Here is a 47,419-nt window from a genome sequence, read left to right on the forward strand (position 1 = left end):
GAGGAGTTGGCAAGTGGCGTATTTAATTTATGTATGCCCTACGGGCCATACATAAATTAAATGCCAATCCCTACATTATTAGTTTGCCATAAACAATCCTTAAAGATATTTCTTGTATTCAAAACAATCATAATTGTAAAAGCTATTTTAGGTTTTTCTAGATGTACCCGCTCAAGCAATATTTTAATTACGCTAGGAAACTGCCATATCGACATTCTTTTTCCCGCAAAAGCACCGTTAGGATTTTTACTGTTATTTTCTCAAATAGATCAATTTGTCATTACCTTTTCATAATTTCCAAAACATCATTCTGCATAATCGTATAAAAGCGCTCTTCCTCCTCAATAAAAGGAGCGTGTGCGGAATGATGAAAAGTGTACATTTTCTTGTATGGAGCTTCAATTGAGTCATAAAAGCGTTTAGCTTGGGTGTATGTTGTTTGATAATCATGGACACCCTGGAGTATAAAGACAGGGAGGTTGAGTGTTGGAATAAGTTCTACTAAATCGGTTGTAGCCATGATATGACCTAATGACTGATAGCTGTAAATACTCCCTGGGAAAATATTCATTCGTTCTTGAAAAGAATAATGTGGGCAAGTAAAAACATGTTTTAGTATTTTAAAATGTGAATACCCGGTACGCTTAAACCCACCTCCATACTTGTTTGTAAACTTTTCTCTAATAGCACCATATGAACGATTTTTGTAATATGTATCGTTAAATGCAACTTTTTCTATTTGTTTTTGCGCACGGTTGTCACGTTTAGCTATCGCGGTTTGCAAGATAAAGTGATAGGTCTCTTTTTCAGATTCTTTTGCTGACCCTATTTGACCAATACCAATATAGGCGTGGAAAAGCTCAGGTTTGTCTCTTGCCACAAGGCTCCCAAGAAAAGTGCCCCATGAATGTCCAAGCAGAAAAACTTTGTCTTGTGAATATTTATTTCTCAAATAGTTTATTACTTGTATCGTATCGTCAACTAACTGTTCAACCGTTAGTTGTTTTTTAGCGTCTTTAACATGGTAAGACATTCCTGCTCCTCTTTGATCCCAGTAACAGACGTCAAAAAATTGCTCAAGCCTAATATCGTGAGCTTTAATAATAGGATAGACAGGAAATCCAGGCCCGCCATGTAAAAATAATAATAATGGGTTTCCTTTATTTAAAGATTCAATGATGATTCCTTGTCTTACTCCGTTAATTTGTATATACTCCTTTATTATTGTTCCTGTTCCATTTTCTTCACGCAAGTTACTCAAAGGTTTTTCAACAGAATCTAAAAGCACTCTATCCGCTCCCTCAAGAAAGGTCAATTTCTATACTTATCAATTCTCTCTATATTCTATAATTCCGCCAGTTAGTGAATCATTTCGTGACACTAGATAACCTAAGTGTAGCAAAATTTCCTATATTTTGCAGGAAATGCCCTTTCATCATCAAGCCATAGCGATTTTCTTTCTGTGGTGATAAATGCTTTTTAATACTTGAAATCACGTGAGGTAATGGTTCAAATATTTGGTTTTATTACATCAATAATATCCATCTTATATAAAGTGAATCTTCATTCAGCAGGCGTTTTCTTCCACCTCCTACTGAATGTTAGTTGAACGAATCGGGCATTTAAGTGCCGTTTTCTTCCACTTAGACCTTTTGTATCAACTCAGGTCTTGAAGTGGTGTATATGGCACCTTACATGCGGGATAAATCACCTTCAAGGCTGCTCAACATCCGAGTTACGGCGGCGTTTGGCGGCTCTTTTTCAAATATCATGACGCCCTGTATTTATTCGCGTTCAAAGAATTCATCTGTCTTTAATGGAAATGAACAGTTGAACACCCTTAAATTTGACACTTTGAAGGTGTTTTTCCTGTTTCAAAATAGTTCAAATGGGCATTTTCATTGATTTTTATACTTTTTTACGTAGTTCGTTAAGCTTATTAAAGGAAAGATGTAGCGGTAACTGTGATAATGGATATAAAATGCGCCGCCCATACCCTGACCGACGGGATAGTCATCCGTCCAGTCCTTTTGGTCGTATTTTTGTAATAGATAATCGATGCCGAAATTGATTTCCCTTGAAGGTTTGGCTTCGGCAGCAATGAGACTGTCCAACGCCCAGGAAGTTTGAGTAATGTTGCTTGCTCCTAGGGGTATATACTGATTTTTCTGGTCACTATGACAAGATTCCCCCCAGCCGCCGTCTTCATTTTGAATGTGCTTCAACCAATGCAGCGCTTTTTGAATATGTTTTTCCTCCGGATTTATCCCAGCTGCCAAAAGGCCGGTCATTGCCGCCCATGTTCCATATATATAGCAAATTCCCCAGCGGCCATACCAGGTGCCGTCTTTTCTCTGGTTGGTAAGAAGCCAGTTTGTTCCGTTCTTTACAATTCGGTGTTTTTTCGGCAAATTCGTATAATGACCGAGAAACTCAAGTGTCCTTCCGGTCAGGTCCGCACTGCTGGCATCTGAAATGAGAAACTTGTTTCCTTCGATCGGGAGCAGGTTCCATATCTTTTTATCGATATTTTTTTCGAATGCCGGCCAGCCGCCATCACGATTTTGCATGGAAAGACTCCATGACACACCGCGGTTCCATGATTCCCGAATTGTGGCAGATTGGACCGTAGCGGACAGCGCCCTCAAAGATGCAGTAGTGTCATCCACATCCGGGTTAAATGTATTGATGTCCGAGAAACCCCATCCACCGGGCATAACACCGGAATTACGAATAGCCCAATCGCCGAATTTGATATGCTGTTTCTCCAGTAAATACCTGTTCGCTTTTTGGATAGCGGGATCTGATGGTGAAATTCCCGCGCTTTGCATGGCAAATGAAATGAGAGAGGTATTCCACACATTGGCTGTTGTGTATTGCATATGGGTGTGACCCTTGATAGTACATCTCATTCTTTTTAAGCCGTCAATCGCTTTGGTAATGAGGGGGGCATCTTTTCGGCTACCAAGCGAAAGCAAAGCAAAAATCATGAGAAAAGTGGCACTGAAGTAGCTGTTTAACGTGCCATCCGGTTCGATGTGTGTAAGCATATATTGCTTTGTTCGCTCAATGGCCGATTGGCGAAGCTGAAATGGCAGGCCGATGAGGTATTTAACCGCTTTTTCCATATAATCGGCGATTGTTTTCAGCTTTCGGAGCTCTTCGTTTGAATAGAAATCACTCGATCTGGATGTAAATAAATGCGAAAGATCTGGACTGTATTTTGTTTTTTTACTGTATTTTTTTGTTGCCAAAATCATGATGGGGGCGAGGTTGGCCCGGCCAAATACTGAAATGTCATAAAAATGGATTGGAAAAGAGAGGGGAAGCAAGATCAATTCTACGGGTATGGGGAAAAAAGCCGGCCATTGATATTGTCCGGTTAACGCAAGCATTATTTTTGTAAACATATGGGATTTTTGAATTCCGCCATTCTTGACAATAAACTTTTTGGCTGCCCGCATTTGTGGATCTGATGTCGAATAATAGGTGGAATAAAGGAGTGCATAGTATGCTTCCACTGTAGCCGTTAAATTTCCGTCTCCTTCATCGTAATAAAGTTTCCATGCCCCATTCTTTTCTTGCCTGCTGAGGAGGCGTTGAGTCAATTCGCGGATTAAATCTTCATCATTTATTTCCAGCGTCCTTAATAAAATAATCATATACGCGTCGGTGGAAGTCCCCGTTTCAAAAGGGAAATTCCACGACCCATCAGAAGATTGGCGGGCTTTCAGCTCTTCGGTGATGCGCCGGATGGTCATCTCAACGTGTTCAAATTTCAATTAAAACCAACTCCTTGCTTGCTATGTGTATGTTTCATATTTATTCTTGCGGGGAAAAAGAATGCGGTTTGGGGGTGAAGGAGTTTTTTGTTAAAAAAAAACTAACGAAAAAAAAGCTCTCTGACCATCTTATCCCCATGAAAAATCAATTGAAGAAAAAAGAGGGTACCCCTTCATCTTGCGAATCGGCAGTCTTGCCGAGTAAAGACAAGATGCTGTTGGAGCAAATAAAAGCCCAAACCGCCGCTTTAAATCTCAATAATGTGACAAGAACAATGGCTTACCTGAATTTTTATCTGCATTACCCGGAAATCCATTGGGCTTTTTTAGGTCATGTCGTTTCTCGGAACGGTGGTTGGAATATGACGGATCTAAAAGGAGAATTGCTTGTAAAGCTATTAAATGAAAGACGGAGGGAAGACTATTTCCTTTTTTTAGAGAGGGGAAATTGGCTCATCTTCCAGGACATCTATCCCCAGTTTCTACTTTATGCGGAATCCGTGAAACAAAATAGGAATTTATTTTATTTGTTGCCCTATTTGCATGTATCCGTTTTTATGGAAGTAGTGTGGAATGACTTTTGGAATAGAGGAGACAGCTATACGTTGGCGATTGCCCAGGTCATCAATGAACAGAGTTATCTAGAAAAGCGAGTTGTAAAAAATCCGGTGTATCAAGAGAAAGTACTTTATACGTTTGAATTTCTTTTACAGGAACTGCTTTCATTCAACCATATTCTGTTTCCGTATTCAGAGCCGGATCATGAAGGAGGAACCGCGCTTGTCGGAATGACACTTGATTATTTCGGCTCGCTTCATGAACGCATTGTACTTGGTAAGCACTTATATCGTCTGTTATTTTCTGACCAGCGTTTGTGGCGAAAGGTGTTGGGATGGTGTATCGCCCAGCCGCATACAGGATCAAGGAAAGACTATTGGCCGCATCTTTTCAACGATGTGCATGAAGGGTTGCCGGGCACTATTTATAAAAGATTAAAGAAATGCCAATTGAAAAAAGGATTTCCACGATTTTATAGCCCAAGACTGGAATTTGCCTGGAAAAATGTTGTTCAAGAAGATGCGGAAGAAGGGGACTGGTTTAATCGCTGGGACGTCATCTACTACTTGGAAAAAGATCATGAAAAAAAGAGTGGGGACATAGAAGATGATTACTGTGAAACGCTGGAAAATCTCGAGTTTGCGGCCTCCGCCAAAACAGCATTTTCGAAATAGGAGGCCTTCTTATTTTACGGCGATTGTATTTGGCTGCCTTATCGCGACATATTTGGATTTGTTATTGGTTGGTAAAGGGTTATATGAGTTTCCCAAACGGCCGTTTTCGGATGTTTTTCCTATCGATGTGTTTTTTACACTGGTTGCTTTGCCGTTATTCACGTTACTGTTTTTGTATATGGGAAAGCACATGTCCAGGAAGGGAAGATGTCTTTTCTACTTGGGATTGGGTCTTGCAGCCGCGGTATTTGAAATGTTGGCGGAATCCGCCGGATTACTTCGGCATACAGAAAGCTGGCATCATTGGTATTCGACGATTGGATATTTTCTGTTTATGTATCTCGTATGGATGGTTTCCCAAGGCGTCCGGGTAAATAAATAGTCTTTCTATCCAATAGTGTGGTAGTATGATATAGGAAATTGAACGATGACGGATTGGCAGGCGGTATCAGATGAACAGCTTTTTGCTATACATTTTGTTATTTGTACTCATGATCGTTTGGGGGTTTAATGTCACTGCGATTAAAATTATCGTCAGCCACTTCTCTCCGGTGACAATTACGTCTTTACGCATTTTTCTCGCTTTTTTAACACTCTCGCCGTTGCTATTTTATCGCAATAAAATTCAAAGGCTTTCATTTAAAAACATACTGATGATTGCGTGTGTTGCTGTTTTTGGAGTTCTTGGCCACCATGCTTTTTTATCTGTCGGACTAAAGTATACAAGCGCGGCCAATGGAGGCTTGATTCTTGGCTCGGTGCCCATTGTTACGACCGTCGCGGCTGCTCTTTTTCTTGGCGACCGTCTGACGGTTTTTCGGATTCTTGGTTTGGTTTTTGGGTTCTCGGGAGTGGCTTTGATCATGCTTGCCAAGCCGGGAGCGGCATTGCAATTTTCCATTGGGGATATATTCATTTTTCTCGCCGTTCTTACTCAAGCGGCCAGTTTTATTTTAATTAATAAAATGGCAAACTCGGTAGGTTCGCAATCTTTGACGGGGTTGTCCATGTTGATGGGATCCGTTATGTTATTCGTCCTTAGCGTCACGGTTGAACCTGAAGGATTGGCTTCCTTGAAAACGGGGACTCTCATGGCCTGGCTCGTGTTTTTTGCGTCTGGTTCCATTGCGACGGCAATGGGCCATCTTTTGTATAACTATGCCATTCAGAGAATTGGAGCAGGCCAGGCTGCTCTTTTTCTTAACTTGTCTCCCTTCTTTTCGTTGGTTGGGGCTGCTGTATTTCTCGGAGAAAAAATTTATTCCATCCAATGGATCGGGTTTTTGTTGATTGTGGTCGGGGTCGTGCTCGGAACCGGATTTTTGGAACACCGCGCTAAAATCAAGAAGCCGGAAGGTGGAAAGTGAGAGGTTCGACCATAAGTTGAAAACGAATTGCTGTTTGTCCAATCGTGAAAATAAACCGCATGAAATCAAGGTTTTTACATTTGATTTCATGCGGTTTCATTTGTATAAGGCTTTATTTTCATAAGAAAGAGGTGGCCGAGTTCATTTCTGAAATTCAATGGAAATTTTCACATCCTTTTCATTCACCTGTCACTCATATTTCAGCCGACTCAATGGGTTTCTTCATTTCCAGCACGATCGTTTTGTAACGGTTTTATACGGCCTTGCCTCTACATATAGACATAATAAAAGCACCGCCAATTGTCAGACGCGCATCTCACAATTGGGGTGCAATTCAGGTTCCTGCCTTCAATAGTCATGATCAAGCAGCAGTCAGCTCTATTTTACGCCTTTATGGCTGCTTCATTCAATTCTTCGGCAGATTCGGCCACGATCGAAGTCGCATGTTCAATTTCCTTTACAACTTTGATTAGAACTTTTACTTGTTCTTGCACTTCCGTTGCGGTAATGCTGTTTTGTTGTACGGACTGGACTATTTTTTGGAACGATTCATAGGTGTCTCTTGAAGAGGTAATACCGGATTGCACTGCGTTTTCCACCTGTTCCAAAGATTCGATGACCCGCTCTTTATGGTTGTTGGAAGTGGTGATTAATTCATGTATTTGAGTAATGGAATCTTTTGTTTGTTCAGCAAGCTTTTGCACTTCCTGGGCAAGTACAGCAAATCCCCTGCCATGTTCTCCGGCTCTTGCCGCCTCTATGGCGGAGTTTAAAGCCAAGACGTTTGTTTGTTCGGCTATATCTTGGACCATATATATGACATTTGAGATTTTTTCGGAAGACTCTCCCAGCTTATGGATACTTTCAATCATTTCCTTTGACAGTTCTTCCATAAAGTTGATCTTTTCAAGGAGTTCATTTAAATTGTTTTGGCCATCACTGGCAAAGTCTCTAGCCAATATGGCTTTTTCGTTACTTTCAGCCGTTGTTTGATTGACTTCATCAATGCTTATGCTTAACGTTTCAACAGAAGCCTGATTTTGCTCAGCAAGTGCCACAAGGTCTTCACTGACAGCTGTCATTTTATTTTTCAAGTAGGATTTCCCTTCTTCGAACTGAACGCTTAACTGTTCCATTTGTTCTTGATGGTATGCTTCAAGCACAATTTGTTGTTCAAAGCTCAATACCTTTTGCACCGCGTCAATCACGCTCAGAAGCTCCCCTTTGGATTGCACTTCTTTAAAAATAATCTGGGTAAGTGAATTTTGTATATTTTGGAAAGCCCCCATATACCAAGAAGGTTCAAGCCCTATTTTAAAATGTATATTGGCTACCTTCAGTCTTTTATTGATAAAATTCTTGTCAATATTGCCGTCAAACAATTCAATCATATGTCTTCTTAACGTCTTTTTTAGTCTATCCACCGTACTGTGTTTTAGAACCATTTCTTTTAAATGATCAAGATTTAAAATAGTGTCATAGAAAGTATTCACCAATAGATCAATATTCTTTTCGATTAGTGGCTGAATGCTTTTGATGATATCCAAATCAGATTTACTTAAATCGATCATCTTCATTTTGGCTATGAGACGGGCATCCTGAATGTCAATATCACCCGTTCCCCTGCTTTTGAGTGTTTTTACTGTTTTATCGGATTTGCCACTTTTTTTTACCAAACCGAACAATGCCATCCTGCTTCCTCCCCATTCCTTGATCCACTTTAACCAGCTTCTTGCTTTATGAAATGAAAAATACGATTCATCATACACATTATTATGTTTAATATTTTGCCTGCAATTATTTATATCGGCTATGTTAATCATATTATTTAGTTTTACAAGGAATTTGTTTTATATTTTTTTGCTATACGGGGCGATCGTCCCGCCGCTTGATCTTTTTTAATTTCTAAAGCCAATAAAAATGAGTCTTTATGCCTAGGTAAAAAATAACATGTTTCCGTTGAATTATCAAATTTTATGTAGTATTTTTAAAATTATCTTGTAAACTTTCCTTTATTCTTTTTGTAAGGATAATGGGCAGATGGCGGGGGATGCCAGCATTGTTCATTTAAAAAGGCGTTATAGTGAGTTTGAAGGAAGTGTTTAGGGCTTAAAATGATTTGAGAATTGTTTCACTATGAAAAGTTTGTTGCCGAGATTGCCGGGTTCGTCAAGTTCATGAAAGCACCAAAAATATTAGACGTGTTTAAGGGAATCATTGCAGCAATCCAACAGCCGTTTGCGGAATGTTTGCCTAAAGGGGGCGGATGGAGATGTGCAAACGAACTGTTTGAATAGTAAAAAAACTCCCTGCATTCTAAAGAAAGTGTCATGTATGTCGATAAAAATGATATGAGATATCCAGTTTTGTAAACAGGCACGAGATAAATATTGAATAGAGGATGTCAATGTTCCTGTATGTCGTAAAGACCTCTGTGGAATCTGCCGCTTTACATATTTGGAGAACCTTTGAAAAGTAGTAGGGGTTCTGTTTTTATTTTTTGAAAGGGGAGGTTTGAATGAATCCGATCAATGATCAATATGTTGTTTTTGCGATTAATGATAAATATTTTGCCATCTCCATTCAAGATGTATTTGAAATTACCAGAATGAGGACTGTGAAATGGGTTCCCAATTCAAAAGACGAGTTTTTGGGTGTCATTCATTTTAGAGAAAAAGTCATACCGATTGTTAGCTTGCATCGAATGTTTTTGGAAAAGGAAAATGAATTAGTGTCAACAACCCGCATAATCGTTTTGAACAACAATATCAAGGAAAGCGGGTTTGTGGTAGATGATGTGGATCAGGTGAAGTTTCTGCCGGAAGAGTATATAGCCCCTGCCCCTCACTCATCTCAGAGTGAATGGATCAAAGGAGTTTATCATCATGATGATCAAACGATCACAATCTTGGATTTGGAAACACTGCTAAGTGATGTAGATGTAAAGAAAGTGTTGGAGTAAGCGGCTTGCAATCGCCATTGTGAACATTTTGCCATGAAGGTAAAAACGAAATTTTGTAAAAAGAAGTAAATGTTTAAGCGCCTGTAAAAGAAGAGTGAGAGTGGGTGAAACGATGGAAACGATCCAACAGGAAAAATATATTTCTTTCGCCATTGGGGAAGAATTATATGGCATCAAAATCAATGAAATAAAAGAAATCATCAAAATGCAGGATACTACCGTCATCCCAAACTCCAAAGAATATATAAAAGGAGTTATTAATCTGCGAGGCATCGTTATTCCGGTTATCAGCCTGAGACACCGATTTGACTTGCCTGAAGAAAAATACACAAAAGATACTAGAATTATAGTCGTCAGCTATGAAGGCGAAATGGTAGGCATTGTGGTCGACCGAGTAAGCCGGGTGACAACGTTTGATGATTTACAGCCATCGTCCGGGGATCACGGTAATATTGATAAATCTTTTATTAGTGGAATCGGGACTTCAGGGGAAGAATTGGTTGCTGTATTAAATTTAAATGAACTTCTTGGGCAATAGGTGGTGAAAAACATGGAAACATTCGATTTAACCGAGTTTTTGGGCGTTTTTATCGATGAGGTGGACGAACAACTGCAAATAATGGATCAGGAAGTATTGGCGCTTGAAGAAGATGGAGAATCCAAGGAAGTGATCCAAAAGCTTTTCCGTGCCGCCCATACGATAAAAGGGTCCTCCGCGACGATGGGATTCGATGACATGGCCAAATTAACCCATGCGATGGAACATTTATTGGACCATGTCCGGAATAATCGCTTACATGTAAGCGAAGCATTAATTGACCTTTTGTTTAAATGTCTCGATCAATTAAGACAGCTAAAAGATGAAATTGTTTCTGAGGAAGAACAAAGAACGGATGTCGCTCCGCTTATAAAGGAAGTGCAATCATTTTCCCAGGGAACCGGTGGTGGCAATGCTTCTGGACAACCTGAAGGCAAGGGAGAAACGGCTGCTTTGTTCACCGCGGAAACGCATCGCAAAGCTCAAGCTTTAAAGGAAAAAGGATTGCGTATTTTTCAAGTTGAAGTAAAAATATCTCCTGACTGCGGAATGAAATCAGTTCGTGCTTTTTTAATTTATAATGAGTTGCAATCATGGGGAGAGATGATACAAACCCTCCCCGCAATGGACAGCGAAGTTGACGCTGACTTTCAGAATGTTTACTTCCTGATCGCTACACAGCAAGATGCCGAGGACATCAAAGACTTGCTTCAATCCATGAACGAAGTTGCAGATGTAAGTGTAGTCCCGTTTACTGCAAGGAGCGAAGCGCAAAGCAAACCAGTCAAAAAGACTCGTTCGGATAGCGGATCTGCAGAAAAAAAGCCTAAGGTTACGCGCAAAAGGCAGGATGAGGCAAAGCAGAGGAAACAGACGAAACAGACGATTCGAGTGGATGTAGACCGATTGGAGCACTTAATGAACTTGGTCGGTGAATTGGTGATCGACCAAACAAGGATCAAACAAGTGGCGAGCGATTTAGGCAGACAAAACTCCGGGGCAGAAGCGATTGAAGAACTGGATCAGGTAACTGATCACATTGGCCGGGTAATCGGAGAGCTCCAGGAAAGCGTGATGAAAGTTCGGATGCTTCCGATAGGTCAATTATTCAGCCGGTTCCCGAGAATGGTACGTGATCTTTCCCATTCTTTGAACAAAGAAATAGATTTGGTCATTGAAGGCCAAGAAACAGAATTGGACCGGACAGTTATTGAAAAGATTGGCGATCCGCTCATCCACTTAATACGAAATGCGGTGGATCATGGACTTGAATCCACTGAGGAGCGAATCAAGAATAATAAGCCTGAAAAGGGCCTTTTACGTATTAATGCCTACCACGAGGAAAATCAGGTTGTCATTACCGTGGAAGATGATGGCGCGGGAATAAACCCCGAGAAAATAAAAGCTTCCGCCATTAAAAAAGAACTGATCACCACAGAAGAAGCCGAGGCAATGACAGATGAAGAGGCGATACATTTAATTTTTCGCCCGGGATTCTCGACTGTTGCGAATGTCAGTGATGTTTCCGGAAGAGGAGTGGGCATGGACATCGTCCGAAACCACATTGAAAGTTTAAATGGAATCATTGAACTGGACTCAAAACTGGGGAAAGGCACCATTTTTAAAATCAAACTTCCGTTAACATTGGCGATTATTACAGGGCTGATTGTGGGCATAGGCGAGAGAACCTTTATCATCCCGATGAGCAACGTCCTGGAGATTGTACGAGTACCTCTGGATTCCATCCAAACGATAAAAGGAAAATCCATTGTGGTGATCAGGGAGCAAGTTTTACCTGTCGTATGGTTGAACGATTTATTACAGATTCCCAGAAAAGATCGAAATAACAGGCAGGTTCCGCTTGTCATTGTAGGTTTGGGTGAAAAAAGAATCGCTTTAATGGTGGATGAACTGCACGGCAACCAAGAAATCGTTGTAAAATCATTAGGAAAATATATCGGCAAAATTAAATATATATCAGGAGCTACCATTTTGGGTGATGGTAGAGTTGAATTAATACTGGAAGTTGCCGGTATTTCCAGGGTTGTTAATGACGAATAAACATGAAATCAGAATAGGGGAATGGAATTATGAGGATTTTAATTGTGGATGATGCTGCTTTTATGCGCATGACTTTACGAAAGATGTTGGAAGAGTTTGGCCACGAAGTGGTGGGAGAAGCTGTTGATGGCAATGATGCGGTAGAGAAGTACAAAGAATTAAATCCTGATTTGGTTACGATGGATATCACGATGCCAAACAAAGACGGGATCACCGCCACCAAGGAAATAAGGGAACTTGATCCCAAAGCCAAGGTTCTTATTTCATCAGCTATGGGGCAGGAGTCAATGGTTAAAGATGCCATCATTGCAGGAGCCTCCGATTTTATCGTTAAGCCAATTGATCCGCAAAGAATGAGTGCAGCTATCAAAAAGATTGGTGAAAAGTAAACAAGGTTCAGTAACTCTTTTTTGGTAGCGAGAAATGAATGTGAGGATGGAACTTATGAATACAATTAGTTTAGAACCTTTTTTAAAAGCATCAACACATGTGTTTGAACAATTTCAAATGTCTTGTCAAGAAACCGGGGACAACAGCCAAGCAGCAACACCAACATCGGAAGATGTACTCGCTATGATAGGCATAACAGGTGATGTCCGCGGACAAATCATTTTTAGAATTCCTTTACAGGTTGGGCTGGAGATCTCTTCTACAATGATGGGGATGCCGACTGAAAACTTGGATCAAATGGCTCAAAGCGCACTTTTGGAACTGGGGAATATGATTTGTGGCAATGCCATGACTATTTTTATGGAGAAGGGTTTTTCCATGAATATCACACCTCCAACGTTAGTGGTAGGCCAATCTATCGAGGTGTCAGGAACAGAGATGAAAGCTTTATACACCGCTCTGTCCATCAATAATACGGGATCTATTGAACTAACGCTTCTGTATGAAGAATAAAATCCCGATGGAGCTGAAGGTAAAACCATGCCAAAAGTGATTGATTTGGAGAAAGATTATGAGCAATTTGTGCTGAAGATCAAAAAGAGGACCAATATAGATTTGCAGCTCTATAAAGAGGATCAAATGAAGCGAAGGTTGACTGCTTTTAAAACAAGAAAGGGCTTTTCCACCTTCGATGATTTGTTCGTTGGGATGATCAATAATGAATTTCTATTTGATGAGTTTTTAGATCATATGACGATCAACGTGACAGAATTTTTTCGTAACCCCATGAGATGGGAAATACTGGAGAAAAAAATTATTCCCAGGCTGTTGTCACAAAATGATGTCATTCATTGCTGGAGTGCCGCTTGTTCAACTGGGGAGGAACCTTATAGTGCGGCGATGGTATTGTCTTCCCTCAACAATGTAAAAGATTTTCGGGTTTTGGCCACGGATATTAATCAAAAAGTCCTTGATAAAGCAAAACGTGGAGAATATGAGGAAAGCTCATTGAAAAACCTGTCTCCTGCTCAAATCAAATCTTTTTTTCAGGATGCGGGTGACCATTTCAAAGTGAGGGATGAGATCAAAAGAAAGGTAGAATTCAAAAAGCAAGACTTATTGTCAGAACCTTTTCCAGGAGGTTTTGATTTGATTATTTGCCGGAATGTATTAATCTACTTTACTGATGAAGCAAAGGACGATCTTTTTCATAAATTTAGCAGATCGCTGAATAAAGGAGGATACCTTTTTGTCGGAGGGGCCGAGCAGATTTTTCAACCCGGAAAATATCAGTTAAAGGAAACAGAGACGTTTTTTTATATGAAAGTATAGGAGAGGTTTCAGGTGTTAAAAATCAGGGTGCTTGTTGTTGATGACTCCATGTTTATGCGTAAACTCATTTCAGAACTGATTAATCAAGATCCCTTGCTGGAAGTGGTCGGGATCGCCAAAAACGGGCTGGAGGCAATGGAATTAACAAAAGAACTTAAGCCTGACGTCATAACCATGGATATTGAGATGCCGAAAATGGATGGCCTATCAGCACTTGAGCAAATTATGAAAAACTTCCCTACTCCTACCCTTATGGTAAGTTCTCTTACCGATAAGGGAGCATATGAAACAATTAAAGCCTTGCAGCTCGGAGCTGTAGACTTTATCCAAAAACCGTCGGGCTCTATCTCAGTGGATATGTTTCGTGTAAGAGATGAACTACTTACAAAAGTCAAAGCGGTTGCCAAGGCGCCGCTTTCGAAAGATCGGCCTAAACGTAGATTCGCACCCGCAAAAAAGATAAAAAAAGATCCCATTCTTCATCCGGGTCCTGTCAATACAACGTTTAACCAAATATTTGCCATCGGGACATCCACAGGCGGGCCAAAAGCGCTCGAAACCGTCATTACTGAGCTCCCGCCTGATTTTCATTGTCCGGTATTGGTTGTTCAGCATATGCCGCCTAAATTCACTCATTATTTGGCGAAAAGATTAAACGACATTTCCAATGTCACCGTGACTGAAGCTGAAAACAATGAAATCATCCGGGGTGGTACGGTTTATATTGCACCGGGAGATTATCATATGGAAGTCCGTCAAACCATCAATGGCTATCGAATCGTGCTGAACAAGGAGCCGCAACGGAATGGGCATCGCCCATCTGTCGATGTTTTATTTGATTCTGTTTCCAAGCTGAAAAAGTTAAAACGCCACTATATTATTATGACCGGCATGGGCAGTGATGGAGCGAAAGGGATGCAAAAAGGCAAAGAGGAAGGCGCCGCGACAACCATTGCCGAATCTGAAAAAACTTGCGTTGTCTATGGTATGCCGAAATCAGCCGTTCAACTGGGGTGCGTGGATCATATTATGCCTGTAGATCGCATTTCCGCGAAGATGGTGGAATTGGCAAAGGCATGATGAATGATTGGAAAAAATGGTTTCACTTTAAACAATGTATATTTCTCATCCTTACTTGGGTGAGTTTTTTTGTGGTTAAACTGTTTAGTATATTCTAAAAATTGCTTGAATACAAAGAATTTTAATGATTAAATGGAGAAAACAGGACTTCGTAGATTGGGGTGGATGAAATGACGACAGCAAGTATTCTCTCTCATTTAAAGGCAGTTATTCCTGAAGATCGCATTTTTGATGGGGAAGATGATGAACTCCATCTTGGCAATGGAGGAAAAGTGACGATTTACCCCAAAACTGAGCAGGAAATGGCTGATATTTTGGCTTATGCCAACACATCGGGACAAACCGTTTCTGTCATGGGAGCGGGAACGAAAAGAGGATTTGGCGGTTTAACGGAACAAGCTGATATATTGATATCGACAAAATCCTATACTGGGGTTGTTGAACATGTTCAAGGTGATATGACCGTGACGGTGAGGGCAGGAACCGTATTTGGCGAATTGCAGCAGTATCTTGCCGATTATTATCAAAAAGTGGCCGTCGATCCTTTTTTTCCCGAAGAAGCAACGGTGGGCGGGGTGATTGCCGCCAATGACAGCGGGCCGAAACGATTTAGATACGGCGCCGCGCGGGATGCTGTCATCGGGATGAGAATCGTTTATCCAGATGGAAAAATAATCCGCACCGGCGGAAAAGTGGTGAAAAATGTAGCGGGGTATGACATGAATAAGTTATTTATCGGCTCAATGGGAACTCTTGGGGTTATTTCGGAAGTGACATTTAAGTTGCGTCCTCTACCAAAGTGCGAAAGCGTTGCTTTTATCAGTTTCCCGGCTAATCAGATGAAAGAGATACGCCGATTTGCCTCACAGCTTTTGGATGTCATGATTGAGCCTGTTGCCATTGAATTGCTGAACCCAACAATGGCCGCTACATTAACAGGATATGCATGCACAACTTTGGTTGTCAGCTTTGAAGATGTAGAAAGTTCGGTTCTTTATCAAGAAAACATGCTCAAGGCAATGAAGCCTTCGGACTCTGAACTGTCCATACTGTCTGAAGGGGAAACAAAACAATTTTGGGATTCCTTTTATTCCAAAGGAAATAAGGGTCAAAACGTTTTTCAGGCGGCTGTCAAAATAGGCGTCGTCAACATGGACGTTGTAGAGATTATCAACGAAACCATGAAACTGGAACACTCGCAAAACATACAACTCAAGGCTCATGGAGGTTTGGGGCATGGGCTCTGCAAAATCAATTTTTATGGAGAGGCAGAGAAAGTGGTTGCGGCCATTCACCAGATGAGAACAAAGGCGGAACAGCTTGGCGGCTATGCCGTTATCACACATTTGCCGTTATCTTATAGAAAGGAGATTCAAGTTTGGGGAGAAAAACCGTCTTACTTTTTCTTGCTGGAAGGGATGAAAAAAGAGGTTGATCCAAAAGGAATATTAAATCGGCACAGATTTGTGGGAGGGATATAATTGTCTGCAGAAAAGCAAAGGGAAGCTCAACAAACCCCTGCATGTGAGGAAATACGGCTGGGCAACTATCTTTGGCAAGATCCCCCTGATCCCAATAAGTGGGCAGATTGCGTACACTGTGGCATGTGTTTGGAGTCATGTCCAACATATGAAATAACAGGGCAGGAACAGCATTCACCGCGGGGGCGCGTCCATCTCATTCAATCGGTTGCTGAAGGCAGGCTGGAAGTAAATGAGGATTTGGTTCATCCAGTGTTTGATTGTTTAGATTGCCGGGCTTGTACTACGGCGTGTCCCGCAGATGTCAATGTGGGCGGGCTGATCGAGGAAGCAAGAGGACAGATTCGGCAGGCCATGCCTTTAACAGGCTGGAAAAATATTGTGAGTAAATTATTTTTGGAAAGCTTGTTCCCATATCCCGCTCGAATGCAAAAGATTGGCGGGATGTTAAAGCTGTATCAAAAAAGCGGGATACAAACAGTCGTAAGAAAAACCGGCTTGATCCGTGTAATGCCCAAGCATCTTGTTGAAATGGAAGGGATCATGCCGGTTATTGAACAGCAGGCCGTTCAAAAGAAATATAAAAATGAAGACGTGATCAAGACAAAGACAGAGAAAAAGGGTGAAGCCGCCCTGTTAACCGGCTGCATAATGGATATCATGTTCAGTGATGTGAACGAGGCAACGATTCATGTCTTAAATAGAAATGGAGTCGATGTGACGATTCCTAAAAATCAGACATGCTGTGGCGCGCTTCATGTTCATGCCGGTGATAGGGAAATGGGAAGAAAGCTGGCGAAACAAAATATTCAAGCATTTGCAGAGACAGAAACGATTGTGGTGAATGCTGCCGGATGTGGGTCAATGATGAAAGAATATCCCGAGTTGTTCCGCTTTGACCAGGAGTGGAAAGAACGTGCGGAAGTCTTTTCCAACAAGATAAAGGATATATCGGAATATTTGCATGATATTGGATACGAAAAACCAACAGCCGAAATTCACAAGCGAGTAACGTACCATGATGCGTGCCACTTGGTACACGGGCAAGGCATTTCGAAGGAACCCCGGGACATTTTGCAGGCTATTCCTGGTGTGGAAATCGTAGAAATGCCCAATGCTGACCGCTGCTGCGGAAGCGCGGGAATCTATAATATTACGAATCCCGAAATGGCGGATGCGATATTGGCAAGCAAAATGAGCAATGTTCCCCACGATGTGGACATTATATCTATGGGAAATCCAGGGTGCATGCTCCAAATGGCACTCGGTGTCCAAAGGCACGGACGACGACAGGAGATCGTTCATACAGTCCAATTGCTTGATTTAGCCTATCAAAAAGAAAAAGAGGGGGTGAAATGATGAAAACAAGAAACATAAAAGTGGCCGATCCTCATATACAAAACTTGGCATCTCTTTTATCGGGACCTAATCCTATTTTATACAAAAAAGTTGATTTGGCCGCTTATGATTGTGACGGTTTTACGATTCAGAGATTTTTGCCCAAGGCGGTTGTTTTTCCTGAAAATACAGAAGAAGTGGCAGCAGTCGTCAAATATTGCGCTGAAAACAATTTACCGTTTTTGGCGCGCGGGGCAGGCACGGGCTTGAGCGGAGGAGCGATTCCGCTTAATGGAGAAGTGATCATCAGTTTGACAAGAATGAAACGCCTTTTAAGTGTTGATCTTGAAAATAGGCGAGCGGTCGTGGAGCCAGGTTTTATTAACTTGCAATTAACCCGTTCTGTTGCAAATAAAGATTATTATTATGCTCCTGATCCATCCAGTCAATATTGCTGTACGATTGGGGGCAATGTTGCTGAAAATGCCGGTGGTGCACATTGTCTGAAATATGGGGTGACGACCAATCATATTTTGGGATTGGAGGTCGTTTTACCGAATGGAGAGATAATGGAGATTGGAAAAAACGGCATTCCCGATGAACCGGGCTATGATTTGCTTGGGCTGTTAACGGGGTCTGAAGGAACGCTGGGCATCGTGACAAAAATTACAATCAGGCTATTAAAAAATCCGGAATCAAAGCAAACGGTACTGGCCTATTTTGACCGGATAGAAGACGGAAGCCAGGCGGTATCCGACATTATTTCGGCAGGAATTGTTCCGGCTGCATTGGAAATGATGGATAAAATCGCGATCGAAGGTGTGGAGTCTGCCGCTTTTCCGGTTGGGCATCCCCGGGACATCGCGGCTGTATTATTAATAGAAGTCGATGGAATCGCCGCGGGAATCGAGGAACAGATTGAACAAATATTAGAAGTATGCAGAAACAGAAATGTGAGGGAGGTGAGGGTGGCCAAAAATGAACAAGAAAGAGAAAGATGGTGGGCGAACCGGAAAACAGGCTTTGGAGCGATGGGGGCTATTTCGAACGATTACCTCGTCCAGGATGGAGTTATACCACGAAGCAAATTACCTCAAGTATTGAAAAAGATTCATCACATCAGTAAAGAGCATGGATTAAGGATCGCCAATATTTTTCACGCGGGAGATGGGAACCTTCATCCGCTTGTCCTGTTTGATTCGCGGATTCCGGGCGAAACCGAAAAGGCGATCGAAGCGGGAAGCGCCTGTTTAAAGGCATGCGCCGATGCAGGCGGCACGATTACAGGTGAACATGGTGTGGGGATCGAGAAAAAGGAAGAAATGCGCTTCGTTTTTACAGATGATGAAATAACTGCCCAAATAAATATCCGCCGGGTATTTAATCCGGATAATCTGTTAAATGCGGGAAAAATGTTTCCAACCCCTGGCCGTTGCGCCGAGATAAAACAAGAACTTCAGAAAAAATAACCATAATACATTCACCACAAGAAGAAGGCATATAAAAAATTCACTTTGAAAGGAGTTTTTTGGTGAGTACAGGCTTGCTTGCTTTTTTATCTCTATTGCCGATTCTTGCTGTAGGTGTGTTTCTTGTTGGGTTGAGGTGGCCTGCCAGCAGGGCTATGCCCATTTCTTATATTCTGGCAGCCGCATTGGCGCTTTTTGTGTGGCAAGTTCCAGGAGCAAATGTTGGGGCCGCGACAATTAATGGCGTTGTTGTCGCCTTTACCCTCTTATACATCATTTTTGGCGCCATTTTATTGTTGAATACGCTCCAAGAGAGCGGCGGCATTAAAACAATTCGCCAAGGATTTACGGATATTTCGGAAGACCGGCGAATCCAGGTTATCATTATTGCCTGGTTATTTGGCTCTTTTATCGAGGGGTCTGCCGGGTTTGGAACGCCTGCGGCTGTTGCCGTTCCGCTCCTTGTCGGTTTGGGATTCCCCGCTATGGCGGCAGTTGTGGCGGGCATGGTGATTCAAAGTACCCCGGTAACTTTTGGGGCAGTGGGAACCCCGGTGCTTGTCGGGGTTCAAACAGGGCTCTCGGCAGACCCCGGCATTAGCAATGACTTTCTGCAGTTGGTCACGGTGATTGGCGGCAAGACGGCCATTTTGCACATGATAGCCGGCACATTCGTTCCACTATTTGTTGTATCGCTCATGACACGATTTTTTGGTAAAAACAAATCATTTTCAGAAGGAATTCAAGTATGGAAGTTTGCGTTGTTCGCTGCATTTGCCATGACGATTCCGTACGTGATCGTAGCAAATGTTCTTGGTCCCGAGTTTCCATCTATGACGGGCGGATTGGTCGGCCTGATCATTGTCGTATTGGCGGCCAAAAAAGGGCTGTTTGTGCCCCCGAAAGAAGAGGCATGGAATTTTGAAGATGAATCCAAATGGGACTCTGATTGGAAAGGAACAGTTGTTATAAAAGACATCGCTCATAAAAGCGGCTCCATGTCAATGATTCGTGCCTGGTCCCCTTACATTCTAGTTGGGATTTTCCTCGTTTTGACCAGATTAAAGACCTTGCCGTTTATGGAGTGGGCCCAGTCATGGACAATCGCATTTGAAAATATGTTTGATTCGGGCATTACAGCAAGCTTTCAGCCGCTCTATTCGCCGGGCACCATTTTCATTATCGTTTCTTTCATCACATACTTCTTACATGGAATGAATGGAAGCGCTTACTACAGGTCGTGGGCGCAATCCGGAAAAACGGCTTTGGCTGCATCTACTGCTCTCATTTTTACTGTCCCGATGGTGCAAGTATTTCTGAATAGCGGCGGTGGAGAAGCGGGCTATGAACGAATGCCGATAGAGCTTGCCAACGGTGTTGCGGCACTTGCCGGGGAGTACTGGCCGTTTTTTGCCACCTTTATTGGGGGCCTCGGAGCATTTATTGCAGGAAGCAATACGGTGAGCAACATGATGTTTTCCCTTTTTCAATATGACGTTGGATCACAGATTGGCGTCGATCCGACTTGGATTGTCGCTTTGCAATCTGTTGGCGGTGCGGCGGGAAACATGATTTGCGTCCATAATGTTGTAGCCGCATCCGCCGTTGTTGGTTTGCTTGGCAAAGAGGGAACGGTTATTCGAAAAACATTATTCCCGTTTACGTATTATGCGCTGTTAACCGGCTCCATCGGTTATGCCATTGTATGGTACTCCCAGAAAGGGTTGTTTAATCTTGGGTCCATCATAGCCTTGGCCATTATATTTACCGCTATTTACATCATTGCCACGAACCGCAACCGGATAGCCGTGCTTAAAGTGACGGCATCGGATCATTCGGTAAAAGATGTAAAGTAATAATCCCAGGCATTCACTGAGCGATTCGGTGGGTGCTTTTTATGTTGGGAAAATGCACTGGCGAACATGTTGAAAAGCGAAGCGAAAGTCGTTTGCGAATGCCAAAGTCCCCAAGCGCTGTTGGAGAAAAGCATTCGTCGAATTCTCCCAACTCCTCGAAAGACTTCGTTCATAAGATAAAAATGTCCCACCAAAAAGAGGCTGTCTAGTATTGCACTAAAAGGTAACACCCAAGAAAGTTGAATATACAGCATTCTTGGGTTTTTTTTGAAATTTTCAAGCAGCAATATTACTTATCGGACAATCCCTGATTCCATTTGGACCGGCAAGGTTGGATGGCAGCGACCAGACGCCTTTGGGCGTCTTGCTTTGTTTGTGTGAGAAAATATGTTTAAAACTACTATGTTTTATGTTTATGAACTTGGAGGATACATTGATATAATGGAAGGTGTTTAGACATACCGAAAGGAGTACTTTTTGTGAACCTGAGCCATTTTTCGATTAGAAGACCGGTTTTTACAATCGTTACAATGTTTCTCGTTGTTATACTCGGAATCGTCTCACTTCTAAAAATTCCGCTGAAATTAATACCAGATATTAATCCCCCCATTGCCGTTGTAGTGACGTCTTATGAGGGGGCAAGTCCGGAGGAAGTGGTTGAAAAGATTACTAAACCGCTGGAAGCAAACTTATCCACACTACCGGGCATTAAAAATATACAATCATTTTCCGAGGATGGATCTAACTTGGTTTTGTTGGAGTTTTCATGGTCCACTTCGATTGATGATGTTCAAAACGATATACTGCAAAGAATTGATCAGACTCCGGTTCCTGCCGATGCGGAAAAACCGAGATTATTAAAGTTTGATCCATCGCAATTTCCGGTCATTCAGCTTTCACTAAAATCCAATACGGATGAGGACTCCTTAAAAAGGCTTGCCGATCAATTAACAACGGAACTGAAAAGAGTGAAAGGCGTAGCGAGCGTGAATGTGTCCGGAACGCTAACTGAAGAAATCCGGATCACGCTTGACCAAAACAAACTGAGAGACTATGGGCTCTCCCAGTCGGATATTGTGAATGTGGTTCAAGCGAGCAATGTGTCAATGCCCGGCGAAACTGTGTTAACGGATGGAAAGGAATTGACAACACGCATTATTAGCAGCCTTCAATCTCCTAAAGATATCGAAAACCTTTCCGTTACAATCAATCCGGCAAGCGGCGAAAAAATTCAGATACGTGACGTGGCCACTGTGAACCTGCAGAAGCAAGAGGAAAAAACAATTACACGGACAAATGAATTGCCGTCTGTTCTAGTCAGTGTTTTGCAGGAATCAGATGCGAATACAGCAAGCGTCTCAAAGGATTTTCAAAAAGAATTAAAAACATTGCTTCAAAAAGACCAATTTAAAGACATTGAAGCAGATATTCTTTTTGACCAAGGGGATTATATTAGGATTGCTATCGGAAACATTTCTTCTTCCCTCATCATCGGGGGAGCGCTGGCAATGCTCGTATTGTTTTTATTCTTACGAAGTGTAAAAAGTCCACTCATTATTGGCATTGCGATCCCTTATTCCGTTATCGTGACGTTTGTTTTAATCTATTTTTCGGATTTCGCATTGAATATTATGACTCTCGGTGGGCTTGCGCTTGGCATCGGTATGCTTGTTGATAATGCCATTGTTGTCATTGAAAATATTTATCGGCATCTTTCGATGGGAAAAGATCCGAAAACTGCCGCGAGAGAAGGTGCCAAAGAGATCGCAGGTGCCATTACGGCTTCCACTTTAACCACGGTTGCCGTGTTCCTGCCCGTTGTATTTATCAGTGGTCTTTTAGGTCAATTGTTTAAAGAATTCGCTCTAACCATTTCATTTAGCCTTTTTGCATCACTATTCGTCGCCTTGACTGTTGTTCCGATGCTTGCCAGCAGGGTGTTGAAAAAGCCGCCAGCCAATCATGAGGCAAGGCGACGCAGGTCCAAGACGTTTAGATGGCTGGACCGTTCCATTCGCTGGTCCTTAAGGCACCGCTTCGTCGTCTTGCTCGTCTCTCTACTGCTCTTTGTTGGAGGAGCCGCTGGAATATCAACAGTAGGTATGCAGTTTTTACCTCCAACGGATGAAGGATTTTTCAGCATGAATGTGGAGCTGGAAAATGGCGCCGCTTTGTCTGAAACGGAGAAAGTTGTCAAATTGATTGAGGACCGCTTAAAAGATGATAAGGCCGTCAATACGTATGTCAGCTTGATTGGTTCTACTCAGGAAGCCTCCTTCCAAGGCAGTTCGAAAGCAAATACGGCAGAGATTTATGTAAAGATGCAATCTCTAGAGGATAGAGACATATCACTGTTTCATTATGTTGAAGATCTTAAGTCGGAATTGGAAAAAGAGGTGGAGAAGGCAAAAAAAGGAACGAAACTTACGTTTCAAGTAGACACTGCTTCCGGCATGGAAGCACAAACCTTGACATTTAATGTGAGCGATACGGATAAAGAGCGTTTAGATAAAAATACCGATAAAATTTATAAAGCGCTTGGCCAGTTGGATCATGTGACATCCCTCATGACGAGCACCGCGGAAACAGTTGAGGAAGTCCAAATGACGATTGACAGGGAAAAAGCGTTTGAAGCCGGACTAGCTCCAGCACAAATCGCAACCATCGTCAACGATGTAACACGCGGTGTGCAGGCAGCGCAAATAATTGGTGAAAACTCCGATGTATATGGGGTTTTCGTTCAATACGATGAACAAGTAACAAGAAATCTCGATAAGCTGAAAACGGTATTGATTAAAAAGCCGGACGGAACCTATACGGAATTAAAAGATGTGGCAACAGTCAAAGTAGGTGAAGGGCCGGTTGAAATCCAGCGAATCAACCAGCAAAACTCTGTGGAATTTACAGTAAAATACAGTACGGATACCAATTTAGGAGATATCACGAAAAGAGTTAATGAGAAAATAGCCGACCTTAACTTGGAAGACGGAACAGAAATCACATACAGCGGGGAGTCAGAGCTGCTTGAAGACTCCATCAGTGACATGATGATGGCGTTTATCCTGGCCATTATCCTTGTCTATATTGTCATGGCTGCCCAATTCGAATCATTCAAATATCCGTTTGTCATCATGTTTACAGTGCCACTTATGGCGATCGGTGTAATGATTGCGCTATTTTTGGCGCAAATGCCGCTCAGCATACCAGCATTGATTGGTATCATTATATTGGCGGGAATCGTCGTAAATAATGCCATTGTGATCGTTGACTATATAAATCAACGAAAAAGGGACGGAATGTCAAGCTACGATGCGCTTGTCATTTCTGTAAAAGACAGGGCTCGTCCTATTTTGATGACAGCATTAACGACCATTTTGGGGCTTGTTCCGCTTGCACTTGGAATCGGTGAAGGAACAGAAATGAACCAGCCAATGGGGGTAGCGGTCATCGGGGGACTCGTCAGCAGTACCTTCCTTACTTTATTTGTTATTCCGGTTGTTTATAGTCTGTTTGACCCGGAAACAAGAAAAATGAATAAAAAAAATAAAAAAACCTCATGATAACCATTGAAATTTGATCCATTGTGTTTTATAATACTAATAGTTTAATAGGCTTGGCTTTTAGTGAAGGGGAGTAGCAGCAGATGCGTTTACCTGCATCTGCAACAAAGTCGTCAATTCGTGAAGGTTACGCTTCACCGGCTTTGTTGGCATGATAAATGTCTAGCAAGACCTTTGCCCATCGGGCAGGGGTCTTTTTGTTTTCTTGAAAAATCCATTTTAAATGCCCGGTGGAATGTCTATACTATATTGGAGGGATTTCTTTGGATTTTTCTATGCTACTGGAGTATTTATGGGTCCTGGTTATTTTAGTGGGACTGGAAGGGATTTTGGCCGCGGACAATGCGGTCGTCATGGCTGTCATGGTCAAGCATTTGCCAAGGGATAAACAGAAAAAGGCGTTGTTTTACGGCTTGTTTGGTGCATTTATTTTTCGATTTATCGCCTTATTCCTTATCACTTTTTTAGTTAATGTATGGCAAATACAAGCGCTTGGTGCAGCTTATTTATTATTTTTATCTGTTCATCACATTGTGAAAAAGTATTCGGCTAATGGTAATGAAAGTAAACCGGAAAAAGTAAAGAACAAAAAATCCCACTCATTTTGGCCGACGGTGATTAAAGTTGAAATTGCCGACATTGCTTTTGCGATTGATTCCATGCTTGCAGCGGTTGTTCTTGCTGTTACATTGAAGCCGACAGGATGGTTTCAAGTAGGGGGCATAGACGGAGGCCAATTTATTGTCATGTTACTTGGCGGCCTTATCGGAGTAATCATTATGCGTTTTGCCGCCACAACCTTTGTGCGTTTGTTGGCCAAATATCCTGGTTTGGAGACAGCCGCATTTCTGATCGTTGGATGGGTCGGGGTAAAATTGGCTGTGTTAACATTGTCACATCCAAATCTTGGTATTTTAAACAAGCATTTTCCCGAATCAGCGGAATGGAAGCTTACATTCTGGATCGTCCTGGTTGTCATTGCAGCCGGTGGATATTTTCTATCGAAAAAGAATGTCTTACAAGAATCTAAATAAATGGAAGACCGCTTATGGTGTATCGCGATCAATAGCACGAGTTTGAAAAAGCTCCTTTAGTGACGGGACCACGCCAGCCCCTGGGGGATGATTAAAGAAGCGGCCAAAATCAATAAACCGAGGCGATCACTGCCGTTCCATGGGGATACATGGAAAGTGGTCATCAGGCCGAAGTGCTCATTTCCGTTTTATGGGGGAAATGGAAAAAACGGTCATAAGAGATGGCAGTGATCGAGCCTGTTCTATGGGGATAATCGAAGCAGTGGTCATCAGGCCGAGGTGCTCGTTCCCATTTTAATGGGAAAAACGATCAAAGCTCGTATACGGAGATAATCGAAAAAACGGTTATTCAACGCTTATTGTGCTCAAAGGAAAGGGACCGGGACATAACCATGTAAAAATGAAACAAACCGCATGGAATCAAGTTTAAAAACCTTGATTTCACGCGGTTTTATTCTCACGATTTTTACGAATATTAATCAGGCTTTCAACTTATACCCCAGCCCCCGCCTCTATATTTGATATTCCCTTTTATGGGGTATATATTTGGGGACGGTGAAGTATCATTTATACCTGGTATTATCCAAGTTAGGGAAGTTGGCGTTAATTGGCGTTAGACTTTAGCTGTCTTAGCTGTCGCTTTGTTGGTTGGATAATTGTACTTGTGCTTGTTTCACAAGGCGCTTAGTGATTTCTCCGCCTACGGAGCCATTTGCCCTCGCTGCTGTGTCGGATCCAAGAGTAACACCGAATTCCTGAGCTATTTCGTATTTCACGTTGTCCAAAAATTGTTCCACGCCAGGAACAAGCAATTGATTGCTTTGCTGTCCCATACCTATTCCTCCTTTCTCTTTGTTTGGCTTAATTTTTATTATTCCGCGCAAAGTGTAAACCATGCTGGAACATGCTGTATATTGGTGCATAACTTCCTATATGGCTAAAATCAATCCATTTTTTTCTGAAATCGTGGTGAATAATTCTTTCTTTTTAATACTTTTTTGCTTAATATGTAAGAATGAGTAACAAAAAGGAAATTGAATATGATGAATGACAAACCGATACATAAACAAAAATTATACAGACTCGCCCTGACACCGTTCCGGTTATTGGTTTCCTACTATATAATGGCAGTTGCGGTTGTGTCGATACTTTTAAGCCTTCCGGTCGCCAGGCAAAAGGGAGCTGACTGGTCGGCAATGGATGCTGTCTTCGTTGCAGCCAGCTCCGTTAGTGTCACGGGTTTGACAACTGTTGACTTATCAGAAACGTTTACAATAACAGGTATTTTTATTTTGATCTTTGCCCTTCAAATCGGCGGGATCGGCATTATGACAATAAGTACATTTTTTTGGCTTATTTTCGGAAAAAAAATCGGGCTAAAGCAAAGGCAATTGATTAAGACGGATCAAAATCAGCTTAATTTTTCGGGGTTAGTCAGTTTGCTCAGGCAAATTGTTGCCTTGATTTTACTAATTGAAGTTCTCGGGGCGCTTGTGCTTGGCGTTTATTATTTGAACTATTTTCCAACATGGCAGGAGGCTTTTCTTCAGGGGCTGTTTGCTGCTGTCAGTGCGACAACGAATGCGGGGTTCGATATTACTGGACAATCTTTAATTCCTTTTGCCCGGGACTATTTTGTCCAGTTTGTTACAATCATCCTGATCATTCTTGGCGCCATTGGCTTTCCTGTATGGATTGAAGTGAAAAACTTCTTATTTAACAAGCCGTTGAAAAATCGCTTTCAATTCTCTCTTTTTACGAAAATTACCACTTCCACCTATTTTTTATTGTTGGGTTTTGGAACGATTGTGATTATTTTTTTAGAGTTTAACGGGTATTTTGTCGGAAAATCTTGGCATGAATCATTCTTTTATGCTTTGTTTCAATCAACTACGATGAGAAGTGCCGGATTATTAACGCTCGATATTAACGACCTTCATCATTCGACAGTACTTTTCATGTCGGCCCTCATGTTTATCGGAGCTTCGCCAAGCTCTGTCGGAGGCGGCATTCGTACAACCACTTTTGCCTTAAATATATTATTTCTTTATCATTATGCAAGAGGGAACAGGTCCATTAAAGTCTTTAAAAGAGAGATTCACCAGGCTGATGTGATTAAATCGCTTGTCGTTCTATTGCTTGCGGTTTTGTTATATGGCATTTCCATCATTATTTTATCTTATACGGAAGATGCCAGTTTGTTGGCCATTATATTTGAAGTTTCCTCCGCTTTTGGTACGTGCGGGGCTTCCATGGGGATAACAGCCGATTTAACCAATACGGGAAAATGGCTGTTGATCATATTAATGTTCATTGGCAGAGTCGGGATTTTATCATTCTTGTTCATTATGTCAAGCAATGAAAAGGAACCGGACTTCCATTATCCGAAAGAACGGGTCATCATTGGCTAGTCAAAATTTCAAGGAGGCATGACAATGGAAAAAATCAAAATAGGCATTGTTGGTTATGGAAATTTGGGACGCGGTACAGAAGCGGCTATCGAGCAAAATCGGGATATGGAGCTTGTTGCTGTTTTTTCGCGCAGAAACCCGGAAGATGTTCATGTGAAGAATCCACAAGTCAAAGTGTTGCATATTTCCGATGCTGAATCATATGTGAACGATATTGATGTCATGATTTTATGCGGAGGATCCGCAACAGACCTTCCCGAGCAGGGGCCAGAGTTTGCCAAGCTGTTTAATACAATTGACAGCTATGACACACATGCGAAAATACCTGAATATTACAGTGCGGTGAATGAAGCGGCAATATCCGGCAAAAAAACAAGCATTATTTCCGTCGGTTGGGATCCGGGCATGTTTTCTCTAAACAGGCTGATGGGAGAAGCGATTCTTCCTGAAGGGGCGACATATACGTTCTGGGGAAAAGGACTCAGCCAGGGCCATTCCGATGCTGTTCGCAGAATTGAAGGCGTAAAAGGCGCCGTGCAATATACAATTCCGATTGAAGAAGCTGTTGAACGCGTAAGAAGAGGGGAAAATCCTGAACTGACCACTAGGGAAAAGCATTTGCGCGAATGTTACGTTGTAGCGGAAGAAGGAGCGGATTTAGGTAGGATTGAGAAAGAAATCAAAACAATGCCAAATTACTTCGCCGATTATGAGACAACCGTACACTTTATTTCAAAAGAAGAGCTGGAGAAAAATCATGCTAAAATGCTTCACGGCGGATTTGTGATCCGAAGCGGAAAGACCGGAGAAGGAACGAATCAAATTGTCGAGTATTCTCTAAAGCTTGACAGCAACCCGGAATTTACTTCAAGCATTTTGGTTGCTTACGCAAGGGCGGCCTATCGGTTGAATGCCCTGGGGCAAATTGGCGCCAAGACGGTATTTGATGTACCTGTCGGTCTCCTGTCTCCGAAATCTCCCGAACAGCTCAGAAAAGAGCTTTTGTAAAAAGTTCCCAAGTTAGCAATTATATATAGTTTCAAAAACCGGCTCTAGGGCCGGTTTTTGGTGTTTAAATGTCATGAATAAGACGCTTGCGCATGTTTGTAGCCTGTTTTTTTGCTAAAGGGAACAAAGATGATCTTCCATCGGCCGGGTCAAAATAAACGAGGGCCATGGATGGCTGTGAAACGATCCGGCCAGATTGAAGATAATCTGAGATGCTGAATGGAAATAGTTCAAGGATCGTATGCTTAAATAAATCCCTTTCCTTTAACTGCAGACGGGCAAACGCGCTGCCGGCCATTTCGGGTTTAGCGAGTACAGCCTTGTAAATATAGGCTTTTTCTTCTTTTTTTAAGGAAGGTTTCCACCATGGTTTTCTTGGTTTGTAGCGGATGTTCAACAAATAGTCAAACTTCATGAGTCCTTCAGCTATCGCTCTTCCCTCCACATTCTCTACCCTCAAAAACTGCTGGAGACGAATGAATAAATCCTCAAGTTGATGGCCTATTCTCGACCAGCCTTGCTGATCCCAATATGCTCCAAACCGTTGGAAGAAATCGAAGGGAGTTTCAAAACAAGTTGAAACGATATATTCAACAGCGTTATCCATGCGATGGTTGTTCCAATATTTTTCAAGCACATCTTCCACTTGCTTAATTTTAAGAATGTCGTTAAAGTCAATGACGTTGTTACCGAGGATTTCATATGGTGCATGGTCCATATACGTATAGCCGAATTGCTTGGCCGATATTCTCAGGCCGGTCCCCCTCAGCATTTTTAAAAAGCCGAGCTGCAACTCTTCCGGTTTTAAGGCAAATACGTCATTAAATGTTTTTCTAAAGGAATTGTAATCTTCTTCCGGGAGGCCCGCAATCAGGTCGAGGTGCTGAACAATTTTTCCCCCGTCTTTTACCATGGTCACAGTCCTTGTCAACTTCTCGAAATTTTGCCTTCTTTTAACGAGTTCGTTCGTCAAATCATTTGTAGATTGGACGCCGATTTCAAAGCGGAATAGCCCTTTTGGTGCGTTTTCATTCAAAAATTCAATCACTTCAGGGCGCATAATATCGCCGGTGATTTCAAACTGGAATACGGTGCCCGGCACGTGTTCATCAATTAAAAACTGAAACATTTCCATTGCATAGCTCCGGCTAATATTAAAAGTGCGGTCAACAAATTTGATCGTTTTAGCGCCATTTTTCATTAAATACCGGATATCTTCTTTTATGTTCTCCCGGTTAAAATAACGGACTCCGACCTCGATGGAGGAGAGGCAGAATTGGCAGCTGAAGGGACAGCCACGGCTTGTCTCAATGTATGTGACCCGCTTGGACAGATTCGGTATGTCTTCTGGAAAACGAAAAGGGGAAGGCATTTCACGCAAGTCAATTTTCGGACGGATCGGATTGATTACCGGCTTTCCGTTTTCCATAAAGCCGATCCCCATCACATCCGTGATTGTTTTTCCACCCGCCAAATGTGCAAGCAGTTCTTTAAAGGTAGCTTCACCTTCACCGATGACAATATAATTGATTTCCGGCAATCGTTTAAGCCAATAAATTACGTCGTACGAAACTTCCGGGCCACCCAAAATGAGGACCGCATCCGGCAGGATCTTACGCAAAATTTGAATCACTTTCACTGTTTCTTCAATGTTCCATATATAACAACTGAAGCCGATCACGTCCGGTTTTTTGGCAAATAAGTCGGATGCAATATTTAAAACCGGATCATTGATCGTGTATTCAGCTATTTCGACTTCAAATTCCGGTGCAGCGTATGCTTTTAAATATCGGATGGCTAAATTTGTATGGATAAATTTCGCGTTTAAAGTACTTGCGATTACTTTCATGAAACATGGCAACTCCTTTTTTTGACACTCTTTTTCTATTTTAGCGGAGAAAGGGGGAAACCACAATTTCACGAAAAATGTCGAGCGAATATAGCAGGATAAAGACCAAATACAACGAATTAGAAAAAAGGACTACGAAAAACCTTGAAAATTTAGAACCTCCCCATTTTAATGGGGAGGCTTCAGGAATGTCTTAGTGCTCTATATTCTTTTCTCAGCTGCTCGAAAAACTTTTTCAACTTTGACATTCTTAATTCTATGAACGGCTGTGTCAAACTCGTTACATATTTGCTGGAAAGGATGGCGGTTAAAACGAAACTGGCGAAAATCAGAACAGGTAGGGTCAGTGTTTGGTTTAGATAATCCTCCAAACTGCTTCCTCTAAACAAGCGAATGATAAAGCCATGAAGCAAGTAAACGTACAGTGTATTTCTTCCCCACCTTGTAAAAAAGAAGCGTCGGCGAGAAACGAAAGCAAAGAAACTTCCAGCCATCAAAAACTGAAGTGTGTATATGCCGGTTCGCTTCAACATTCCCAAAATGGCTTCACTTTCCAGTTCACCATATGGCTTTGACCCGAAGAACCATTTTTCATCTAAGTCCGAAAAATAGACGATTCCAATTGTTACTACGAACATGACAGTCGCCGCCACAACTTTTGCCTTATTGGATCGTAACATCTGAAAGTCGTCTTTGTTTAAAAAGTATCCCGCCAGGAAAAAAGGAAAGAAAACGAGCGTTCTTGATAAACTGAGATAATTCGTAATCCAATCGGCATATCCGGCAGCAAGGCCGATTGCAATGGTAATTGTTAAAGCCACGGCCGGTTTAAATTTGTTAAAGACCAAAAGCAAAATATTCCAGAAAAAGAGGCTAATTAAGAACCTAAGCGACCATTTTGGGTCAAGCAGTTCAAAACGAAAAGTATCTTCTTTGTGCAAAAAGTAATAAAAAACAGCGTAAAGTCCTTGGAACAGAATATATGGAATGATTAACTTTTTTGTTATTTTCCAAATATAGCCTTTCTCATATATTCCTTTGGCAAAAAATCCTGATATGATGATAAAGGCGGGCATATGAAACGTATAAATAAAATTATACAAGTAGGATATAAAAGCGTTTGTTTCAATGTAGGATTGGATCAAATGACCAAACACAACAAGAAAGATTAAAAGGGTTTTGGCATTATCAAAATAACTGTCTCTTTTATCCATATGCAATCACCTGCTTGATTCATTTATTAAGTCAGCCTATATTTTCCCTTTACGTCGTTTAACAAACATATGATATTTTCATTTGCCATATTATAACAAAATGAGGTAAGGAGTCTAGAGAATGTATTATACAACTATGGACAGTCCAATTGGACAACTTGTCATAACAGGGACGGATGAGGCAGTTACGGGTATTACGTTTGGATGGGACAAGTTTCTACAAACAGCCACCAAACCCGTGGAAAATGCCGAACATTCCATCCTCAAAGAAGCGGAGCGGCAATTGGATCAGTATTTTAAAGGCACAATTCAATTATTTAACGTGCCGTTATTTTTACATGGTACATCATTTCAAAAAATGGTGTGGAGTAAATTGTTGGAAATTCCGTACGGCCAAACGCGAACCTATGGAGAAATCGCAAAGTGGATCGGTAATGAGCAAGCGGTAAGAGCTGTTGGACAGGCGAACAGAAGAAACCCAATTCCTATTATTATCCCTTGTCATCGGGTAGTTGGGAAGAACAAGTCACTCATGGGATATGCTGGAAATCAAGTTGATAAAAAAGAGATTTTGCTAAAATTGGAAGGAGTATTATAATGAACCACAAATATGTCAAAAGTGTGACTGGTCGTTTTCAGGCGTTTACAAAAATAGAGACTTTTGAGATAATGAGGAAGTTGAAAAGGAAAATAATTGGCGGGGGAGAACGAACGATGGGTTACGGTAGGATGGAAAAGCAAATCTTGTTGGCAAAAATTCAGGAAAAACGCGAAGAAATGTTTTTTATTGGCAATAAATATGGACTGAATGCCGAGGAAACAGTGAGATGCAGCCGTGAGCTTGACCAGTTGTTAAATGAATATTATCGGGACTTTCAAACTGGCACAGTTTCTAAAAAAGTGAGACATGCTCTAAAGAAGTCATTCGTATTATTTTCCAAACCATTTCGTCAAAACCATATACGGTCGTCCTAATAGATTGCAAACCCCGAGAATATAATTCATACAGTAAAAAACGATAAAAAAGAGAATGGGACATAAGCAAATACGAAATAGCAAAACCGAACAATTCATTTATAATTGTTCGGTTTATTTGTGTAAAAAAATCCCTATCATCGCTACGTCAACATATTTCGCTTTCCTGCGGGATCTTCAGCTCGAGCTATTCCCGCGGGAGTCTACATATTTTGACTACGCTAAATGCTTGCGTATTATACACTGGGATAATTTTCGCCATGGACACGTTAAGTGAAATAATGAATATACAAGCTCAATCAGTGGGAGGGGGAGGTGCACATGATGTGACTTTCTTCGCCTGCAAACCTCTAAATCCCACTTTGGTGATGTATAAAAAGGAGACTCCACTGCTAGATAAACGAAACATCAATGAGCGGGTTTTTAGTTCCTGATTGAAGCAGAACAAAGCTTAAGATTGAAAGTGACCAGTGCTTGCTCAGACATGGCCCGTCTCCTTAAATTCACCGAAATCGAAAAGGCTTAAAGTGAAACTGTTCTGTTGGCGAGCTCAGACAGCCGTGTCCTCGAAAAAAGCTTACACTTTTTACAAACACAAGTTTTTTTCTCGATAAAAAGACCGTCGAGAAACGCTCGACGGCCTGGGATTGCCTCGTATTAGGCAACTTCTTTTTGGATGACTTTGATTTGTCCGTTTTCCACAACTGCGTGCAGATCTTGAACATTTTCATGGTCTAAAATGTAGTCGGATATTTGATCCTCCAAATGCTCCTGAATGGCTCTGCGGAGAGGACGTGCCCCGTATTGAGGGTGGTAGCCCAATTCCGTTAGTTTTTCTTTTACCTGATCGGAAATCGTGATCGTGATTCCTTGTTCGGAAAGTGTCCCAGCCAGTTCAGCAAGTAACAGATCAACTATTTTCAAGAGATGTTCTTTTTCAAGTGAGTTAAATTCGATAATCGCATCGAAGCGGTTAAGAAATTCCGGCTTGAAAAATGCACCGAGCTTGTCAAGAATGCTTGTCTCTTTTAATGCATTACTTTGGCCAAATCCCACATGAATTTGCTTTTCGCCTGTTCCTGCATTGCTCGTCATGATGATGACTGTATCTTTAAAGCTGACTGTCCGGCCTTGGCTGTCAGTCAATCTGCCATCTTCTAAAATTTGCAGGAACATGTGTTGAACGTCCGGGTGCGCTTTTTCGATTTCGTCAAGCAATATAATGCTGTACGGGTTGCGGCGCACTCGTTCTGTAAGCTGTCCGGCTTCCTCATGGCCGACATAGCCCGGAGGGGAACCGATCAGTTTTGAAACGCTGTGTTTTTCCATATATTCGCTCATGTCCAGGCGAATATACGCGTCTTTTGTGCCAAATAGTTCTTCAGCCAGTACCTTTGTAAGCTCTGTTTTACCAACCCCTGTGGGTCCTACAAACAGGAACGAACCAATCGGGCGGCTTTTCGCTTTTAATCCGGCTCTGCTACGGCGAATGGCTTTAGCTACTTTTTGAACGGCTTCCTCTTGTCCGATGACTTTTGCCCCCAGAGCTTTTTCCAAGTGTTTCATTTTTTTCTGTTCATCTGATTCGAGCTTGCCGACGGGAATGCCCGTTTTTTTCGCTACGATTTCCTGAATATGGCGGACGTCTACGACAACCCGCTTTTCTGGAGACTCTTCTTTAAGAAGTTTTTCGAGATCCATTTCTTCGTCTCGAAGTTTTGCTGCCGTTTCATAATCTTCTTTGGCAAGGGCCGCTTGCTTTTCTTTCTCAATTTCGGCAAAGCGTTGTTGGAGCGACTCTTTATCTGTATCTTGAATCGTCAAGTTGAGTTTGGAGCCGGCTTCATCCATTAAGTCGATTGCTTTGTCAGGCAGGTAGCGATCCTGAATGTAGCGGCTTGATAGTTCTACGCATGCTTTTAACGCTTCGTCTGTAAACGTTACATCATGGTAGTTTTCATATTTCTCTTTTAATCCTTTCAAGATTTCCAGGGCCTTGTCTGAAGATGGCTCTCCGACCTGAACCGGCTGGAAGCGCCTTTCCAGTGCGGCGTCTTTTTCAATTTGTCGATATTCTTTTAGTGTCGTGGCCCCGATGACTTGCAATTCTCCACGTGCGAGCGCCGGTTTTAAAATATTCCCGGCATCCATCGATCCTTCAGCGGATCCGGCTCCAACAAGAAGATGCACTTCATCAATGAACAACAGGATGTTTTTGCGGCTTTGAAGCTCTGTGATGAGTTGTTTCATCCGCTCTTCAAACTGTCCGCGAATACCGGTATTGGCGACAAGAGATGCCACATCAAGCAAATAGACTTCCTTGTTTTTTAGTTTGGCGGGCACTTTTCCTTCAACAATTTTCAGCGCCAACCCTTCCGCGATAGCAGTTTTTCCGACACCTGGCTCACCGATGAGCACCGGATTGTTTTTCGTTCGCCGGTTCAATATTTCGATGACCCGGTTTATTTCTTCCTCGCGGCCAATTACAGGGTCGACCAGTCCGGCTCTGGCGGCATCGTTTAAGTTATGACCGTGCTGATCAAGAAATCCTCCGCCGCGTCCTGTTGTGCTTCTTTCTTTTTGGGATACGCCCATGTTTTGCCCAAATGGCTGATTCATTCCGGGGAATTGTTTAAATAAATCATCAAAGCTGCCAAATTGACTTTTAAATGGGACGCCTCCTAATGCACCGAGTTGTTGTTTTTCCGACGCATAGCATTCTGAACATAATGCCATCGTTTGCTTTTGTCCGTTAATATTGACGTGGAGATGAATGTTTGCTTGTTTTTCCTTACATTTACTGCAAAACATATACACCAAACCTCCATTTGTTATTTTTTTGATCTTCTTTGACCATTTAATGATATAAAAAAGGTCCTTTGACATTGACTAACTTTGACCTTTGATTTCATTATACACTGACCAATTTTGACTTTCAACTCTTTTTTACTCATTTTGCAAATTTTTTTGGGCAAGCCATCATACGATTTTTCTAAGGGGGATGAGCCGTGAAGAATTGGATAGATGTATGTCAAGTGGCTGCCGTTTACGTAGGAACCGTCATTGGTGCGGGATTTGCAACAGGAAGGGAAATTGTAGAGTTTTTTACACGGTTTGGTTTTCTTGGCTTGTTGTCAATCCTGATGGCAGGATTTTTGTTCGTAATCCTCGGTTCAAAAATCATGTTGTTGTCAATTGATATTAAAGCGACATCATTTGAACAATTAAATGAATATTTGTTTGGAAAAAAGTTGGCGAAGTTTATTAATCTATTTCTATTAGTTATGCTTGTAGGCGTTTGTGGAGTAATGCTGGCGGGTGCGGAAGCATTGTTTGTCGAGCAGTTGAATTTCCCCAAATTTTCCGGCATGCTCTTAACCACGTTTATTGGTCTGGTTATTATGGCTGCCGGGATAAAAGGGCTGTTGGCGATTAATGTGATTGTTGTTCCAATGATGATCGCCTTTAATACAGCCGTCCTTTTTCATATTGTCCCTGGGGGGAATGTTACATTATGGTTTCAAGTAGAAGATGCAGGTAATGGGTGGTTTGCAGTGTTGTCAGCCATTTCGTATGCCGGCTTTAATCTTGCTTTGGCTCAAGCTGTACTAGTTCCCCTTGCTGCAGAAATAAATGACAGAAAAACAGTCAAATGGGGTGGGGTGATGGGAGGGGTATTTCTCACCGTCCTGCTAATTTCCAGCCATATCTGTTTATCCGTGTTGCGTGATCCCAGGATGTTTGAAATTCCGATGGCGGTGATTGTTCATGAGTCGGCAGGAAGTCTTTATCTTATATATATCCTCATTATATATGGAGAAATTTTTACAACATTGATTGGCAATACATATGGGATTGAACGTCAGCTCCATCAATACGTTCCGGCCAACCCCTTATGGATCATTCTGTTCCTGTTTATCGTGTTTTGTTTGATTAGTCTTGTAAAATATGGCAAGCTGCTCGGTTTGTTGTATCCGTTATTCGGCTATGTGAGCATTGGCTTTTTGCTGTTGTTGTTGATAAAGCCGGCGAAAGTGTCTCCATAAAAACGACTGTCTATTCCGGCCGTTTATTGAATTGAGGGCTTTTTATCGTTGATCATCTCAAAATACCCTTTAAGCGGCTGGGTGCAAAGGGGCGAAGGGGAGGTTGTTTCATATGCGAAAATGCTCCTATATATATGGAAAAGTTTTGGGTGAGGGACATTGGAAGGTAGTCATGAAGAACATTGCAATATGAAACTATTCTATTCGTTACACCGTATATATAAAAAGCCGAGCAATAGGGAGGAGTATGGTTAGTTATGTTTCAATTGACTGCCCAATGTTCTGTATGCAAAAAAGAAATTCAGCCTTATGAAGAGATTTACTTGAAGATGCGCTACCCGAAAAGCCGAGGTATGACTGAAATCAAAGCATACATACAGAATGAAGGGAAAATAATCTGCAAAACATGCTTCGATAAAAAGAGGTAGAGGAGGGGCTTTTATGACAAAAGTCCCCACTTGCAAGTATGGTAGATATTTTTCTCGGGGCATACAATCCAAAACAAACATATAGACCTTTTTCACAAACGATAGAAGAAATGCTTTTCTATTATTGAAGAGGGAAGAGAATCAAGAGTAACAAATTAAATGTTAAATGGGACAGGATGACGAGTCGAATGCTTCTTTTCCAAATATATAGCCAACCCCACACAAGTCCGCTGACGAAGGCGGCAATCACCAAGATAAAATAACCGGTAAAATAAAATGCCGCTCCATTCAGTAGCGCTCCCGCAAAGATGGCGCCAATTGGATTTAGCCAAACCAGCAATTTTTTTAGGACAAATCCCCGCCAAAAAATTTCTTCTCCAGGAATCATAATAAAAACGAGGACTAAATAATGCCAAAAAAATTCAAAGCTAAAATGGGTGTAAACGCTATCCACTTGTTCAGATAACGGATTCGGTATAATTCCCAACACCCAATCTCCAATGAAAAATAATACATAAAGGGCGATCCCCGATATGACGCCATACGTGATATATTGTTTTGTAGGTGCTTCATCGTCCAATGGTTCATGAATGATAGAGTAACTGATCAGAAACAAGATGGCGGCTGTATATAAATACCAGAACACATCTGTTCTATCAAAGGCAACAAAAACAAGCAAGTAGGCCAAAAAGACTCCGCCGGCCAGTTTAACATCAATCCATTTTTTACTCATTTGAATATGTAAATTCCTTTCTGGACTCCATTTTTCGACAATTTTCTATGGTATCATTGGCATGAAAGAGAAGCAAGCATGGTGCTTGCTTCTTATAACCCCACAGATTCTTTAATGATTTTATATTTTTTATGGTTGACGACCGTTTTTTCTTCCAGTTCAAGTTCACGGTAGTTTTTCATATACGTTAAATCAACAATGACCGAGTTGTCATTAATTTTTTCCACAATTCCTTGAAGGCCTCCCCTGAATTCAATCAAGTCTCCGACTTTGGCAATTTTCATTGGCTTCCCCCTTATGTTTTTTTACATAGTTTGCACTATATTTTATGAAAGTGCAAATATGACACAATGCTACTTTTTTAAATCATGTTTTTACGCGAATATGTACAGTAAAACGGAAAACGAAACAACTGTCAATTATCCAATAGAAGGAATTAGGAATTTTAAAAAATTGTAATATAATTGAAACAAAAAAATCTTCAAAAGAAGGAGTATAAAGTAAAAAATGTGGTATAGAATAATAACCATGACTGATCTTGCTTTTTAGTAGTCATGTCAATCTCATTTTTCCCCCTATTTTGTCGGAAGGCCGCAATTGCCTTCCGGTTTTTTTGTTTATTTTTCGGATTAAAATAGATATAATTTTTATAATTGTTAAAATAATATGCCGGATGCGGAAAAGGCGGCAACCGATTCTTTTTTCATTATACTTAAGGATAGGAGGTGAATGGATCAAAAAGCGGTTAAGCGCTTGTTGAACATTATTATTTAACGAGGGGTGAAGAGACATGGATCTCGGCTTAGCGGGGAAAAGAGTGCTCGTTATGGCAGCAAGCAAAGGGCTTGGCAGGGCAATAGCGGAGCAATTTGTCTTAGAGGGTGCGAAAGTAATGCTTGCCAGCCGTAATGAAGAAAGACTCAAAACTGTAGTTTCAAAGTTAAATAGGTTAAAGGAAGGATCTGCCGGATATACCGTTTGCGATATCTTGAAGCCGTCCGATATTCAGCAGGCAGTCCAATATACGGCTGAGAAGTTCGGCGGCATCGATATTTTGGTGAATAATGCAGGTGGTCCTCCGGCGGGCGGGTTTGAGGACATGACGGATGAAGATTGGGCCTATTCATTCCAGCTTAATTTATTATCTTATATTAGGACGATTAGGGAAGCACTCCCTTACTTAAAGAGACAGGGTGGGAGAATTGTGAATATCGCCTCGTCCTCCATTAAGGAACCTATTCCAGGATTGATTTTATCCAATACATTCAGGCTTGGGATTGTCGGGCTCTCCAAAACATTGTCTCAAGAGCTTGCGCCTTATCATATTTTGGTCAATACGGTGGGGCCGGGCAGAATCGCAACGGAAAGAGTGAAGGAGCTTGATCGTGCCCAGGCAGATAGGGAAGGGGTTCACGTTGATATTATTGAAGAAAGAGCGAAAAGGAGCATACCACTTGGCAGGGACGGGAAACCGGAAGAATTTGCGAAAGTTGTCGTATTTCTCGCATCAGACGGAAATACATATATGACTGGAAATACTTTTATCGTTGACGGCGGCAAGTTAAGATCCATATAAAAAGAAAGGCGGTTTTTACAATGGATGCAGTGATCGGCTTTATTGGAATCGGTGTCATGGGAAAATCAATGGTGCGGAATTTGCAAAAACATGGTTACCGTGTTCTTATTCATACACGCACGAAAGAAAAAGCTGAAGATTTGATCAGGGAAGGGACCGAATGGAAAGTAAGCCCCAAAGAGGTGGCAAGTGATGCAAATGTCATTATAACGATGGTCGGTTATCCGCATGATGTGGAGCATGTTTATTTTGGTGATGACGGGATTTTTAATGGGGCTTCCAAAGGAAAAATAGTGGTCGATATGACGACTTCAACACCGACACTTGCCAAAAAGATTGCTCAAGAGGCGCAAAGACGCGGTATTGGAGCGCTCGATGCGCCCGTATCAGGCGGTGATATCGGGGCGAAAAACGGAACGCTTTCCATTATGGCAGGCGGGTCAAAAGAGACTTTCGAACAGCTTAAGCCGATTTTGGAAATCCTTGGAAACAATATTGTTTATCAAGGCGAGGCCGGGGCGGGCCAGCATACGAAGATGTGCAACCAAATTGCCATTGCATCGAACATGATTGGCGTCATGGAAGCGCTCATTTATGCAAGAAAAGCAGGGCTAGATCCGGAGAAAATGCTCCAATCGATCAGCACGGGCGCGGCCGGAAGCTGGTCGATGTCCAACCTGCTTCCCAGGGTTTTAAAAGAAGATTATTCGCCTGGGTTTTTTGTTAAGCACTTTATCAAAGATATGGGCATCGCTCTTGAGGAAGCAGATAAAATGGATTTGAAGCTTCCGGGATTGGAATTGGCCAAACAAATGTATGAAGCTATTGCGAAAAAAGGAGAAGAAGAAAGCGGAACACAGGCATTGATTAAGTATTGGAAGTAAATACCCCATCAAACAATGATGTGCTCCCAATGAGTAGACAGGCGACAAGCTCACTCATTGGGGGTTTTCCTTTTACAAGCCCCCAAAGAAGTCATGCTTCACATCATTCACGGAGTTTTCAGAACCTGCATGCGGCGCTTCCATGTATAAATGAAGCATTTTCATAGGGATCTCGGATTTCAAAATGCATTATTTGAGTGTGTAACGAATGGTTAGTGAAGCAGAGAGGATGTCGCGTATTGGCGATGTCTTGACAGCGACATGAAAGCCACTTCGAGTATGGTAAAATGCAAGAAGTACGATCCATTGGAAGGATGAAACAAGTCATTGACTTTTATGACATGAACGGTATCAAAAAGATTAAACGGCTTTGCCCCAAGCCGCTTAACATATTTTTACGATTTCGCTGTCTCCTTGAAGGAGGCAGCTCTTCCCGTAAAGGCTGTATCTTTTTCAGACAGCCTGCACAGACGGTCTTAGCCTATTAAAAAAAGCTGTCGCCCAATTTTTTAAATGTAGGCTTCTTTCTTTCTGGACGATGGGGGTTTTGTTTGGTTTCTTTAAGACCTGTATATTCTTGTAAAAGCTTCTTTGCTGTATTAAGCGGCATTCGGGTTTTAGGATTGCGGGAATGTTGATCAAGATGGCCTAAATGGGGTAAACGTTGAAAATCCTCTTTAGTGGGCGGTATGTGAAAGGTGTAATCACCGCATTTTACCAAAACATCTGATTGCTGTTGGCTGAATCTCGGATTTCTTGAAAAATGCAGTCCTGTCTTTGTCGCTTTTTTTTCTTGAATCATTTTGTCAATAGCCGTTTTTTTCAGTTTATATAAAAATTTGGGGTTAATGGCGGTTTTCGCATGTCTGTTGACGGTAAAAATGGCTTGTGAAAGGTTTTCAATCGTCGGCGGCAATGGGTGCGTCTTATTGGAATCCAGGTCCACAGAAAGTTCCCCTTTCTTGAGATTGATTGAATTTGACATTATTATAACATTTTATAGATCTGTTGGAAAGATACCACTGGCTTCGGAGTGGTCAGTTTTGGCGCGCTATATCTGAATAATGGCAGACTGGAGGATTTTTTTCTTGATCCGTTCGTTCGGTACGAAACTTCGGTACATTGTTCCAGCAGTTTTCCGAAAAAACTTCACGTCTATTTTAAAAAGAGTGGCGATTTTATGTTATGTTATAAAGATTCACCCAGTTTGATTATTTCTTTGACCACAAACATTTCATTCATTGATTTTATTAAAAAGAATTTACACTTGAAAACACAAGGCTTCAAGTGTATATTTACTTTGTCAGACCAAACATTCGTATGATGGGATACTTTATATAACATTGGCTGGGAAGAACGATGGAAGGGGATTAAAATGTTAAAAAACAACACTTATGAAGCTCTTTTCCTGCCGACAAAATCAGGAGTCATTAAAATATATATTTACGGTTTTAAACCGTATGGCTCATGGGGACAAGTGTTTACGAGCATGAATACGGTATCGGTGAATGTCAAAGGCTATAACCGCAAGAAAACAATTATCCGCTCACTTGAAAAATTGAATGAATCCTTATTAAATATGAAAGAAGATGAATGATGCAGGCTGACAGCCTGCTTTTTTCACTTTTTATTGTCAGTGAGCCTTTCGCAAAATGCCGGTGACTGGCTTCGGATTTTATTTCCCTGCAAAATCAAGGTTTTTTTACCCCTGGAAAATAAAGGAGTGGCAAATTTAGCACAAGCAAGAAAAACAGTTTGCAATGTGAAAGGTGCTTCTTTTATAATTAGTGTGTCTCCCAAAGAAAGGGGTTTTAAACATGTCACAATTAATGGGCATTATTCAAAGATTGCAATCCATGCAAAATATGACGGACTACGATGACTTTCCGCAAAGACAGTTTGAAGTAAACGGAAAGGTTATTTGCCAAGTAAAATTTTTTCCCGACAAAAAAACGTTTGAAGTTGAAGAGTACGACAAACACAAAAATAAGCGAGTGTACCAGTTTGATGATATTGATGCTGCGGCTATCGAGATTTTTGACATCGTCCAGGAAGTGAAAAATCTCTCTTAAATAAAGCTGCTTGCGGGATGTGAAAGTGCTTTTTTGCTATGGCATATTGGTTTCCCTTTTCTTAATTTATGGTAAAATGAAGTAAGAAAGATTTTAAAGAGATGAGGGAGTTTACAATGCTTTCCTTAAAAAGTCATGCGTTTACAAACCCAAAGATAAGCGACTATATCATACCATCTGAGAAAGTAGCCCACGTTCAAGTTGGCAATAACCTGGAACACGCTTTGCTCGTATTGACAAAAAGTGGTTATTCCGCGATTCCGGTCCTTGATGCCCGTTTTAAATTACACGGATTAATCAGTTCCGCCATCATTACGGAATCCATTCTTGGATTGGAACGAATTGAGTTTGAAAAGCTTAGTGATAAGAAAGTGGAAGATGTTATGGCGGTAAACATCCCGATCGTCTTGTTGAAGGATCCATTTGAAAAAGCGGTTGATTTGCTCATCGACCATCCTTTTTTGTGTGTACTGGATGATGAGGGGTATTTTGAAGGCATTTTTACAAGAAGAGCCCTTTTAAAAGAATTAAAAATGCAGCTTTAAACATAAACATCAAGGGAGGCTCCCTCATTCGGGAGCCCATTTTTTATGGTTTGTTTTTGAAAAATTCAAAAGGGTCATTTTTTCTTTTCCCTGCAATGGGGGTCTTCTGTTCATAATACGGTTCTAAAAGGAATGGGGAAACCAATTGGGATTTCGGGAGGGGCGTTTGTGGAAGATACTATTCAAAATACAGAAAAAAAAGAAACAAAGAGAAAATATGTGCTGGTTGCCGTTATGCTTGCCATGTTTGTCGGAGCGGTCGAGGCCACTATCGTCGCCACCGCCATGCCGGCCATTGTGGGGGAGTTGGGCGGTTTTTCACATTATAGCTGGGTATTTTCAGCCTATTTGTTAATGAATACCATTACTGTCCTGATCTACGGCAAGCTGGCCGATTTATTTGGAAGAAAACCGGTTATCACTTTCGGGATCGGCATATTCCTTCTTGGGTCGCTCCTTTGCGGGGTTGCCGCCTCCATGGGACAACTGATTCTTTTTCGGCTGCTTCAAGGGATCGGCGCCGGCGCAGTCATGCCCATCGCGACAACGATCGTCGGTGATATATATTCGCCAGAAGAACGTCCGAAGATTCAAGGTTATTTATCGAGCGTTTGGGGGATTTCAGCCGTTATGGGTCCGGCAGTAGGCGGCCTGTTGGTTGAATTTCTCAGTTGGAGATGGGTGTTTTGGGTGAGCATCCCCCTCGGTCTGCTCGCCATGGTGGGTTTTTGGCTCTTTCTTCATGAAAATATGGAGAAGAAGAAGCCTCAGATTGATTATGCCGGAGCCGGCCTGTTAACGGTCGTTATTGCCTCGCTCATGATTATTCTTGTCGAAGGGGGAGTGCGATTTTCTTGGACCTCCCCCCAAATCATCGGCTTATCTGTAATTGCTGTTGCGGCATTTCTGTTCTTTATCGTCCAGGAACAAAAAACAGCCGAACCGATGGTTCCATTTGAAATATGGAAAATCCGGCCGCTCTTCATTGCCAATGTAGTTTCGTTTACAACGGGATTGATGCTTATTGGAATATCCAGCTTTTTGCCTGCCTATGTACAAGGTGTCATGGAAGAAAGTGCAACTGTCGCGGGCTTTACATTAACGGCCATGTCCATTGGTTGGCCGATTGCCTCGACTGTTGCGGGGAAATTGATGTTAAAGATCGGCTATCGGAATACATCTTTTATCGGCGGGATATTTTTGGTCGTTGGCGGTTTGTTGTTTGTAGCCATTGTTCCTGCTGCCGGCCCTGGTGGCGCGGCCTTGTCTTCTTTTTGTTTTGGCGTTGGGATGGGTATGACATCAACGTCATTTATCGTACTGATCCAAAGTGCCGTGAGCTGGAAACAGCGGGGAATCACGACAGCAACGAACATGTTCATGAGAAACTTGGGAAATACTGTGGGAGCGGCTTTGCTTGGCGGAATATTAAATGGTCAAATACTCCGCTATTTTTCTGAGCGAGGTGGAAAGGTGGGGGAGGAGCTTACACTGGATTCCACGAACAAGCTGTTGACGGAGGAGCAAAGAAGTGAATTGCTTCCTGCCGTCAAAGCGCTTTTGCAAGACGGATTATCCCATTCGCTCCATTCTGTCTATGTAGCAGTTTTGATTTTTGGCATCATAAGTCTTATTTTAATATTCTTTTTGCCTAAAAAGAAAAATTGGCAAGTTGATTCGTCATCATCATAATGAAGAGGGAATGCTATGTCTTTAACTGATTTAAAATTGTTAACGGTTTTGGCCAAAGAAATGAATATGCGAAAAGCGGCGGAAAAGCTGTTCGTCTCGCAGCCTGCATTATCCCAGCGTCTACAAAATATTGAGAAACAATGGGGGACAAAGCTGTTTATCAGATCACAAAAAGGCTTAATGCTTACACCTTCCGGTGAAAAGGTCGTTCAATTTGCAAGCGAAACACTGGAGAAGCAGGAAAGGGTATATGAAGAGATTCGGGCATTGGAAACGCATGTACACGGAACATTGAAAATTGCCTGCGCTTCGATTGTCGGTCAAAATTGGCTGCCGAAAGTATTAAAACAATTTGTCACTCAATATCCACATGTGAGAATATCTCTCATTACAGGATGGAGCAGTGAAATATTGAAAGCTTTATACGAAGGCGAGGTTCATATAGGGATCACTCGGGGGACAACCGATTGGAAGGGCACGAAATACCCGTTGTTCAAGGATAGTCTATATCTTGTTGACCGTGAAATTCAAAAGATTGAACAAGTCATTGAAACGGACAGGCCTTTCATCCAATTTAAAAGTGACTCCAATTATTATCAGGAGATTCAGGATTGGTGGCACCGTCAGTTTCAAACTTTTCCCAAAAGGTCTATTGTCGTGGATCAGATCGAAACGTGCAAGCAAATGACGTATAACGGAATCGGTTACGCTATTTTACCGGCCATTACGATTAATGAAACTGAAAATAATATATACAAAATTCCCCTTTTGGATGAACGGGGGACCCCGATCAGAAGAGATACATGGCTCTTGGGGTATGATTCGGCATTTGAATTGCGACAGGTACAGGCTTTCCTTGATGTAGTAAGGGATTATAGTAAAGATCAGCCTGTTATGTAGTTGTTTTAATAAAGGCATTTTATTTTAACAAATTACTGAAGCGTGCTACACTTATCTTAAATAAGGAATAAATTCCCCTTTTTGGGGTATAACTTAAAAAGTGTGAACGAAATTCTAAACAGTAATTAGTTTTTAATTACATTTATTATAATTTATGTTGACTTGTGTCGAAATTTAGCCTATAATGTCAAATGTAATCAAGTTTTATATGAGAAAATGTATTTCATTTTCTCAATTAATAATAATTATAACAACGGAGGGATTTTTGTGGCAGAACGTATGGTAGGTAAGCAAGCTCCTCGATTTGAAATGGATGCTGTTATGCCCAACAAAGAGTTTGGCAAGGTAAGTTTGGAAGAGAACATGAAAAATGACAAGTGGACAGTGCTTTTCTTCTATCCAATGGACTTCACATTTGTTTGTCCGACTGAGATTACAGCTCTTTCCGACCGTTATGATGAGTTCGAAGATTTGGATGCAGAAGTGATTGGGGTTTCTACGGACACGATTCATACACACTTGGCTTGGATTAACACAGACCGTAAAGACAATGGATTGGGTCAATTGAAATATCCGCTTGCGGCTGACACAAACCACGCCGTATCCCGGGAGTATGGCGTTTTAATTGAAGAAGAAGGAATCGCCCTTCGTGGCCTTTTCATCATCAACCCTGAAGGGGAAATGATGTACTCTGTTGTAAACCACAACAATATCGGCCGTGATGTTGATGAAACGCTTCGCGTACTTCAAGCGTTGCAAACAGGTGGCCTTTGCCCTGCCAACTGGAGACCAGGACAAGAAACATTGAATGTTTAATTTTAAATAAACCTTTTTGAGGACAGGCACCCATTGTGTCTGTCCTTCCCATATCGAAAACTATTTTACGAGAAAAGAGGGATAGCGAATGAAATTACGTGAGCCCATGCCTGAACTGAACGGTGCTGTAGATTGGCTGAATGGCCAGGTTACAAAAGAGGAGCTTGTAGGCGAAAAGCCCACCCTTATTCATTTCTGGTCGATCAGCTGCCATTTGTGCAAAGAGGCAATGCCGCAAGTGAATGAATTCCGCGATAAGTATCAGGATAAATTAAATGTTGTGGCCGTACATATGCCGCGTTCAGAGGACGATCTTGATTTAAATGAAATCAAGAAGGTGGCTGCTGACCATGATATTACCCAGCCGATCTTCGTGGATAGTGAAATGAAATTAGCCGATGCTTTCGAAAACCAATATGTTCCCGCCTATTATGTATTTGATAAAGATGGCAAGTTGCGCCATTTCCAAGCCGGGGGCGGCGGAATGAAGATGCTTGAGAAAAGAGTTAACCGTGTTCTTGGAGAAATGGAAAAGCAACAATAAAACCCATAACGATAAATTGTGACGATAAAGCCGCGTGAAATCATCTTTTTATATTGGTGGTTACCCCTAAAAGCTAGAGTTTTTATTATGCAGCTGATTGGCTGGATTGAGTTCGGTATTGGACCGGACTTAGTCCAGTCAATTTTTCTGGCTCTATACTAAATGTTGGGGTTTCCACATAATTTGCACATAAAAATATACACGCAAACATCCAATTCTTTTATACTTGAATTGCCTAGAAACA

At 41.7% G+C, this 47,419-nt stretch carries 41 protein-coding genes; 31 read left to right on the plus strand and 10 right to left on the minus strand.

The genetic code is table 11. From position 1 onward, the window contains the following. Positions 1-280 precede the first annotated feature (280 nt). Positions 281-1,288: an alpha/beta fold hydrolase gene (locus JOC94_RS18990; protein WP_171973758.1), complete on the minus strand. Its 1,008-nt coding sequence runs from the start codon at positions 1,286-1,288 to the stop codon at positions 281-283. 610 nt (positions 1,289-1,898) lie between these two features. Beyond that, positions 1,899-3,761, minus strand: a complete 1,863-nt coding sequence (shc, locus tag JOC94_RS18995) for a squalene--hopene cyclase (protein WP_077109386.1) — start codon at positions 3,759-3,761, stop codon at positions 1,899-1,901. A gap of 158 nt (positions 3,762-3,919) precedes the next feature. Here shc and JOC94_RS19000 point away from each other — a divergent pair, with 158 nt between their 5' ends. The 3 genes from JOC94_RS19000 to JOC94_RS19010 all read left to right on the plus strand — a co-directional run bounded on the left by JOC94_RS19000 (position 3,920) and on the right by JOC94_RS19010 (position 6,381). Continuing rightward, positions 3,920-5,014 carry a DUF2515 family protein gene (locus tag JOC94_RS19000; protein WP_077109387.1) on the plus strand — a complete coding sequence of 365 codons (1,095 nt, stop codon included), beginning with the start codon at positions 3,920-3,922 and terminating at the stop codon, positions 5,012-5,014. After that, entirely contained in the window at positions 4,947-5,396 is a 450-nt protein-coding gene (locus tag JOC94_RS19005) for a CBO0543 family protein (RefSeq protein WP_077109351.1), read from the plus strand. The genes JOC94_RS19000 and JOC94_RS19005 overlap by 68 nt, the downstream gene beginning before the upstream one ends. A gap of 70 nt (positions 5,397-5,466) precedes the next feature. Continuing rightward, positions 5,467-6,381 (plus strand): DMT family transporter, encoded by a 915-nt coding sequence (locus JOC94_RS19010; RefSeq protein WP_077109352.1) that lies wholly within the window; start codon positions 5,467-5,469, stop codon positions 6,379-6,381. Positions 6,382-6,764: 383 nt separating this feature from the next. On the opposite strand, the gene JOC94_RS19015 is transcribed toward JOC94_RS19010, so the two are convergent. Further along, a complete protein-coding gene (locus JOC94_RS19015) occupies positions 6,765-8,072 on the minus strand; it encodes a globin-coupled sensor protein (protein WP_077109353.1) in 1,308 nt (435 codons plus the stop codon). Between the two features lie 435 nt (positions 8,073-8,507). Between JOC94_RS19015 and JOC94_RS19020 the strand changes: the two genes are divergently transcribed. The 14 genes from JOC94_RS19020 (at position 8,508) to JOC94_RS19085 (ending at position 25,482) form a co-directional block, all read left to right on the plus strand. Then, a complete protein-coding gene (locus tag JOC94_RS19020; protein WP_205180092.1) occupies positions 8,508-8,678 on the plus strand; it encodes a hypothetical protein in 171 nt (56 codons plus the stop codon). A gap of 221 nt (positions 8,679-8,899) precedes the next feature. Beyond that, positions 8,900-9,343: a chemotaxis protein CheW gene (locus JOC94_RS19025; protein WP_077109354.1), complete on the plus strand. Its 444-nt coding sequence runs from the start codon at positions 8,900-8,902 to the stop codon at positions 9,341-9,343. A 100-nt stretch (positions 9,344-9,443) separates the two neighbouring features. Continuing rightward, positions 9,444-9,881, plus strand: coding sequence for a chemotaxis protein CheW (locus JOC94_RS19030; RefSeq protein WP_253191817.1), 438 nt, complete (start codon positions 9,444-9,446; stop codon positions 9,879-9,881). Between the two features lie 12 nt (positions 9,882-9,893). Next, on the plus strand, positions 9,894-11,942 hold the full coding sequence (locus JOC94_RS19035) for a chemotaxis protein CheA (RefSeq protein ID WP_077109355.1): 2,049 nt from the start codon (positions 9,894-9,896) through the stop codon (positions 11,940-11,942). Positions 11,943-11,971: 29 nt separating this feature from the next. Then, positions 11,972-12,331 carry a response regulator gene (locus JOC94_RS19040; RefSeq protein ID WP_077109356.1) on the plus strand — a complete coding sequence of 120 codons (360 nt, stop codon included), beginning with the start codon at positions 11,972-11,974 and terminating at the stop codon, positions 12,329-12,331. A 55-nt stretch (positions 12,332-12,386) separates the two neighbouring features. Then, the gene (locus JOC94_RS19045) at positions 12,387-12,845 is read left to right on the plus strand and encodes a chemotaxis protein CheX (RefSeq protein ID WP_077109357.1); all 459 of its coding nucleotides are present in this window, start codon (positions 12,387-12,389) and stop codon (positions 12,843-12,845) included. A gap of 27 nt (positions 12,846-12,872) precedes the next feature. Beyond that, positions 12,873-13,664 (plus strand): CheR family methyltransferase, encoded by a 792-nt coding sequence (locus tag JOC94_RS19050; RefSeq protein ID WP_077109358.1) that lies wholly within the window; start codon positions 12,873-12,875, stop codon positions 13,662-13,664. 12 nt (positions 13,665-13,676) lie between these two features. Then, positions 13,677-14,744, plus strand: a complete 1,068-nt coding sequence (locus JOC94_RS19055) for a protein-glutamate methylesterase/protein-glutamine glutaminase (RefSeq protein ID WP_077109359.1) — start codon at positions 13,677-13,679, stop codon at positions 14,742-14,744. Positions 14,745-14,914: 170 nt separating this feature from the next. Beyond that, positions 14,915-16,225 (plus strand): FAD-binding oxidoreductase, encoded by a 1,311-nt coding sequence (locus JOC94_RS19060; RefSeq protein WP_077109360.1) that lies wholly within the window; start codon positions 14,915-14,917, stop codon positions 16,223-16,225. Further along, positions 16,226-17,584: a (Fe-S)-binding protein gene (locus JOC94_RS19065; protein ID WP_077109361.1), complete on the plus strand. Its 1,359-nt coding sequence runs from the start codon at positions 16,226-16,228 to the stop codon at positions 17,582-17,584. It begins immediately after the preceding gene. Continuing rightward, positions 17,581-19,032: an FAD-linked oxidase C-terminal domain-containing protein gene (locus tag JOC94_RS19070; RefSeq protein ID WP_408021937.1), complete on the plus strand. Its 1,452-nt coding sequence runs from the start codon at positions 17,581-17,583 to the stop codon at positions 19,030-19,032. Before JOC94_RS19065 ends, JOC94_RS19070 begins: the two co-directional genes overlap by 4 nt. Before the next feature lie 62 nt (positions 19,033-19,094). Further along, positions 19,095-20,888, plus strand: a complete 1,794-nt coding sequence (locus JOC94_RS19075) for an L-lactate permease (protein WP_205180094.1) — start codon at positions 19,095-19,097, stop codon at positions 20,886-20,888. Positions 20,889-21,367: 479 nt separating this feature from the next. Next, positions 21,368-24,448, plus strand: a complete 3,081-nt coding sequence (locus JOC94_RS19080; RefSeq protein WP_205180096.1) for an efflux RND transporter permease subunit — start codon at positions 21,368-21,370, stop codon at positions 24,446-24,448. A 263-nt stretch (positions 24,449-24,711) separates the two neighbouring features. Next, on the plus strand, positions 24,712-25,482 hold the full coding sequence (locus JOC94_RS19085) for a TerC family protein (protein ID WP_077109365.1): 771 nt from the start codon (positions 24,712-24,714) through the stop codon (positions 25,480-25,482). Between the two features lie 629 nt (positions 25,483-26,111). On the opposite strand, the gene JOC94_RS19090 is transcribed toward JOC94_RS19085, so the two are convergent. Beyond that, on the minus strand, positions 26,112-26,315 hold the full coding sequence (locus JOC94_RS19090; RefSeq protein WP_077109366.1) for an alpha/beta-type small acid-soluble spore protein: 204 nt from the start codon (positions 26,313-26,315) through the stop codon (positions 26,112-26,114). Between the two features lie 207 nt (positions 26,316-26,522). Between JOC94_RS19090 and JOC94_RS19095 the strand changes: the two genes are divergently transcribed. Continuing rightward, entirely contained in the window at positions 26,523-27,893 is a 1,371-nt protein-coding gene (locus tag JOC94_RS19095) for a TrkH family potassium uptake protein (RefSeq protein WP_083717169.1), read from the plus strand. Positions 27,894-27,917: 24 nt separating this feature from the next. Then, on the plus strand, positions 27,918-28,901 hold the full coding sequence (locus JOC94_RS19100; protein ID WP_077109367.1) for a diaminopimelate dehydrogenase: 984 nt from the start codon (positions 27,918-27,920) through the stop codon (positions 28,899-28,901). A 64-nt stretch (positions 28,902-28,965) separates the two neighbouring features. On the opposite strand, the gene JOC94_RS19105 is transcribed toward JOC94_RS19100, so the two are convergent. Both JOC94_RS19105 and JOC94_RS19110 read right to left on the minus strand, forming a co-directional pair. Further along, the gene (locus JOC94_RS19105) at positions 28,966-30,750 is read right to left on the minus strand and encodes a B12-binding domain-containing radical SAM protein (protein ID WP_077109368.1); all 1,785 of its coding nucleotides are present in this window, start codon (positions 30,748-30,750) and stop codon (positions 28,966-28,968) included. Between the two features lie 182 nt (positions 30,751-30,932). Beyond that, the gene (locus JOC94_RS19110) at positions 30,933-31,964 is read right to left on the minus strand and encodes an acyltransferase family protein (protein ID WP_077109369.1); all 1,032 of its coding nucleotides are present in this window, start codon (positions 31,962-31,964) and stop codon (positions 30,933-30,935) included. Between the two features lie 121 nt (positions 31,965-32,085). Between JOC94_RS19110 and JOC94_RS19115 the strand changes: the two genes are divergently transcribed. Both JOC94_RS19115 and JOC94_RS19120 read left to right on the plus strand, forming a co-directional pair. After that, positions 32,086-32,562: a methylated-DNA--[protein]-cysteine S-methyltransferase gene (locus JOC94_RS19115; RefSeq protein ID WP_205180098.1), complete on the plus strand. Its 477-nt coding sequence runs from the start codon at positions 32,086-32,088 to the stop codon at positions 32,560-32,562. Next, a complete protein-coding gene (locus JOC94_RS19120) occupies positions 32,562-32,939 on the plus strand; it encodes an aspartyl-phosphate phosphatase Spo0E family protein (protein ID WP_205180099.1) in 378 nt (125 codons plus the stop codon). Before JOC94_RS19115 ends, JOC94_RS19120 begins: the two co-directional genes overlap by 1 nt. Positions 32,940-33,596: 657 nt before the next feature. Here the strand turns inward: JOC94_RS19120 and JOC94_RS19125 are convergent. Then, the gene (locus JOC94_RS19125; protein ID WP_205180100.1) at positions 33,597-35,750 is read right to left on the minus strand and encodes an ATP-dependent Clp protease ATP-binding subunit; all 2,154 of its coding nucleotides are present in this window, start codon (positions 35,748-35,750) and stop codon (positions 33,597-33,599) included. A gap of 197 nt (positions 35,751-35,947) precedes the next feature. On the opposite strand from JOC94_RS19125, the gene JOC94_RS19130 reads away from it, so the two are divergent. Beyond that, the gene (locus tag JOC94_RS19130) at positions 35,948-36,985 is read left to right on the plus strand and encodes a YkvI family membrane protein (RefSeq protein ID WP_205180101.1); all 1,038 of its coding nucleotides are present in this window, start codon (positions 35,948-35,950) and stop codon (positions 36,983-36,985) included. A gap of 549 nt (positions 36,986-37,534) precedes the next feature. On the opposite strand, the gene JOC94_RS19135 is transcribed toward JOC94_RS19130, so the two are convergent. Both JOC94_RS19135 and JOC94_RS19140 read right to left on the minus strand, forming a co-directional pair. Then, positions 37,535-38,146, minus strand: a complete 612-nt coding sequence (locus JOC94_RS19135; protein ID WP_077109373.1) for a CPBP family intramembrane glutamic endopeptidase — start codon at positions 38,144-38,146, stop codon at positions 37,535-37,537. Positions 38,147-38,238: 92 nt separating this feature from the next. Beyond that, complete coding sequence (locus JOC94_RS19140; protein ID WP_077109374.1) at positions 38,239-38,430, minus strand: YkvS family protein; 192 nt, start codon at positions 38,428-38,430, stop codon at positions 38,239-38,241. A gap of 506 nt (positions 38,431-38,936) precedes the next feature. Here JOC94_RS19140 and JOC94_RS19145 point away from each other — a divergent pair. Next, positions 38,937-39,722, plus strand: a complete 786-nt coding sequence (locus tag JOC94_RS19145) for an SDR family oxidoreductase (RefSeq protein WP_077109376.1) — start codon at positions 38,937-38,939, stop codon at positions 39,720-39,722. 20 nt (positions 39,723-39,742) lie between these two features. Then, on the plus strand, positions 39,743-40,606 hold the full coding sequence (locus tag JOC94_RS19150) for an NAD(P)-dependent oxidoreductase (protein WP_077109377.1): 864 nt from the start codon (positions 39,743-39,745) through the stop codon (positions 40,604-40,606). Positions 40,607-41,090: 484 nt separating this feature from the next. On the opposite strand, the gene JOC94_RS19155 is transcribed toward JOC94_RS19150, so the two are convergent. Next, positions 41,091-41,546, minus strand: coding sequence for a YkyB family protein (locus tag JOC94_RS19155; protein ID WP_236017157.1), 456 nt, complete (start codon positions 41,544-41,546; stop codon positions 41,091-41,093). Between the two features lie 435 nt (positions 41,547-41,981). Between JOC94_RS19155 and JOC94_RS19160 the strand changes: the two genes are divergently transcribed. From JOC94_RS19160 to JOC94_RS19190, 7 genes are all read left to right on the plus strand, one after another. Then, positions 41,982-42,203, plus strand: a complete 222-nt coding sequence (locus JOC94_RS19160) for a hypothetical protein (RefSeq protein WP_077109379.1) — start codon at positions 41,982-41,984, stop codon at positions 42,201-42,203. A 220-nt stretch (positions 42,204-42,423) separates the two neighbouring features. Further along, positions 42,424-42,678, plus strand: a complete 255-nt coding sequence (locus tag JOC94_RS19165) for a YkuJ family protein (RefSeq protein WP_205180102.1) — start codon at positions 42,424-42,426, stop codon at positions 42,676-42,678. 116 nt (positions 42,679-42,794) lie between these two features. After that, positions 42,795-43,223: a cyclic-di-AMP-binding protein CbpB gene (gene cbpB / locus JOC94_RS19170; protein WP_077109381.1), complete on the plus strand. Its 429-nt coding sequence runs from the start codon at positions 42,795-42,797 to the stop codon at positions 43,221-43,223. Between the two features lie 132 nt (positions 43,224-43,355). Further along, entirely contained in the window at positions 43,356-44,915 is a 1,560-nt protein-coding gene (locus JOC94_RS19175) for an MDR family MFS transporter (RefSeq protein ID WP_205180103.1), read from the plus strand. A gap of 15 nt (positions 44,916-44,930) precedes the next feature. After that, complete coding sequence (locus JOC94_RS19180) at positions 44,931-45,815, plus strand: LysR family transcriptional regulator (protein WP_205180104.1); 885 nt, start codon at positions 44,931-44,933, stop codon at positions 45,813-45,815. 267 nt (positions 45,816-46,082) lie between these two features. Continuing rightward, positions 46,083-46,631 carry a peroxiredoxin gene (locus JOC94_RS19185; protein ID WP_077109383.1) on the plus strand — a complete coding sequence of 183 codons (549 nt, stop codon included), beginning with the start codon at positions 46,083-46,085 and terminating at the stop codon, positions 46,629-46,631. Between the two features lie 88 nt (positions 46,632-46,719). Then, complete coding sequence (locus JOC94_RS19190) at positions 46,720-47,175, plus strand: TlpA disulfide reductase family protein (RefSeq protein ID WP_077109384.1); 456 nt, start codon at positions 46,720-46,722, stop codon at positions 47,173-47,175. The last annotated feature ends 244 nt before the right edge of the window (positions 47,176-47,419 follow it).

It is taken from the genome of Siminovitchia thermophila (assembly GCF_016909185.1).
GTDB lineage: Bacteria > Bacillota > Bacilli > Bacillales > Bacillaceae_C > Siminovitchia > Siminovitchia thermophila.

Coding starts and splice junctions, on each gene's coding strand:
- JOC94_RS19150 (WP_077109377.1), top strand. CDS start 39,743: ATGGATGCAGTGATCGGCTTTATTGGAATCGGTGTCATGGGAAAATCA.
- JOC94_RS19070 (WP_408021937.1), top strand. CDS start 17,581: ATGATGAAAACAAGAAACATAAAAGTGGCCGATCCTCATATACAAAAC.
- JOC94_RS19035 (WP_077109355.1), top strand. CDS start 9,894: ATGGAAACATTCGATTTAACCGAGTTTTTGGGCGTTTTTATCGATGAG.
- JOC94_RS19060 (WP_077109360.1), top strand. CDS start 14,915: ATGACGACAGCAAGTATTCTCTCTCATTTAAAGGCAGTTATTCCTGAA.
- JOC94_RS19140 (WP_077109374.1), bottom strand. CDS start 38,430: ATGAAAATTGCCAAAGTCGGAGACTTGATTGAATTCAGGGGAGGCCTT.
- JOC94_RS19000 (WP_077109387.1), top strand. CDS start 3,920: ATGAAAAATCAATTGAAGAAAAAAGAGGGTACCCCTTCATCTTGCGAA.
- JOC94_RS19010 (WP_077109352.1), top strand. CDS start 5,467: ATGAACAGCTTTTTGCTATACATTTTGTTATTTGTACTCATGATCGTT.
- JOC94_RS19145 (WP_077109376.1), top strand. CDS start 38,937: ATGGATCTCGGCTTAGCGGGGAAAAGAGTGCTCGTTATGGCAGCAAGC.
- JOC94_RS19125 (WP_205180100.1), bottom strand. CDS start 35,750: ATGTTTTGCAGTAAATGTAAGGAAAAACAAGCAAACATTCATCTCCAC.
- JOC94_RS19095 (WP_083717169.1), top strand. CDS start 26,523: ATGATGAATGACAAACCGATACATAAACAAAAATTATACAGACTCGCC.
- JOC94_RS19160 (WP_077109379.1), top strand. CDS start 41,982: ATGTTAAAAAACAACACTTATGAAGCTCTTTTCCTGCCGACAAAATCA.
- JOC94_RS19015 (WP_077109353.1), bottom strand. CDS start 8,072: ATGGCATTGTTCGGTTTGGTAAAAAAAAGTGGCAAATCCGATAAAACA.
- JOC94_RS19120 (WP_205180099.1), top strand. CDS start 32,562: ATGAACCACAAATATGTCAAAAGTGTGACTGGTCGTTTTCAGGCGTTT.
- JOC94_RS19050 (WP_077109358.1), top strand. CDS start 12,873: ATGCCAAAAGTGATTGATTTGGAGAAAGATTATGAGCAATTTGTGCTG.
- JOC94_RS19135 (WP_077109373.1), bottom strand. CDS start 38,146: ATGAGTAAAAAATGGATTGATGTTAAACTGGCCGGCGGAGTCTTTTTG.
- JOC94_RS19025 (WP_077109354.1), top strand. CDS start 8,900: ATGAATCCGATCAATGATCAATATGTTGTTTTTGCGATTAATGATAAA.
- JOC94_RS19045 (WP_077109357.1), top strand. CDS start 12,387: ATGAATACAATTAGTTTAGAACCTTTTTTAAAAGCATCAACACATGTG.
- JOC94_RS19040 (WP_077109356.1), top strand. CDS start 11,972: ATGAGGATTTTAATTGTGGATGATGCTGCTTTTATGCGCATGACTTTA.
- JOC94_RS19190 (WP_077109384.1), top strand. CDS start 46,720: ATGAAATTACGTGAGCCCATGCCTGAACTGAACGGTGCTGTAGATTGG.
- shc (WP_077109386.1), bottom strand. CDS start 3,761: ATGACCATCCGGCGCATCACCGAAGAGCTGAAAGCCCGCCAATCTTCT.
- JOC94_RS19180 (WP_205180104.1), top strand. CDS start 44,931: ATGTCTTTAACTGATTTAAAATTGTTAACGGTTTTGGCCAAAGAAATG.
- JOC94_RS19100 (WP_077109367.1), top strand. CDS start 27,918: ATGGAAAAAATCAAAATAGGCATTGTTGGTTATGGAAATTTGGGACGC.
- JOC94_RS19110 (WP_077109369.1), bottom strand. CDS start 31,964: ATGGATAAAAGAGACAGTTATTTTGATAATGCCAAAACCCTTTTAATC.
- JOC94_RS19005 (WP_077109351.1), top strand. CDS start 4,947: ATGATTACTGTGAAACGCTGGAAAATCTCGAGTTTGCGGCCTCCGCCA.
- JOC94_RS19115 (WP_205180098.1), top strand. CDS start 32,086: ATGTATTATACAACTATGGACAGTCCAATTGGACAACTTGTCATAACA.
- JOC94_RS19175 (WP_205180103.1), top strand. CDS start 43,356: ATGGGGAAACCAATTGGGATTTCGGGAGGGGCGTTTGTGGAAGATACT.
- JOC94_RS19090 (WP_077109366.1), bottom strand. CDS start 26,315: ATGGGACAGCAAAGCAATCAATTGCTTGTTCCTGGCGTGGAACAATTT.
- JOC94_RS19105 (WP_077109368.1), bottom strand. CDS start 30,750: ATGAAAGTAATCGCAAGTACTTTAAACGCGAAATTTATCCATACAAAT.
- cbpB (WP_077109381.1), top strand. CDS start 42,795: ATGCTTTCCTTAAAAAGTCATGCGTTTACAAACCCAAAGATAAGCGAC.
- JOC94_RS19165 (WP_205180102.1), top strand. CDS start 42,424: ATGTCACAATTAATGGGCATTATTCAAAGATTGCAATCCATGCAAAAT.